At 65.6% G+C, this 56131-nt stretch carries 55 protein-coding genes and 3 tRNA genes (2 of these 58 cut by a window edge); 41 read left to right on the top strand and 17 right to left on the bottom strand.

Annotation, left to right across the window (positions count from 1 at the left end):
• Positions 1-719: the 5' portion of an FAD-containing oxidoreductase gene (locus P0Y59_08180; GenBank protein WEK01636.1), read on the bottom strand. The gene continues 676 nt to the left of window position 1, outside the view; 719 of the gene's 1395 nt are visible here — the first part of the coding sequence; its start codon is at positions 717-719; the stop codon falls past the left edge of the window.
• 205 nt (positions 720-924) lie between these two features.
• Positions 925-1455, bottom strand: a complete 531-nt coding sequence (locus tag P0Y59_08175; GenBank protein WEK01635.1) for a phytanoyl-CoA dioxygenase family protein — start codon at positions 1453-1455, stop codon at positions 925-927.
• A gap of 12 nt (positions 1456-1467) precedes the next feature.
• On the opposite strand from P0Y59_08175, the gene P0Y59_08170 reads away from it, so the two are divergent.
• Positions 1468-1635: a hypothetical protein gene (locus P0Y59_08170; protein WEK01634.1), complete on the top strand. Its 168-nt coding sequence runs from the start codon at positions 1468-1470 to the stop codon at positions 1633-1635.
• Here the strand turns inward: P0Y59_08170 and P0Y59_08165 are convergent.
• The 3 genes from P0Y59_08165 to P0Y59_08155 are packed head-to-tail and all read right to left on the bottom strand — an operon-like array spanning position 1593 to position 4580.
• Positions 1593-2195, bottom strand: a complete 603-nt coding sequence (locus P0Y59_08165; protein WEK01633.1) for an isoprenylcysteine carboxylmethyltransferase family protein — start codon at positions 2193-2195, stop codon at positions 1593-1595. The genes P0Y59_08170 and P0Y59_08165 overlap by 43 nt on opposite strands.
• A 10-nt stretch (positions 2196-2205) precedes the next feature.
• A complete protein-coding gene (locus P0Y59_08160) occupies positions 2206-3924 on the bottom strand; it encodes a M1 family metallopeptidase (GenBank protein WEK01632.1) in 1719 nt (572 codons plus the stop codon).
• A gap of 14 nt (positions 3925-3938) precedes the next feature.
• Positions 3939-4580, bottom strand: coding sequence for a hypothetical protein (locus P0Y59_08155; protein ID WEK01631.1), 642 nt, complete (start codon positions 4578-4580; stop codon positions 3939-3941).
• 100 nt (positions 4581-4680) lie between these two features.
• Between P0Y59_08155 and lon the strand changes: the two genes are divergently transcribed.
• The 5 genes from lon (at position 4681) to P0Y59_08130 (ending at position 12481) form a co-directional block, all read left to right on the top strand.
• Entirely contained in the window at positions 4681-7077 is a 2397-nt protein-coding gene (lon, locus tag P0Y59_08150) for an endopeptidase La (GenBank protein ID WEK01630.1), read from the top strand.
• 158 nt (positions 7078-7235) lie between these two features.
• Entirely contained in the window at positions 7236-7508 is a 273-nt protein-coding gene (locus P0Y59_08145; GenBank protein ID WEK01629.1) for an HU family DNA-binding protein, read from the top strand.
• 165 nt (positions 7509-7673) lie between these two features.
• Positions 7674-7748, top strand: a tRNA-Val gene (locus P0Y59_08140).
• Positions 7749-7996: 248 nt separating this feature from the next.
• A complete protein-coding gene (locus P0Y59_08135; GenBank protein WEK01628.1) occupies positions 7997-9610 on the top strand; it encodes a hypothetical protein in 1614 nt (537 codons plus the stop codon).
• A gap of 93 nt (positions 9611-9703) precedes the next feature.
• On the top strand, positions 9704-12481 hold the full coding sequence (locus tag P0Y59_08130; GenBank protein ID WEK01627.1) for a TonB-dependent receptor: 2778 nt from the start codon (positions 9704-9706) through the stop codon (positions 12479-12481).
• Positions 12482-12642: 161 nt separating this feature from the next.
• Here the strand turns inward: P0Y59_08130 and P0Y59_08125 are convergent, their stop codons facing one another.
• The 3 genes from P0Y59_08125 to P0Y59_08115 form a co-directional block, all read right to left on the bottom strand.
• On the bottom strand, positions 12643-13920 hold the full coding sequence (locus tag P0Y59_08125; GenBank protein ID WEK01626.1) for an aminotransferase class V-fold PLP-dependent enzyme: 1278 nt from the start codon (positions 13918-13920) through the stop codon (positions 12643-12645).
• Positions 13921-13941: 21 nt separating this feature from the next.
• Positions 13942-16335 carry a TonB-dependent receptor gene (locus tag P0Y59_08120; GenBank protein WEK01625.1) on the bottom strand — a complete coding sequence of 798 codons (2394 nt, stop codon included), beginning with the start codon at positions 16333-16335 and terminating at the stop codon, positions 13942-13944.
• Between the two features lie 159 nt (positions 16336-16494).
• Entirely contained in the window at positions 16495-17178 is a 684-nt protein-coding gene (locus P0Y59_08115) for a 2OG-Fe(II) oxygenase (protein WEK01624.1), read from the bottom strand.
• A 136-nt stretch (positions 17179-17314) separates the two neighbouring features.
• On the opposite strand from P0Y59_08115, the gene P0Y59_08110 reads away from it, so the two are divergent.
• The 14 genes from P0Y59_08110 to P0Y59_08045 all read left to right on the top strand — a co-directional run bounded on the left by P0Y59_08110 (position 17315) and on the right by P0Y59_08045 (position 29888).
• Positions 17315-18184, top strand: a complete 870-nt coding sequence (locus P0Y59_08110; GenBank protein ID WEK01623.1) for a type II secretion system protein N — start codon at positions 17315-17317, stop codon at positions 18182-18184.
• Entirely contained in the window at positions 18181-20382 is a 2202-nt protein-coding gene (gene gspD, locus P0Y59_08105) for a type II secretion system secretin GspD (GenBank protein WEK01622.1), read from the top strand. The genes P0Y59_08110 and gspD overlap by 4 nt, the downstream gene beginning before the upstream one ends.
• Positions 20382-21968 carry an ATPase, T2SS/T4P/T4SS family gene (locus P0Y59_08100; protein WEK01621.1) on the top strand — a complete coding sequence of 529 codons (1587 nt, stop codon included), beginning with the start codon at positions 20382-20384 and terminating at the stop codon, positions 21966-21968. Before gspD ends, P0Y59_08100 begins: the two co-directional genes overlap by 1 nt.
• Positions 21961-23190, top strand: coding sequence for a type II secretion system inner membrane protein GspF (gspF, locus tag P0Y59_08095; GenBank protein WEK01620.1), 1230 nt, complete (start codon positions 21961-21963; stop codon positions 23188-23190). Before P0Y59_08100 ends, gspF begins: the two co-directional genes overlap by 8 nt.
• Before the next feature lie 20 nt (positions 23191-23210).
• Complete coding sequence (gspG, locus tag P0Y59_08090) at positions 23211-23726, top strand: type II secretion system major pseudopilin GspG (GenBank protein WEK01619.1); 516 nt, start codon at positions 23211-23213, stop codon at positions 23724-23726.
• Between the two features lie 18 nt (positions 23727-23744).
• On the top strand, positions 23745-24275 hold the full coding sequence (locus tag P0Y59_08085) for a GspH/FimT family pseudopilin (protein WEK01618.1): 531 nt from the start codon (positions 23745-23747) through the stop codon (positions 24273-24275).
• Complete coding sequence (gene gspI, locus P0Y59_08080; GenBank protein WEK01617.1) at positions 24275-24649, top strand: type II secretion system minor pseudopilin GspI; 375 nt, start codon at positions 24275-24277, stop codon at positions 24647-24649. The genes P0Y59_08085 and gspI overlap by 1 nt, the downstream gene beginning before the upstream one ends.
• Positions 24646-25323: a type II secretion system minor pseudopilin GspJ gene (gspJ, locus tag P0Y59_08075; GenBank protein ID WEK01616.1), complete on the top strand. Its 678-nt coding sequence runs from the start codon at positions 24646-24648 to the stop codon at positions 25321-25323. Before gspI ends, gspJ begins: the two co-directional genes overlap by 4 nt.
• Positions 25313-26299: a type II secretion system minor pseudopilin GspK gene (gspK, locus tag P0Y59_08070; GenBank protein ID WEK01615.1), complete on the top strand. Its 987-nt coding sequence runs from the start codon at positions 25313-25315 to the stop codon at positions 26297-26299. Before gspJ ends, gspK begins: the two co-directional genes overlap by 11 nt.
• Complete coding sequence (gene gspL / locus P0Y59_08065; protein ID WEK01614.1) at positions 26296-27387, top strand: type II secretion system protein GspL; 1092 nt, start codon at positions 26296-26298, stop codon at positions 27385-27387. Before gspK ends, gspL begins: the two co-directional genes overlap by 4 nt.
• A complete protein-coding gene (gene gspM, locus P0Y59_08060) occupies positions 27384-27863 on the top strand; it encodes a type II secretion system protein GspM (protein ID WEK01613.1) in 480 nt (159 codons plus the stop codon). The genes gspL and gspM overlap by 4 nt, the downstream gene beginning before the upstream one ends.
• Positions 27860-28585 (top strand): type II secretion system protein N, encoded by a 726-nt coding sequence (locus P0Y59_08055; GenBank protein ID WEK01612.1) that lies wholly within the window; start codon positions 27860-27862, stop codon positions 28583-28585. The genes gspM and P0Y59_08055 overlap by 4 nt, the downstream gene beginning before the upstream one ends.
• A gap of 148 nt (positions 28586-28733) precedes the next feature.
• Positions 28734-28810: transfer RNA gene (locus P0Y59_08050), tRNA-His, on the top strand.
• Positions 28811-28835: 25 nt separating this feature from the next.
• Entirely contained in the window at positions 28836-29888 is a 1053-nt protein-coding gene (locus P0Y59_08045; protein ID WEK01611.1) for a Glu/Leu/Phe/Val dehydrogenase dimerization domain-containing protein, read from the top strand.
• Between the two features lie 34 nt (positions 29889-29922).
• On the opposite strand, the gene P0Y59_08040 is transcribed toward P0Y59_08045, so the two are convergent.
• Together P0Y59_08040 and P0Y59_08035 are read right to left on the bottom strand one after the other, a co-directional pair.
• Positions 29923-30891, bottom strand: a complete 969-nt coding sequence (locus P0Y59_08040; protein ID WEK01610.1) for an amidohydrolase family protein — start codon at positions 30889-30891, stop codon at positions 29923-29925.
• Between the two features lie 161 nt (positions 30892-31052).
• Entirely contained in the window at positions 31053-31499 is a 447-nt protein-coding gene (locus tag P0Y59_08035; GenBank protein WEK01609.1) for a MarR family transcriptional regulator, read from the bottom strand.
• 55 nt (positions 31500-31554) lie between these two features.
• Here P0Y59_08035 and P0Y59_08030 point away from each other — a divergent pair, with 55 nt between their 5' ends.
• From P0Y59_08030 to P0Y59_08000, 7 genes are all read left to right on the top strand, one after another.
• Positions 31555-32697: an NAD(P)/FAD-dependent oxidoreductase gene (locus P0Y59_08030; GenBank protein WEK01608.1), complete on the top strand. Its 1143-nt coding sequence runs from the start codon at positions 31555-31557 to the stop codon at positions 32695-32697.
• 171 nt (positions 32698-32868) lie between these two features.
• Positions 32869-33591 carry a heme ABC transporter permease CcmC gene (ccmC, locus tag P0Y59_08025; GenBank protein WEK01607.1) on the top strand — a complete coding sequence of 241 codons (723 nt, stop codon included), beginning with the start codon at positions 32869-32871 and terminating at the stop codon, positions 33589-33591.
• Between the two features lie 100 nt (positions 33592-33691).
• Positions 33692-34126, top strand: coding sequence for a cytochrome c maturation protein CcmE (ccmE, locus tag P0Y59_08020; protein WEK01606.1), 435 nt, complete (start codon positions 33692-33694; stop codon positions 34124-34126).
• Positions 34123-36129, top strand: coding sequence for a heme lyase CcmF/NrfE family subunit (locus P0Y59_08015; GenBank protein WEK01605.1), 2007 nt, complete (start codon positions 34123-34125; stop codon positions 36127-36129). The genes ccmE and P0Y59_08015 overlap by 4 nt, the downstream gene beginning before the upstream one ends.
• The gene (locus P0Y59_08010; GenBank protein WEK01604.1) at positions 36126-36653 is read left to right on the top strand and encodes a redoxin family protein; all 528 of its coding nucleotides are present in this window, start codon (positions 36126-36128) and stop codon (positions 36651-36653) included. The genes P0Y59_08015 and P0Y59_08010 overlap by 4 nt, the downstream gene beginning before the upstream one ends.
• A complete protein-coding gene (locus P0Y59_08005; GenBank protein WEK01603.1) occupies positions 36650-37054 on the top strand; it encodes a cytochrome c-type biogenesis protein CcmH in 405 nt (134 codons plus the stop codon). The genes P0Y59_08010 and P0Y59_08005 overlap by 4 nt, the downstream gene beginning before the upstream one ends.
• Positions 37015-37701 (top strand): hypothetical protein, encoded by a 687-nt coding sequence (locus P0Y59_08000; protein WEK01602.1) that lies wholly within the window; start codon positions 37015-37017, stop codon positions 37699-37701. Before P0Y59_08005 ends, P0Y59_08000 begins: the two co-directional genes overlap by 40 nt.
• Positions 37702-37761: 60 nt before the next feature.
• On the opposite strand, the gene ald is transcribed toward P0Y59_08000, so the two are convergent.
• Positions 37762-38868: an alanine dehydrogenase gene (ald, locus tag P0Y59_07995; GenBank protein ID WEK01601.1), complete on the bottom strand. Its 1107-nt coding sequence runs from the start codon at positions 38866-38868 to the stop codon at positions 37762-37764.
• Positions 38869-38997: 129 nt separating this feature from the next.
• On the opposite strand from ald, the gene P0Y59_07990 reads away from it, so the two are divergent.
• From P0Y59_07990 to P0Y59_07975, 4 genes are all read left to right on the top strand, one after another.
• Complete coding sequence (locus P0Y59_07990) at positions 38998-39438, top strand: Lrp/AsnC family transcriptional regulator (GenBank protein WEK01600.1); 441 nt, start codon at positions 38998-39000, stop codon at positions 39436-39438.
• A 197-nt stretch (positions 39439-39635) separates the two neighbouring features.
• On the top strand, positions 39636-41504 hold the full coding sequence (locus P0Y59_07985) for a potassium transporter Kup (protein WEK02536.1): 1869 nt from the start codon (positions 39636-39638) through the stop codon (positions 41502-41504).
• On the top strand, positions 41501-42016 hold the full coding sequence (locus P0Y59_07980; protein WEK01599.1) for a 2'-5' RNA ligase family protein: 516 nt from the start codon (positions 41501-41503) through the stop codon (positions 42014-42016). Before P0Y59_07985 ends, P0Y59_07980 begins: the two co-directional genes overlap by 4 nt.
• A 46-nt stretch (positions 42017-42062) precedes the next feature.
• Positions 42063-42139, top strand: a tRNA-Met gene (locus tag P0Y59_07975).
• Between the two features lie 35 nt (positions 42140-42174).
• On the opposite strand, the gene P0Y59_07970 is transcribed toward P0Y59_07975, so the two are convergent.
• The gene (locus P0Y59_07970) at positions 42175-42639 is read right to left on the bottom strand and encodes an NUDIX domain-containing protein (GenBank protein WEK01598.1); all 465 of its coding nucleotides are present in this window, start codon (positions 42637-42639) and stop codon (positions 42175-42177) included.
• Positions 42640-42802: 163 nt separating this feature from the next.
• Here P0Y59_07970 and P0Y59_07965 point away from each other — a divergent pair, with 163 nt between their 5' ends.
• The 3 genes from P0Y59_07965 (at position 42803) to trxB (ending at position 45883) form a co-directional block, all read left to right on the top strand.
• Positions 42803-43909, top strand: a complete 1107-nt coding sequence (locus P0Y59_07965; protein ID WEK01597.1) for an S-(hydroxymethyl)glutathione dehydrogenase/class III alcohol dehydrogenase — start codon at positions 42803-42805, stop codon at positions 43907-43909.
• Between the two features lie 65 nt (positions 43910-43974).
• Positions 43975-44811 carry an S-formylglutathione hydrolase gene (fghA, locus tag P0Y59_07960; protein WEK01596.1) on the top strand — a complete coding sequence of 279 codons (837 nt, stop codon included), beginning with the start codon at positions 43975-43977 and terminating at the stop codon, positions 44809-44811.
• Positions 44812-44917: 106 nt separating this feature from the next.
• Positions 44918-45883, top strand: a complete 966-nt coding sequence (trxB, locus tag P0Y59_07955) for a thioredoxin-disulfide reductase (protein ID WEK01595.1) — start codon at positions 44918-44920, stop codon at positions 45881-45883.
• Between the two features lie 550 nt (positions 45884-46433).
• Here trxB and P0Y59_07950 read toward each other — a convergent pair.
• The 4 genes from P0Y59_07950 to P0Y59_07935 all read right to left on the bottom strand — a co-directional run bounded on the left by P0Y59_07950 (position 46434) and on the right by P0Y59_07935 (position 48524).
• On the bottom strand, positions 46434-46991 hold the full coding sequence (locus tag P0Y59_07950; GenBank protein ID WEK01594.1) for a dihydrofolate reductase family protein: 558 nt from the start codon (positions 46989-46991) through the stop codon (positions 46434-46436).
• Positions 46979-47164, bottom strand: a complete 186-nt coding sequence (locus P0Y59_07945; protein WEK01593.1) for a hypothetical protein — start codon at positions 47162-47164, stop codon at positions 46979-46981. Before P0Y59_07945 ends, P0Y59_07950 begins: the two co-directional genes overlap by 13 nt.
• A gap of 68 nt (positions 47165-47232) precedes the next feature.
• On the bottom strand, positions 47233-48015 hold the full coding sequence (locus P0Y59_07940) for a hydrolase 1, exosortase A system-associated (GenBank protein WEK01592.1): 783 nt from the start codon (positions 48013-48015) through the stop codon (positions 47233-47235).
• Entirely contained in the window at positions 48003-48524 is a 522-nt protein-coding gene (locus tag P0Y59_07935; protein WEK01591.1) for a hypothetical protein, read from the bottom strand. Before P0Y59_07935 ends, P0Y59_07940 begins: the two co-directional genes overlap by 13 nt.
• Before the next feature lie 34 nt (positions 48525-48558).
• Here P0Y59_07935 and P0Y59_07930 point away from each other — a divergent pair, with 34 nt between their 5' ends.
• Entirely contained in the window at positions 48559-48699 is a 141-nt protein-coding gene (locus P0Y59_07930) for a hypothetical protein (protein WEK01590.1), read from the top strand.
• Between the two features lie 3 nt (positions 48700-48702).
• Here the strand turns inward: P0Y59_07930 and P0Y59_07925 are convergent, their stop codons facing one another.
• Positions 48703-48993 (bottom strand): acyl carrier protein, encoded by a 291-nt coding sequence (locus P0Y59_07925; protein ID WEK01589.1) that lies wholly within the window; start codon positions 48991-48993, stop codon positions 48703-48705.
• An 89-nt stretch (positions 48994-49082) separates the two neighbouring features.
• Here P0Y59_07925 and P0Y59_07920 point away from each other — a divergent pair, with 89 nt between their 5' ends.
• From P0Y59_07920 to P0Y59_07895, 6 genes are all read left to right on the top strand, one after another.
• The gene (locus tag P0Y59_07920; protein ID WEK02535.1) at positions 49083-50585 is read left to right on the top strand and encodes an acyl-CoA ligase (AMP-forming), exosortase A system-associated; all 1503 of its coding nucleotides are present in this window, start codon (positions 49083-49085) and stop codon (positions 50583-50585) included.
• The gene (locus tag P0Y59_07915) at positions 50582-51847 is read left to right on the top strand and encodes a pyridoxal-dependent decarboxylase, exosortase A system-associated (GenBank protein WEK01588.1); all 1266 of its coding nucleotides are present in this window, start codon (positions 50582-50584) and stop codon (positions 51845-51847) included. Before P0Y59_07920 ends, P0Y59_07915 begins: the two co-directional genes overlap by 4 nt.
• A 122-nt stretch (positions 51848-51969) precedes the next feature.
• The gene (locus P0Y59_07910) at positions 51970-52560 is read left to right on the top strand and encodes a polysaccharide export protein (GenBank protein ID WEK02534.1); all 591 of its coding nucleotides are present in this window, start codon (positions 51970-51972) and stop codon (positions 52558-52560) included.
• 13 nt (positions 52561-52573) lie between these two features.
• The gene (locus P0Y59_07905) at positions 52574-54079 is read left to right on the top strand and encodes a Wzz/FepE/Etk N-terminal domain-containing protein (GenBank protein ID WEK01587.1); all 1506 of its coding nucleotides are present in this window, start codon (positions 52574-52576) and stop codon (positions 54077-54079) included.
• Entirely contained in the window at positions 54076-55191 is a 1116-nt protein-coding gene (locus tag P0Y59_07900; GenBank protein ID WEK01586.1) for an AAA family ATPase, read from the top strand. The genes P0Y59_07905 and P0Y59_07900 overlap by 4 nt, the downstream gene beginning before the upstream one ends.
• On the top strand, positions 55188-56131 hold the 5' portion of the coding sequence (locus P0Y59_07895; GenBank protein ID WEK01585.1) for a hypothetical protein. 667 nt of this gene lie beyond the right edge of the window; the window shows 944 of its 1611 coding nt (coding positions 1-944); the start codon lies at positions 55188-55190; its stop codon lies beyond the right edge, outside the window. Before P0Y59_07900 ends, P0Y59_07895 begins: the two co-directional genes overlap by 4 nt.

Raw genomic sequence — 56131 nt, 5'->3', positions numbered from 1 at the left:
TCATGGGGCCTGAAACCGATGCAATTGGCGTCGGTGCGGATCGCGATCCCCTCATCCTCCAATATCTCGCGGATGGCGGTTGAGATGTCGGTATCCTCGCGCGAGATCAGGCGGCCGGCCCGCTCCACGATCGTCACCTCGGCACCGAAGCGCCGATAGACCTGGGCGAATTCGAGGCCGATATAGCTGCCGCCGACCACGACGAGATGCCGCGGCAGCGTGTCGAGCGCGACCATGCTCGTGTTATCGAGCCACGGCACCTCATCGACGCCCGGCATGTCCGGCACCGATGCTCGTCCGCCGACGTTCAGGAAGATGCGTGGCGCGGTCAGTTCCTCGTCGTCCACCGCGATGGCCTTCGGGCCAGTGAAGCGGGCATGGCCGCGCAGGAAGGTAAGCCCTGCCATGCCTTCGAGCCAGCGTTCATTGTTGCCCCGCGCCCGCATCGTCACCCCATGGGCACGCGCCGCGACCGCCTTCATATCGACGGATATCGGCCCGGCATGCACCCCGAAGTCAGCCGCGCGGCGGGCGAGGTGGGCTGCATAAGCGCTGGCGACCAACGTCTTGGTCGGCATGCAGCCGGTGTTCACGCAGGTGCCGCCGACCAGATGCCGCTCGACCAGCGCCACCGTCATGCCCGCGCCGGTCAGTCGCCCCGCCAGCGGCGGTCCGGCCTGCCCGGCGCCGATGATGATCGCGTCGAAAGAGCGAGTCACGGGATCACGACGACAGGGCGAGCATGGCAGTCCCCTCAGGGCATGAATGGCATCAGTGCCACTTCATGCCTCAATTCGAGAGGCAGGAGAATGGGCGCGGCAGAATGGCTTTCACGCCGTCGCGAAACGCTTGTCCCTTGATACGCCATCTCGACAGGCTCGACGGCCACTCGGGACGAACGGATCGGATTTTACCCGCGACGATTTAGATACCAAACCACGCCAGGCCGCCCGGCAGTGCCTCCGCGGCATAGTCGACGTGCAGGACCCGCCGCCGTACCGGCACGCTCGCGGCGTTCGAGGCATGGAGGATCGGGGTCGCGTAGAGCCAGACGTCGCCCGCCTCGGCTAGGCAGGTCGCAATGCCGCATCTTGCCACGACCGCGTCGATATCCGTTTCCGCGACCCGGCCGAACCGGTGGGACCCGGGCGCGACCAGTAGCGGCGCATTTTCAGGCCCGACGGGATCGAGGTGAATCCTGACCGTCACCATCCTCGCCAGCAACTCGAAGGGCGGGGCGACATGGAGCAGGCCGGCCTTGACCGTCCACGGGCCGAAGCCAGGCACATCACGGCGCTCCGCGACAACGATAGCGCGATCCTGATGCCAGCCGAGCGACCAGTTTGCCGTCTCGGTCTTGTCGAACAGGATCGCGCGGACCGGACGGGCGTTCGCTCCGATCGCGCCAGTTGCGATCGTGCCGATCTGGCTTTCCGCTGCCAGCAGGGGCCGCAACTCCTCGATCCCGTGAAGGCGGATACCGGCGCGGTCGGGTTCGAGATGCGAGAGGATCGCCTCGATTTCCGGCAGCTGGTCGATGGCGACCGCCTGATGGAGCTGCGCGCCGTCGCGCTCGAACGTCAGCGTTTCGGTCAGAAAACCCCCGGTACGAAGCGTTTCACCCTTGCTGCATAGGCGTCATAGTCAGCGCCGAACCGGTCGCGCAGCAAGCGTTCCTCATGCCGTGCCCGCAGCCAGGTCGCGACGGCATAGACCGGCACCGCGAGGATCAGGTTGCGTGTATGGCCATATGCGATCGCCATCCCGACCATGAACAGGAACAAGGCGACATAGATCGGATGGCGCACCACGGCGAAGGGACCGGTCTGGACGAGTTGGTGATCTTCGCGGGTGCGGGCGACCAGGCTCCAGTTCTTGCCCATCGTCCGTGACGATGAAACGAACAGCCCCACGGCGCCGAGGACCAGAAGCAGCGCCGCGAGCCCCTCCACGATTGCCTTGAGCGACATCGGGTCGAGCGAGGCGTCGATCCGGCCATATCCGGCAATGGCCAGGCCGAGGCCCTGCACGACGATCCATATCCAGGAGGCGCGATTGCTGCTGGCGTCGGCTACCCTGGCGACCCTGGTCGCGCGGTAGCGCGCCGCCATCAAGGCGAGGAAGAACGCGACGAGGCCCACGGCCATGGCGGCGAGGCCGGGCAGCCCTACGGGATCGCTATGGAACAAGGGCATGATGCTTGTCCTAATATTTCGACTTGGGCGGCCTGGCCTTCCACGCCTTGTATTCCTCGAGCGCCTTCGACCGTTTGAGGATTCGGCTGGCCGGATCGATCACGACATGGGCGTCGGGGCCCACCGCGATCGTACCGCGCCCACCGGTCATCGCAATCCGCTCGACCTTGCCGTCGACCTGCGCCTCGACAGGCATGGGGAAGGGCAGGCCATCCGGGGCCTTCCAGCTGAGGTTCAGGCTATTGCCGTCGCGCGTTTCGACGAGTTCGGGGAGGGCTGCCTTGCGCAGATAGACGTCGAAGAACCAGCCATAATCCTTGCCGGTCACCTGCTTCACAAAGCCTTCATACTCCATCGTCGAGCCGAAGCGTGGCGAGAAATTGCCCGGCTTCGGATCGAGCCGGCCATAGACGGCCAGTCGAGTCACGTCGCGAAAGGCGGCGTCGCCGATCAGGTTCCGCAGGGTGTGGAGCATCCACGAGCCCTTGTAGTAGATGTCCTGGCCCGGCCCGCCCTTGCTGATCTCATAGACCTCTTCCTCGGTGCGGATTCTGCCCGCGATCAGCGGCTGGAGGTTGGCGATCCTGTTGCGCTCGTCGTCGAGCATCGTCGCGTACCGCGCGGTACCTTCGCGCCACAGTCCATACCAGGGCTGCATATAGGTGCCGTAGCCCTCGTGGAGCCAGTAATCGTCCCAGTTGGCGGCCGTCAGCTGGTTGCCGAAATATTCATGGGCGAATTCATGCTGGAACAGCCAGTCGAAGCCTTCGGGCGCCTTGGCATATTCATTGCCATAGGCGTTGATCGTCTGGTGTTCCATGCCCTTGTGCGGCGTCTCGACCACGCCGAGCTTCTCGTCGCCGAACGGGTAGGGGCCGATCTCCCTTTCGAAGAAATCCAGCGTTGGCGCGAACTCGGCGAACAGCGCCTTCGCCTTGGCTTCCTCGCCCGGCAGATACCAGTAGAACATCGGGATCTCGTTGCCGAAACGGCTCTTGTAGGTCCCCGAAATCTCCTCATAGGGCCCGACGTTGAGCGCGATGCCGTAGGTGTTGGGCTGGCGTGCACTCCAGTGCCACGTCGTGCGCCCGTCGGGCAGGGTATCGACCCCGATCAGCTTGCCGTTGGAGGGCGCCTTCAGACCCTTCGGCACGGTGATATGGAGCGTCACGCGCTCGGGCTCGCCGGTCGGGAAATCGAGGCACGGCCAGAACAGGTCGCAGCCATAACCCTCCGCCGTCGTCGCGAACCAGGTCTTGCCGTCGGGCGTCTTCGCCCAGACCACGCCGTCGTCCCATGGCGCGTTCGCCGCGACGTGCGGGGTGCCGCCATAGGTGATCGCCGCGGTCACGCTTTCGCCCGCGGCGACAGTCCTGGGGAGCTTGATCGTCAGCCGTCCGTCCGGGTCGGAAAAGTCGCCTTCGGGGATGGGCTTGCCGTCGATCGATACGGCGCCCGGCGCGAGATTCCTGTCGAGGTCGATCAGCAGCCGGGTCAGCGGGGCCTTCGCGGTGAAGGTCAAGGTGGCGAGGCCGCGCAGTTCGTGCGTTTCGGGCAGCACCTCGAATGCGAGGTCGGCATGGTCGAAGCGCAGGCTGGCCTGGTCGGGATTGATCGGGCCGCCCGATCGCTGAGTCTGCTCGGTGATCGGCGGCTCGCCCTTCCTGGGCGGGGCGGCAGCGGCGGTCAGCGAGAGCGCGGCAAGGGCCAGGGCGGGCTTCAGCAGCATCGGATAGTCAAACCTCAACGGAGATCGACCGAGAAATGGTCGATGGAAAGAGAGAAGAAGGGCCGGTTGTCCCGGGCGATCGCCAGCCGTTGCGGCCAGCGCACGCCCTTGTCGGCCACTGTGCCGGCAAAGCCGAGATACTCGTGGACCGGCTTGCCTTCCGTGCCCGGATCGTCCGGCGGCGAAAGGATATAGTCGGCGGACAGCATCCGTCCGTCCTTCTCCAGCCGGACGTCGATCGACGGAAAGCCGGGGCGGGTTCCCCGCAATGCCCCGCGCGGCAGCGCTTCCCATCGAGCGCCTGCCATCAGCATATAGCCATAGGCGCCGAACTGCTGGCGTTCGTTGAGCGTGGCGAGGGGGGACAGCGCCGACTGCTTTCCTTCTATCACCGCGAAGCCGCGATCGCCCTCGATCATCAGCGTCCGCATCGCGCTTCGCCCGTCGCTTAGCAGCCAGCTGTCCGATCGGGCGCGCACGAAAGGCTCCAGATGAGTCTCCATCCCCAGCTCGACCGTCTTGCCGCCGACATGGAGTTTCCCCGTGCCGATCCAGCGGATCGCCCGCACCCGCTCGATCAGGCCGCGGCCTCCGATCGCTGCCATTGCGCGCTCGACCGGGTCGGCGGGCAAGGCGGCTGCGGGCAGGGCGAGCATGGCGCCCGCGCCGGCAAAAAACGTTCGACGATTGATGGATTGGTCACCAGCACCATATAAGGAAGAACTGGCGCCTCGTTCAGGCGCTGCCGGAGTATTCATGACCCAATCCTACCCCGTCCTGCCGCTTCGCGATATCGTCGTTTTCCCGCACATGATCGTGCCGTTGTTCGTTGGTCGCGACAAGTCGGTCGCCGCTCTCGAAGCTGCCATGGCCGCCGACAAGGAAATCTTTCTCGTCGCCCAGCTCGATCCTGCCGAAGACGATCCCGACCGCGAGGATCTCTACGATATCGGCGTCACCGCCACCGTGCTTCAACTGCTCAAGCTGCCGGACGGCACCGTGCGCGTGCTCGTAGAGGGCAAGGTTCGCGCCGCGCTGGACACGCTGTCGACGACCGACACCTATCTCACCGCGACCGTGGGGCCCGTCGAGGAAGCCGTTGCCGAGGGCAATGAAGTCTCGGCGCTGATGCGGTCGGTGGTCGACCAGTTCGAGAATTATGCGAAGCTCAACCGCAAGCTGCCGGCCGAGACCGCCGTCCAGCTCGGCGAGATCGAGGATGCGTCGCGCCTGGCCGATGCGGTGGCCGCGAACATTTCGGTAAAGGTGTCCGAGAAGCAGTCGCTGCTGGTCGAATCCGACCCGACCAAGCGGCTCGAGATGACGTTCGCCTTCATGGAAGGCGAGCTCGGCGTCCTGCAGGTCGAGAAGAAGATCAAGAGCCGGGTCAAGCGCCAGATGGAAAAGACCCAGCGCGAATATTATCTCAACGAGCAGCTCAAGGCGATCCAGCGCGAGCTGGGCAATGAGGGCGAGGAAGGCGAGGGCGACGAGATCGCCGAGCTGACCCAGAAGATCGCGACTCTGAAGCTCTCGAAGGAAGCCCGCACCAAGGCGACCGCCGAGCTGAAGAAGATGAAGACGATGGCGCCGATGTCGGCCGAGGCGACCGTCGTGCGCAATTATCTCGACGTGCTGCTCGGCATGCCCTGGGGCAAGAAATCCAAGATCAAGAAGGACATCTCAGCCGCGCAGGCTGTGCTGGACGAGGATCATTACGCGCTCGAGAAGGTCAAGGACCGGATCGTTGAATATCTCGCGGTCCAGGCGCGCACCAACAAGCTGAAGGGGCCGATCCTGTGCCTCGTCGGCCCTCCCGGCGTGGGCAAGACCTCGCTGGGCAAGTCGATCGCCAAGGCTACCGGCCGCGAGTTCATTCGCCAGTCATTGGGCGGCGTGCGCGACGAAGCAGAGATCCGCGGCCATCGCCGCACCTATATCGGCTCGCTGCCGGGCAAGATCGTGACCAACCTGAAAAAGGCCGGCACGTCGAACCCGCTGTTCCTGCTCGACGAGATCGACAAGCTCGGCCAGGATTTCCGCGGCGATCCAGCCTCGGCGCTGCTCGAGGTGCTCGATCCGGAGCAGAACTCGAAGTTCCAGGACCATTATCTCGAGATCGACATCGACCTGTCGGACGTCATGTTCGTGACGACCGCGAACACGCTCAACCTGCCGCAGCCGCTGCTCGACCGCATGGAGATCATCCGGCTCGAAGGCTATACCGAGGACGAGAAGGTCGAGATCGCCGAACGGCACCTGGTCGCCAAGCAGATCGAGGCACATGGGCTGAAGGAGGGCGAGTTCACCCTCACCACCGAAGGCCTGCGCGCGCTGATCCAATATTATACGCGTGAGGCGGGCGTCCGCACGCTTGAGCGCGAGATCGCGAAGCTGGCACGCAAGGCGCTGCGCCAGATCCTTGAAGGCAAGGTAACGAGCGTGACGATCACGCCCGACAACATCGCCGAGTTCGCCGGGGTGAAGAAATATCGCCACGGCCTGGGCGAGGAGGAGAACCAGGTCGGTGCCGTCACTGGCCTGGCCTGGACCGAGGTGGGTGGCGAACTGCTGACGATCGAGAGCGTGACCGTGCCCGGCAAGGGATCGGCCAAGGTGACCGGCAAGCTCGGCGATGTGATGAAGGAGTCGATCGAGACTGCCTTCAGCTTCATCAAGGCGCGATCGCCATCCTACGGCATCAAGCCGAGCGTGTTCGCGCGCAAGGATGTGCATATCCATCTGCCCGAGGGTGCCGTTCCCAAGGACGGTCCGTCGGCGGGCATCGGTATCGTCACCGCGATCATCTCCACGCTGACCGGCGTAGCGGTTCGCCGCGACATCGCGATGACCGGCGAGGTGACCTTGCGCGGCCGTGTCCTGCCGATCGGCGGCCTGAAGGAGAAGCTGCTCGCGGCATTGCGCGGCGGTATCACCACCGTGCTGATCCCGCAGGAGAATGAGAAGGACCTGGCCGAGATTCCGGCGAACATCCGCGAGGGGTTGACGATCATTCCCGTGGCGCATGTCGACGAGGTGCTGCGGCTCGCGTTGACCGGCCCGCTGACCGCGATCGACTGGACCGAAGCTGACGATCTTGCTGCCCAGCCGCCGGCCGGGGTGGCGCCGATCGGCGGCGAACTCCATCATTAATCAATATGTCAAGCAAAGCGGCCTGAATTTCGCTCCCTTAGGCGAAATTTTAGGTCGTTTTGCTTTGACAGCCCCGTTTCGACCCGTCTTACTGTACCACCGGCTTCGCGCCGCGACTCATTCACATTGTATCATTTCAAGACGGGGGTTCTTTCGGCATGAACAAGCAGGAATTGATCGGATCGGTCGCCGACGCGTCCGGACTGGGCAAGGGCGATGCCAGCAAGGCGGTCGAGGCCGTGTTCGATGCGATTTCGGCAGCGCTGAAAAAGGGCGATGAGGTTCGTCTGGTCGGATTTGGCACCTTTTCGGTCAGCAAGCGCAAGGCATCGACGGGCCGCAACCCGCGTACCGGCGAGCCGATGACGATCAAGGCGTCGTCGCAGCCCAAGTTCAAGGCGGGCAAGGGTCTGAAGGATTCAGTCAACTGATCGGCAAATGATATGGGCGCCGGGGCTGGACAAGCCGCGGCCCCTTTTCTAAGGCGATCACATCAGGGGCGGCGGCGACGCCGCCCTATTCCGTTGACGGGAACGTCGGCGAAGACATTGCGGAGGGTTGTGGTCCTTTTCGAAGGACGTCGGCCGGATCGCGATGGGCGCGTAGCTCAGCGGTAGAGCACACCCTTCACACGGGTGGGGTCACAGGTTCAATCCCTGTCGCGCCCACCATCTTTCGAGCCCGCCGGCCGCGATGCGACTGGCGGGTTCTTCGATTCCGGCGATCGGCAATCCTCAAAATGTCATCGAACTGCAATGTTCGTCATCAATCTGAAATTTAACTGTCATCACAGAGTCTTCAAATCCGCACTGTGGAGTCATGCGCCGTCCCTAGCGGAGGCTTCGTGGTCGGCAGGGGGAACACCGAGTCGATCCGGGGGGCATGTCTGCTCCCGCTCACAGATCGAACGGAGACCTTCATGGCCAGCTTCAAGCGCTTCAGTCTTGTCCTCATTAGCAGCACGGCTCTCCTCGCACTGAGCGGTTGCGACGGCGCTAATGGTGTCGCTTCGCCCGGCGCGGGCACGGTCGTGATCAATCCCCCGGCACCCGCGCCGTCGCCGACGCCAACGCCGACCCCGTCGCCGATCACTGCCGCGCAGTTCGCCGCGGTTACCACGGTCAACAGCATTTCGATCACCGCCGACGAGCAGCTTGCACTCGTCAACGCGGGCACCAACAACAACGTCAACGGCACGAAGGCGATGCTGAACGGTGTCTATCCGACCACCGCCGCATCGCTCGCGACTGCGGTCGATCCTTCGACGATCAACAGCTTCTTCAGCAGCACCAACTATGTGGGCGCGTTGAACGGTCCGACCGACACAGCTTTCCAGGGCTGGACCTGCAACTCGACCACCGCGGAATTCGGCGGCAGCGGCGCAGCCTGCACCTCGGTTCCGGCGGTCGGTACAGGTGGTTCGGCGGCTGCTTGCCCGACCGGCACGATCGACGACGGCCTTGTGCAGACATTCCGCGCCTGCCGCCTGCCGGCGCTCATCACCGGCACGCTGAACCTGCCGAAGATTGCCGGCGTGTTCTATCGCCTGCGCGGCCAGACCGAGGTGGGCACCGATGTCGGCACGACCGGCGCCGATTCCGGCGCGGTACTGAATATCTCGGCCGGTGTCGTGATCGCCGCGGATTCGTCCGAAGCGACCAACGATCTGCTGCTGGTGAATCGCGGTGCCAAGATCAATGCGGTGGGCACGGTTTCCGCGCCGATCATTTTCACCTCGCAGCAGAACCTCGCCGCCAACGGCGTCAGCGATGCGTCGCAGGGCCAGTGGGGTGGCATCATCCTGCTCGGCCGTGCGCCGACCGCGGTGTGCGCGACCGGTACCGGTCCGAACAACGCAGCGGGCAGCAGCGCGACCTGCCAGCTGGCGATCGAGGGCGTGACCGGCCGTTTCTACGGCGGCCCGACCGCAGCCGACAGCAGCGGCACGATGCAGTATGTGCAGATCCGTTACAGCGGCATCGCGATCTCGGATGGCAACGAGCTTCAGGGGCTGACCCTGGGCGGCACCGGGTCGGGCACCGTGATCGATCACGTCCAGAGCCACAATTCGGCGGATGACGGCATCGAGATCTTCGGCGGCACGACGAATCTCAAATACATCGCCATCACCGGTGCCGACGATGACGGGTTCGACATCGACAATGGCTATCGCGGCTACATCCAGTTCATGATTGCCGCGCAGCGTGTGCTCGGTGCCACGGCTGACTCCTTCTCGACCGAGATCGATTCGAACAACGCCGAGGACCTGCTGCCGCGCACCTTCGGCCGTTATGCGAACTTCACCTTCATCCAGCGCGCGCTGGCGCCGGCTGCGATCCGTCTCCGTGGTGGCGCCGACATGACGTTCGTCAACGGCATCGTGACGGCGCCGTCGAACGTCGCGTGCCTCAACATCATCGCAGGCGAGCAGACCGCGGGCGGCCGCACGACCATCCGTCCGGCGGACGCTGCGCTGCAGGATGTCGGCCCGCCGGTGTTCAACTCGGTCTATTTCGCCTGCCAGGGCCGTTGAGCCCCGGCAGCGATCCAACGAGCATTGATGCCGGGGCGGCCTCCAGTGCCGCCCCGGCGTTCGCCTATTCAATATCGATCGGGATTTCAGGCCATGCAGAAGCGCCTTTCCTATGGAACGCTCCTACTCCTAACGTCCACGCTGGTCGCGCCGACCGCGCTCGCGCAGACCACGGATGGTGCGGCACCCGCGCCGACGGCGGCGCCGTCAGCCCAAGCCGAGTCAACGCCCGCACCCGCGGCGCAGGACCAGGCGGGTAGCCCCGAGGCCCAGGTCGAAGTGTCGAGCCCCGGTTTCGACTCCTCGGCCGGCGAAGACATCGTCGTCATCGGCCGCAATATTCCCAACGTCATCCGCGCCACGCCGCAGGTGATCTCCGTCCTGTCGAGCGCCGACATCGCACGGACGGGCGAGGGCGATATCGCAGGCGCGCTGACCCGAGTCACCGGCCTGAGCGTCGTCGGCGGCGGGTTCGTCTACGTCCGCGGCCTGGGTGATCGCTACTCTTCGTCGCTGCTGAACGGTTCGCCTTTGCCGAGCCCGGAGCCGCTGCGCCGCTCCGTGCCGCTCGACATCTTCCCGACGAGCATCATCGGCTCTGCACTTGTTCAGAAGACGTATTCGGTGAGCTATCCCGGCGAATTCGGCGGCGGCGTCATCAACCTGACGACCAAGGCAATTCCCGACGAGGACTTCATCTCGTTCGGCGGATCGGTCACGGCGGATACCGCCACCACGAACCAGCTCGGCTATACCTATGCCGGCGGGAACAAGGACTGGCTGGGCTTCGACGACGGCACCCGCAAGGTTCCCGACTTCATCCGCAACGCGCCGAAGGGTTCGGGCATCATCCCCAGCGAGCAGGTCGCGAAGCTCAGCAATGCCAGCACCACGCTGCTCCAGCGTAACGATCACCTCCCGGCCAACTTTTCCGGTGAGCTGAGCGCGGGCGCGGTGTTCGATCTGGGCGGCGGTCGACTTGGCGTCATCGGGTCGGCCGGCCTCAGCAACACGTTCCGCACGCGCTCGACGACTCAGCAGGATTCGGTGTCGCAGGACGGCACGCTGCGCAACGACTTCACCACGCTCCTGACCGACAACCGCATCGTCACCAACGGCCTGCTCGGTCTCGGGTATGAATTCGGGGAGAACACGGTTCGCTGGACCAATGTGTACATCCACGACACGCTGAAGCAGGGGCGCGGCTCCGCGGCGACGCTGTACAACAATGCCAGCGGCCTTCGCTTCCAACAGAACACGAACTGGTTCGAGCGCCAGCTGATCGAGACCCAACTGGTCGGCGCATTCAAGCTCAGCGATGCGCTGAAGCTCGACGTGCGCGGGGCCTATGCCAATTCGAAGCGCAACGCGCCTTATGAGCGACAGTTCGACTATCTCTGTTCCGCGACGACCACGACCGGCCTGCCGATCACGGTCCAGACCCCGAACGATGCGGCCGGGCTGCAATGCAATGGCGCGTTCCAGGTCACGCCGCGCTTCCCGCCTTTCGCGTCGATCATTTTCAGCTCGCTGAGCGAAAATCTCTACAGCGGCCAGGGTGACCTGACCTACAAGGTGCCGATCGACGGGCAGCTCACGCTGTCGACCGGTTATTATTATTCCGATACCAGCCGCAACTCGACGCGCCTGCAGTTCAATTATCAGACCTCGGCAGGCGGCGGTACGGTGCCGGGCTACCCCTATAACCTGCTGCGCCCCGACTACCTGCTCTCGCTCGATTCGATCCGGATCAACAATATCGAGCTGCAGTTCAGCACGCCCCTCGGCGCCTATGCCTATGATGCGTCGCTGCGCATCCACGCAGGCTATGTCCAGGCGGAAGCCGAGGTGATCAGCGGTGTCCGCGGAACCGTCGGCGTCCGCTACGAAACGGCCGATGAGCGTGTCACGCCGATCGGCGTGCAAACGACGCGGCTGAAGAACGATTATTTCCTGCCGGCCGCCACGCTGACGTGGAACTTCACGACCGACATGCAATTGCGGGCGAGCGCGTCGAAGACGATCTCGCGCCCGCAGTTCCGAGAACTCGCGCCGCAGCAATTCCGCGACCCGGATTCAGATCGCCTGTTCTTCGGCAATCCGTTGCTGCGTGATTCGGAACTGCTGAACTTCGAAGCCCGCTATGAATGGTTCTTCGCGCGCGACCAGCGCTTTACGCTGGGTGGTTTCTACAAGAAGATCGATAATCCGATCGAGCAGGTCGGGTTCTTCACCGGCTCGGACGATCGCCTGCAGACTGGCTTCACCAACCTGCCTGGCGCGAAACTCTATGGTGGTGAAGTCGAGCTCCAGAAATATTTTCCGCTCGATTTCCTCAACTCGAGCTTCTTCTCGACGCGCCGGGTGCTGCTGATCGCGAACTACACCTATTCGAAATCGTCGATCAGGGCGGGCGGCGAATGCGTGCCGAACGTGCTCAGCCAGACGCTGGGCGGGTGCCCGACCGGTTTTGGCCCCGCCGGTTTGCAATTCCGCGACGGCGCGCCGCTTACCGGCCAGTCGGAGCATCTGGTCAATCTGCAGCTTGGCATCGAGGACAAGGCGTCGCTGTCGCAAGCCACCTTGCTGTTCAACTATGCCAGCCAGCGTGTCACCAATCGCGGGCCCTCGAACCTCAGCGGTGCCGGTTTCCAGCCTGACATCATCGAGCGTCCTGGCATCCGCCTCGACTTTGTCGTCCGCCAGGGCTTCCAGCTGTTGGGTGGCAAATGGGAAATCAAGGCCGAGGCGCGCAACCTGACCAAGACCCGCTTCGAGGAAAGCCAGACCTTTGCCGGCGGCAACAAGGTCTATGCCAATCGCTATACGCTTGGCCGGACCTTCTCACTGGGGCTCAGCACGACCTTCTGACCACGACATAAAAGACAGCTTCCTGGCCCTGGTCGCGATCGCTCGCGGCCGGGGCTTTTTTGTGTGAGCTGCCCGCGGCCGAGACTGTTCCGGAGCCTCGCTGATCAATGCTTCACGCGACCGAGATTCCTCCGCGACTGCGCTCCGCAGTCTCGCGGACGTCAGGCGCGCGAGAGACGCGGAGCCAGCGTGCGAAGTGCTGCGGCCAGCGCATCGATCTGGGCGGGGGTGGTGAACAGGGCGGGCGTCACCCGGACACAGGCTCCTGCCGCCACGCCGAGGCGGTGCACGGTGAAGATGCCGAATTCGTCGAGCAATGTCCTGGCGATCGCGATATTGTCGGCCACCGATACCCGGCCGCGTATGCGGAACGAGGTGATGCCCCCATGAAGACGGGGGTCGGCCGGGGTCAATATCTCCAGTCCGTCCAGGCCGCGCAGGCGCTCCGCCCATCGGTCGCGCAGCAGGCGCAGCCGGGCGGCACGGGGAGCGACGCCGATGGCATCCTGGAATGCGAGCGCATCGGGCACCGTCAGTTGCGCGGCGAAATCGCCGGTTCCGGTATGCACGCGTGCCTGCACGTCGTCCGGGTCGCCGGGCCCGTTGGCGGGATCGGGATCGATATCGCGTACCCGCGCCTTGCGCAGGTACATCACGCCGACGCCAAGAGGGGCGCCCATCCATTTGTGCAGGTTGAATCCGGCAAAATCGACGCCGAGATCGGCAAAGGCGAAGTCGAGCTGCCCCCAGCTGTGTGCCGCGTCGACAATGGCATCGATGCCGCGCGCCCGCGCCATTGCAACGATCTCGCGCACCGGCAGGGCCAGGCCGGTCCGGTGGCTGAGATGGGTAAGCAGCACCAGCCGCACCCGGGGGTTCGCGTCGAACGCACGGGCATAGGTGTCGATCAGGCCCTGCCACGTCGCCGGTTCGGGCAGCGCGATCCGCACGATATCGACACCGCGCCGGGCCTTCAGGCCGTCGAAACAGCCCTGGATGCTGTCATAATCAAGGTCGGCATGGAGGACGGCGTCGCCCGGCCGCAGCCGATTATAGCCGTCGATCAACGCCTGCAACGCTTCGGTCGCGTTGCGGGTCAGCGCGATCTCGTCCGCGCCGACACCCAGCGCCGTCGCCACGCGGTTCCGCACCGCGCGAAGATCCGGGCCCATCGCCCGCCTCGAATAGAAGCTGTTCTCGCGATTGACGCGCTCGATCGCGCGTTCGTACGCGGTGAGCACGGGACGGGCCATGATGCCCCAGTTCCCGTTCTCAAGCTGGATGACGTCGGGCGCCACGTCATATTGGGCGGCAATCTGCCGCCAATAGGCCTCGTCTTCCGGTTTCGCTTCCCCTTGCCCGGATGGCGACGCGCGCAGGGGAGCGGCGACGGATAGCGCCGCCGCCCCGATCATCACATTACGCCGGTTGATCGTCACGCGTCGTCCTCCGTGCGGTCTTCAGAACTTCATGCCGACGCGCACATAATATTGGCCGCCATCGGTATCGTAAGGGGCGTTGCGCGAATAGATCAGCCCGCGAACCGCCTGGTTGGTCGCCTCGTCCGGATAGGTGTTGAACACATTCTCCGCGCCCACCCGGATCGAGAAATGCTCGTCGAACTTGTAGCTGGCGGAAACGTCGAACAGCGCGATCGACCCGAAGCGCTGGAACAGGTCCCCCGTCGCGTTGCCGGTGATGTCGGTCCATGCCCCGTAGAACCGGCCGCGCGCGAGCAATCCGACCGGGCCGATGTCGTAGGCGACTGAACCGGTGGCATTGTGCTTGGGCAGGCGCTCCTGGAAGATCCGGCGCTGCGTGTCGTTGGGGATCGCCGCCGACTTGGCGCTCGTCACCCTGGTGTCGTTGTAATTATAGGCGATCGTCGCGGTCGCGCGGCCGGGGCCAAGCTGGCGGGTATAGTTCAGCACGGCGTCGATGCCGCGGGTCCGCGTGTTGAAGTCGTTGGTGAAGAAGCTGACCGCGGTGAAACGGAGCGGGTTGGGAAGCGTGGACGGCACGGCGAACGCCGCCGATTCGCTGAAGCGGTTGTCGACGTTGATCTGATAGGCGTCGATGCTGCCCGACAGTCCGAAATGAGTCCTGAAGGTCAGGCCAGCGGTGATGGTATCGGACGTTTCCGGCTTCAACGGCTTGGCGCCGAGCGCGACCGCGATCGGATCGGTCGGCGACAGGCGCCCGCGGTTGAAGATCTGCAGCGTCACGGTGTCGAGACCCTGAGTGGTGTTCGAGGTGTTGAGCTGGGCCGGCGTCGGCGCCCGGAACCCGGTCGAATAACCGCCACGCACCGCAATGCCATCGACCGGCTCAAACCGCGCGCTGAGCTTGTAGGTGAATTTGTTGCCGAATTCGGAAAAGCTCTCATAGCGACCGGCCGCGCCGACGCTCAGCATATGGATCGGCTGCCATTCCAGATTGCCGTAGCCGGCATAGCTGGTCTGGCTGAACTTGCCCGCCTGGATCGGGCTGAAGCCGGGAAAGCCGTTCGAATTGGGTGCAAGGCCCGAGGCGGCGCCCGCGCCGATGGCGTAGGAGGCCGGATCGCCCTGGGTGACCTGATAATTCTCGACGCGGCGTTCGCCACCAAAGGCGATGTTGATCGGGGCTAGGCCGCCGACGGGCAGGCGATAGACGAAATCCGCGTTGAGGTTGAATTCGCGTTGCGCGAGCCGGCCGATATAGAAGCTTGTCGGGCTGTTCGGCCCGAGCGAGGCGTTCAGGCTCTCCTTCATCGTGTAGTCGATCAGGCTGCGGCCATAGGAAGCGCTGAGGTCATAGGTGAAGGGGGCGCCGAGCGCGCCGCGCACGCCGCCGACGGTCTGAATGTCGGACGTCTGCGTCCCGAAACGCGGGGTGAAGCCGGTCGGATAGATGCTCTTGAAGTTGAAACCGGGGAAGGCGGGGCTGGGATTGAACACCGTCGGCGTTCCGGCGGGATTGCGCCAGTTGAAGTCGGTGACGCCTTCGCCCTGCTGCACCGTACCGAAACTGTAGATGGTGACGGCATCCGAGATGTCGTAGTGCCCGTTATAGCCGCCACGAACCGCCTCAAGGTCAGGCTGGCCCCAGCGCTGGACGGGATTGGGCACCTGCAGCTGCGGATTGGCTGCCTGGAAAGCGATCGCGTCGGGGCGCTGGCGTGTCCGCGAGGTCGCTTCGGCATGATCATATTCGCCGGTGAAGACGATGCTGCCGCGCTGGCCGAGCGCGATCCCGCCCTGGATGCCGCCCTGATATTCCTTGCCGTCGCCTTTGTAATATTGCGAATATTGGCCGAAGGCCTCCATCCCCGGCTTGTCGTCCAGGATGATGTTGACGACCCCGGCGATCGCGTCCGAACCATATTGCGCCGAAGCGCCGTCGCGCAGCACCTCGATCTGCTTGATCGCGAGGCCAGGGATGGTCGCCAGATCGGGCGCCTGCGCGCCGCGTGTGCCGAGCAGCGCCGAGCGGTGGTAGCGTTTGCCGTTGACGAGGACGAGCGTCTGGTCGGCCGACAGTCCGCGCAGCGAGGCTGGGCGCACGAACGCCTGGCCGTCAGCCGCCGGCAGGCGCTGCACGTTGAACGACGGCAGGATCTGGGCGAGCGTGTCCGAGAGGTCGCCGGAGATGCTGGCGTCGATGGCTTCGGATGGCAGCACGTCGAGCGGCGAGAGGGAGTTGAACTGGGTCACGCCGCGATCGCGTGTGCCGGTGACGATGATGGTGTCACCCGAATCTTCGCCGACCGAGGCACCGGGCTGAGCGCCATTCGAGGCGGTCTGTGCGCAGACGGGTGCGCACAGCGCAAACTGCAGCGCGACCAGCGCGCTGGCCGTGGTGAACCTGACCATGATGTGTCCCTTTGGAAGTGCCCGTATCCCGGCTCGCTTTTCAGCCGGTGGTCGGGCTCCTAGGGTGGCTTCGCGTCAGTTCGGCTTCATTCTGGCGACGGAGCAGTGTCAGAAAGACGTTGTTTTCAAGTCGCGGCGTCAGCCGCCCGGGGAGCGGCCTTACGCCCAGCCCCACGGCTTCTCCCTGAACCATTTCGTGATGACGTACTTGACCCCGCTGCGCACCTTCATCCCCTGATGAATTGTCGCCGGGTTGAGGCTCCCGTCCGGTCGGCGGTTGTTCCAGGCGAGCAGCTTGCCCGTTTCGGGCTGGACGATCTTGTCGATCGTCTTGAATCGCGTCGCGCCGCCGGCCTCGGGCTCGTTGAGATAGATCATCACCGTCCAGGTTCGGTTGCCAGAGACGCCACAGAATTTCTCATAATCGATCCCGTCGGGTTCGAAATAATCGGTGTGGCCCTTGAACTCCTGTCCGACGGCGTAGCGCTGGCCCTGCATCGGTTCTCCGAATACAGGATCGAGGCCGGTAAAGGCGGTGATCCGTGCCGCGACGTCGGCGACGACGGAGTCGAGGGGATCAAGGTCGCAGGTTTCGCTGGTGCGGAAGGCTGCATCGCCATTGGGGTCCGAGATGGTCGACGGCCGGCGTTGCGCGTCGATTCGCGCTACGATTGCTGCACAGGTCTCCGCATCCAGGAAGTCGCGACGCAGGAACAGGGTCAGCTTCGGGCTGGGCACGCGTTGCACGCCGGGTTGAGCGGTGAGGTGGGCAGTCAGGCCATCGGAGGGAAGGCCCGATCCGAACTGGGCGGGCGCTGCGTTGATTTCGGGAGCATGTGGCATCGCCGCCGTTGTGCCAAAAACCCCGCGTCTTTTCCAGCGCATCGGCGTATATGACAATCGTATCGGATGGTTCACAGGAACGACCTACGACTGTAACAATCGCCACCTAGCAGGTTCGCGATCGGGGAATTTCCGCATGCGTTTGGTTCTGGATGCGCGGGCGCGCGCGCTGTTGCGGCGGCTACCGCGCACCAACGTCTATTCCGCGCTTGAACTGGTGCTGCTTGCGGCGCTGGCGCTGCAATGCGCCCGGCTGTTCTGGGTGCTGGTCACACCGGTCGGGGCGCTTGGCCCCTGGCAGCCGGTCCAGCCTGGCTTTCCCGGTTCGCCGGTCGCCCTGCTGCAGGGCTTCGATCCCTTTTTCAGGCTGAGCGGAAGCGCTGACGGCAAGCCAGTCGTGGTGACCTCGCTCCAGCTCACTTTGTTCGGCACGCGGGTGAACGAGGCGATGGGCGGAGGCTCCGCCATCATCGCCGGCCCTGACGGTCTCCAGCAGAGCTTTGCCGTAGGCGATGAGATCAGCCCGGGGGTGAAGCTGAAGGCTGTCGTATTCGATCATGTCACGATCGATCGCGGGGGCGCCGCCGAAGACCTGTTCCTCGACCAGAGCGGCGCGGTCACCCCGGTAGCGCCGCCGCCAGTGGAGGCCGGGGCGTCGCTCCTCCCGGCCCCGCCGAACCTCCCGCAACCACCCAACCCGCCCGGACCAAACCTCAGGGCGGGCCTGTCGCCGGCGCAGCTTCGTGCCGATATCGGCTTCATCCCGCGTGTCGATGGCGGCAAGATCAGCGGTCTTGTCGTGCGGCCGCAAGGCTCGGGTGTCGCGTTCCGCCAGGCGGGCTTGCGCGAGGGCGACGTCATCACCGCAATCAACGGTCGCGCGGTGACGGGGCAGGGCGATATGGAACAACTCGGCGCGCAGATCGGCAAGGGCGGTACCGTCCCGGTCACGGTCGAGCGCGGCAACGACACTCTTTCCCTCACCCTCACGATCGCGGGCCAATGAAAAAACTGATTCTTGCACCCGTCCTCGCGACCGCGCTGGTCGGCACCGTATCGGCGCAGACGACGATGAACGTCCGGGATGCCGATATCCGCGCCTTCATCGCGGATGCAGCGCGCGTGACCGGACGCACCTTCATCATCGACGCGCGCGTCCAGGGCAAGGTGACCGTCGTCACCGACCGGCCCCTGTCGCGTTCCGAATATTTCGAGGTGTTCCTTTCCACCCTGCGCGCCAACGGCCTGGTCGCGGTGCCGACCTCGAACGGCGCGTTCCGCATCCAGCCCAGCGACAATTCGGCATCCCAGCCAAGCCGGATCGGATCGAGCGGCGCGGCGCGCAACAGCCTGGTGACCGAGATCGTGCGGTTGCGGGCGATCGACGCTGCCTCGGCCGTCGATACCGTGCGCGCGCTGGTCAGCGCGCAAGGATCGGTTACCGCGAACCGGGGCGGCAATTCGATCGTGATCGTCGACTTCGCCGACAATGTGCGCCGCGTGCGCGAGGTGCTTCGGCGGATCGACACCGACAATAATTCTACCCGTGTGATCGCGCTGAAGAACGCAGGCGCGCGCGAGATCGGGACCGCGCTCCAGGCTCTGGTCGGCGCGGGCGGGCAGGGCGGTGCGCCAGGCAATGGGCAGAGCGTCAGCGTCGTCGCGATCGTCGGATCGAATTCGGTCGCGCTGCGTGGCGATCCGGCGTCGGTCGCGCGTCTTGCCGCAGTCGCTGAGGATCTCGACCGCCGGGCCAAAAACGGTACCGAGATCAAGGTCGTCTTCCTCGAGAACGCCGATGCCGAACAGCTTCTGCCGGTGCTCCAGCAACTTGTCGGACAGACGCCGACCCAGCCGCAGACCAACAACAGCCTGTCGCGGTCCAATTTCGGCGGCACCGGCAACAATAACGGCCAGACCTCTAATGCGGCCCCCACACCGATGCCACAGGCCGCCCCCGTTTCCTCCAGCGGCGGCACCGGCCAGCCCGCCATCGTCGCCGAGGGCGGCCGTACCGCCGCGGTGGTGACTCGCTTCACCGGCGCCAATGCGATCGTGATTGCCGCGCCGGCCGAGGTGCAGCGCCAGCTTGCCGAGGTGGTCCGCCAGCTCGACACGCGGCGCGAGCAGGTGCTGGTGGAAGCGATCGTCGCCGAGGTTTCCGATGCGACCGCCAGCAAGCTGGGCGTCCAGTTCCTCCTCGCCGGCTTGCCGGGCAGCGGCATACCGACCTTCGCCACGGCCTACAGCAATTCGGCGCCGAACCTGCTGACCATCGCCGGCGCTATCGGGGCTCGCTCGCTCGCGACCACCACCACGACGGTCAACGGCACCACCACCGTCACCACCAACGGCAGCGCGGTCGGCGATTCGCTCGCGCAATCCGCGCTGAATTCGATTCTCGGCGCATCGGGCGGCTTTGGCGGCGGCGCCTTCAAGATCGGCAAGAACGCGATCTTCGGCACCATCATCAGCGCAGTGAAATCCGATACCACGTCGAACCTGCTCCAGGCGCCGTCGCTGACCACGCTCGACAATCAGCCGGCACGCATCCTGGTCGGCCAGGAGATCCCGATCACCACCGGGCAGGCGCTCTCGACCAATTTCGACAACGCTTTTCGCACCGTCCAGCGCGAAAATGTCGGTATCCAGCTTGAGGTTCGGCCTCAGGTCAATTCGTCGGGCGCGATCAAATTGTTCCTGCACCAGCAGGTCAGCAGCATCGCCGGGCCGGTTTCGAGCGACAATAGCGACCTGATCCTCAACAAGCGTGAGGTCGAGACAACCCTGACTGTCGATGACGGCCAGATCGCGATCATCGGCGGCCTGCTCAGCGACGACGAGCGGCGCACGATCGAGAAGGTGCCGTTCCTCGGTGACCTTCCCGCCATCGGGCAATTGTTCCGTTCCAAGGCGAAGCAGCGTACCAAGACCAATCTGATGATCTTCATCCGTCCGACCGTGCTGCGCACGCCGGAGGACAGCCGCAGGGTCGCTGAACGGCGCTATGGCTTCCTGCGGCTCCAGCAGGCGGGCCAGAATCCGGATTCCGAGCCGAGCATCGACCAGCTGGTGCGCGACTACATGGGGGCGGCGGCACCGCTGCCGGCGGCGGGAACGCCCGGCGGGATCGAGGATCCGCGCGTCGCCGTGCCGGTGATGAGCAGATCGACCAGGGTCGTGCGGCCGGCGAGGGACAAGTGATGCAGATCGCCCCGGGCAATGCTGAAGACGCGGTTGAGCCGCTGGTGCTGTCGGAGGGCACGCCGCTGCCCGATCGCGTGATCGCTATCCCCTATGGTTTCGCGCGGCGCTTCGGCGTTGCGCTCGAGGCTGGCGACGGCAGCCACTTGTCGATCGCAATGCGGGAAGGGTCGGACCCGAAGGTCCTGCTTGAACTGCGCCGCCATCTCGCCCGTCCGTTCGACGTCAGCTTCGTCACGCCCGAGGATTTCGACCGGCTGCTGTCCGATCGTTATGCGATGGACGGGCAAGCGGCCGCCGTCGCGGCGGGCACGCTGGGGCTGGGCGATGAGCTCGACCTGCTCGCCGGTGATCTGCCGACGGCGGACGATCTGCTCGACACCGCCGACGATGCGCCGGCGATCCGCCTGATCAACGGCATCATCGCCGACGCAGCGCGCAACGGCGTGTCCGACATCCATATCGAGCCTTATGAGACCGGCCTCGTCGTGCGCATGCGGATCGACGGCGTGCTGCGCGAGACATTGCGCATGCCGCCGCACGTTGCGCCGGTCGTGGTCAGCCGGGTCAAGGTGATGGCGCGCCTCGACATCGCCGAGCGCCGGGTGCCGCAGGATGGCCGCATCGGCCTGACGCTGGGCGGCAAGCTGCTCGACGTCCGCGTCTCGACGCTGCCAAGCCGGGCCGGCGAGCGCGTGGTGCTGCGTATCCTCGACAAGGAGAATGCGGGCATCACGCTCGACGTGCTTGGCATGACCGCGGCGATCAACACCATGCTGAAGGGCGCGCTGTCCGAGCCCAACGGCATCATCCTGGTCACCGGCCCGACCGGATCGGGCAAGACGACGACGCTCTATGCGGCGTTACGGCTTCTCAACGACGGCAGCCGCAACATCCTGACGGTCGAGGACCCGGTCGAATATGCCATGGACGGCATCGGCCAGACCCAGGTGAACCCCAAGGTCGGACTGACCTTCGCCGCCGGCCTGCGCGCGATCCTGCGTCAGGATCCTGACGTGGTGATGGTCGGCGAAATCCGCGACCGCGAGACTGCCGAGATCGCCGTGCAGGCTTCTCTTACCGGCCATCTCGTGCTGTCGACCGTCCACACCAACGACGCGGTCGGCGCGATTACCCGCATGCGCGACATGAAGGTCGAGCCGTTCCTGCTTGCTTCGACGCTCCGCGCCGTGATCGCGCAGCGCCTCGTGCGCAAATTGTGCGAGCATTGCCGTCGTCCGGTGCAGGCAAGCGGCTCGGTATCGGCGCTGCTCGGCTTCGATGCTGGCGCTGTGGTCTATGAGCCGGTTGGCTGCGAGCATTGCCAGGGATCTGGCTTCAAGGGGCGGATCGGCGTGTTCGAGGCAATACGCGTCGACGAGACGATCCGCCGCCTGATCAACGATGGTGGCGACGAGGCGATCATCGCCCGCCACGCCTTTCTCCATTCGCCCAATCTGGGCTCTGCGGCGCGGCAACTGGTGCGCGAGGGCCTGACCACGCCCGAGGAAGCGGTCCGCGTCTCGCGCAGGGACATGGCCGATATCGAAGCGCCTCTGGTGGTGGATACGCCGTCGGATGGCTGATTTCGACTATCTGGCGATCGACACGCGCGGGCGCGAGACGCGGGGGCATATCGCCGCCGAGTCGATCGACGACGCGCGTGTCCTGCTGGACAGGAAGCGGCTCTATGTCGTGAAGGTCGAGCCTGGGTCGGGCCCGGCCGCGACGCGCGGCAAGCCTTTGCTCTCCGATTTTCGTTTCGGCACGAAGAAGATGGGGGCGAAGCAGCTCGCCCTCTTCACTCGCCAGCTCGCCACGCTCAACCGGGTCTCGCCGCTGGAAGAATCGCTTCGCACCATTACTCGTCAGACCGAACAGGAGACGGTCCGCACCATCGTCGCCTCAGTCCATGCCGGTGTGGTGGAGGGGCGCCGCCTGGCCGAGGCGATGGGTCGCGAGCCGAAGAGCTTCCCGCCGCTCTACCGCGCGATGGTTTCCGCCGGCGAGCGTTCGGGCTCGCTGCCGGTGATTCTCGAGCGCCTCTCGGTGCTGCTCGAGCGCCAGGCGGAGATCAACGGCAAGATCATCACCACGCTGGCGTATCCCGCCGTGCTCGCCGTCGTTGCGATGGGCGTCGTGACGGCGCTGATGGTGTTCGTCGTGCCGCAGGTGGTGGAGCAGTTCGACACGGTCGGGCAGGAACTGCCGCTGCTGACCAAGATCGTGATCGGCATTTCCGCCTTTCTCGTCGGCTATTGGTGGGCGATCCTGATCGCGATCGCGCTCGCGACGTTCGGCATATGGCGCGCGCTCAAGGACCCCGGGATCAAGCTCGCCTTCGACAGCTGGCTGCTTCGGCTGCCGTTGCTCGGGCGCCTGATCCGCGATCTCCACGCCGCACGCATGGCACGCACCCTGGCGACGATGGTCGCGAGCCGCCTGCCGCTGCTTGAGGGCCTGACCCTCACCGCGGGTACGATCCACAACCGCCGCCTGCGCCTTGCCTCGGACGAGATCGTCGAATCGATCCGTGGCGGTGGAAGCCTGTCGGCGGCGATGCGCAGAGCCGGCGTGTTCCCGCCACTGCTCACCTATCTTGCCGCCTCGGGCGAGACGGCGGGGCAGCTCGACGACATGCTCGAACGCGCGGCCGATTATCTGGAGCGCGAGTTCGACCGCTTCACCGCTACGGCGCTCTCGCTGCTCGAGCCTGCGATCATCGTCCTGATGGGGGGAATCGTCGCCACCATCGTTCTCTCCATTCTGCTGCCGATCCTGCAGCTCAACACGCTCGCCGGCCAGTGAGGTCAATAATGAGGACCGCCATGAACACCCCCCGAAAAGCCCCGATCCGCAAGCGCCAACGCGAAGAGGGCTTCACGCCCGTTCGGCGCTCCGCCGAACACGGCTTCACGCCCGTTCGGCGCTCCGCCGAACACGGCTTCACGCTTGTCGAACTGATGGTCGTGATCGTCATCCTCGGACTGCTCGCGACGATCGTCGCGATCAACGTCATCCCGAGCGGCGAGAAGGCCAAGGTCATCAAGGCCAAGACCGATATCTCGACGATCGAGGGTGCCCTGGACAATTACAAGCTGCAGAACGACGTCTACCCCACGACGGCGCAGGGTCTGCAAGCCCTGGTGACCGCACCGGACGGCGCCGATCCGGCGAAGTATCAGCGTGGCGGCTATATCAAGCGCCTGCCCAACGATCCGTGGGGACGCCCCTATCTCTACGCCTCGCCGGGCCAGCACGGCGATGCCGACGTCTGGACGCTCGGCGCCGACAACAAGGAAGGTGGCGAGGGAGCCGATGCCGATATCGGCAGCTGGCAGTAGTTGTTCCGAACGCCCGCCTTGCCAAGAGCGCGGTCGCGAGAGCGTGATCGCGGCTTCACCCCCATTCGGCGTTTCGCCGAACACGGCTTCACCCCCGTTCGGCGCTCCGCCGAACACGGCTTCACGTTGATCGAACTGATGATCGTCATCACGATCATCGGGCTGGCGTCGGCTGCTGTCGTCTGGGCATTGCCGGATCCGCGCGGGCGGCTGCTCGATGAGGCGACACGCTTCGCGGCACGGACGCGCGTGGCGCAGCAATCGGCGATCGTCGATGCGCGGCCGGTGAGCGTCTGGGTTTCCGGCGGCGGCTATGGATTCGACGAGCGGACCCATGGCAGCTGGGCGCCGATCGGCGATAAGCCGCTGCGGGTGACAAGCTGGGGCAAGGGCACTCGCGCCATCATCGCCGATGCTGGTGGTCGCCAGCGCATCATGTTCGATTCGACCGGCCTCGCCGACCGGCCGCTCGACGTGCGGCTGAAGCGCGATGCGGAGGAAGTCTCCGTCAGCATTGCCCCCGATGGATCGGTGAAGGTCGGCGGCTGATGAGGTCCCGGGGATTCACCCTCATCGAGATGATGGTCGCGCTGGCGGTGTTCAGCCTGGCGGCGCTCGCCCTGATCCGGCTTGAGGGCGCGACGATCCGCGGCACCTCAATTCTCGATTCGACGCTGATCGCGCAGATGGTCGCGCGCAATGTCGCGATCGAGGCGATGACCGACGCCAAACCGCCGAGCGTAGGCATTGCCAAGGGCGTCGAGCAGAATGGCGGCAAGGCCTGGACCTGGACTCGCGAAACGCGCCCGACCGCCGATGCGCGAATCCTCAGCATCGATGTCCAGGTCGCCGACTCGACGGGGAGCCGGCGGGGACATCTGACGGTGGTGCGCGTCGCGACCATCGGCGGGGCGGCATCATGAAACGCTCCTCTTGCGATTCCCCCGCGGAGGCGGGCGTCGTCGTCAGATCCCCTCGGCGTTTCGCCGAACATGGCTTCACGCTTGTGGAGGTGATGATCTCCCTCCTGATCTTCGGCCTGCTCGCCGCCGCTGGCGTGGCGCTGCTGTCGTTCAGCGTCCGGGCGCAGGCAGCGACCGACGCGAAGCTCGACGATGTCCAGGCCCTCAATCGCCTGTCCTCCGCCCTGGCGGCCGATCTCGCCCAGGCGATGGAGCGGCAGACGCGCAACGAGGCGGGAGACCTGCTCCCCGCCTTTTCCGGCGAACCGGGATCGGGCAGCGCACCGATGCTTCGCCTCGTGCGCGGCGGCTGGAGCAATCTGGACGCGGCACCGCGCCCGAGCGAGCAGAAGGTCGAATATCGCGTCGCGAACGGCGCGCTCGAACGAATCGCCTATCCGATGCTTGATGGCGCGCAGCCCCTGACCCGGGCGGTGATGCTGACCCGTGTCCGTCAGGTATCGCTCCGCTATCGAATCAACGGCGCCTGGGGCGATCGCTGGCAGGGGACACCGATCTACGCCTTGCCCCAGGCGATGGAGATGCGTGTTCTGCGCGACGACGGGGTGGAGTTCAGGCAGGTGTTCCTGGTTGGTGCCGGATACGGCAAGCGGAAGGTGCCTGATGGGGGCTGACCGTTCCTCCGAGCGCGGTGCCGCACTGCTCACGGTGCTGCTGCTCGTCGCGGTGATCGCGGTGCTGGCCGCGACCGCGCTGGAGAAGCTGCGTCTCGCGACCCGGCTTGGCGGCAACGCCATCGCGATGGACCAGGCCCGCGCCTATGGCCTCGCCGCGGAGACGCTGGCGCTGACCAAGGTCAGCGATCTGCTGTCGCGCGACAAGAGCCGTGTGACGCTGGCGGGCGGGTGGAGCGGCCGCGCGATCCCGCTCCCGGTGCCCGGCGGTCTCGCCACCGCCAAGGTATCGGATGGGGGGAATTGCTTCAACCTCAACAGCCTGGCGGTCGAGACCACGCCCGGCAGCTACGCCGCCTTTACCCCGTCGCGTATCCAGTTCGCGCGGCTGATCCGGCTGGTTGGCGGATCGAGCGCGTCAGGGGAATCGATCGCCGCCGCTGCGTCCGACTGGATCGACACCGACACGAGTCCGCTCGATCTGGGGGCCGAGGATTCGAGCTATAGCGGCCAGGCGGTTCCGTATCGTACCGCCAACACCCTGATGACCGATCCGAGCGAGTTGCGCGCCGTCGCCGGCGTCACACCGCAGATCTACGCCAAGCTTCGTCCCTGGCTCTGCACGTTGCCGATTGCCAAGCCCTCGAAGATCAACGTCAACACCTTGCTCCCGGAACAAGCGCCCTTGCTCGCGATGCTCATGCCCGACACGATGACGGTCGAGGCCGCCCGGCAGGTGCTGCTGCGCCGGCCGCCCAATGGCTTCGAAAGCACCAGCGCCTTCTGGAAGCTGCCTTCCCTCGATGCGGTCACGCCGCCGCCTGACGCGATGGCGCAGACCGCCGTCACGACCGGTTGGTTCTCGTTGCAGGTCGATGCGACGGTTGGGGGCGCCGAACTGGAAGAACATGCGTTGATCGACGCGACGGAGCTTCCCGCGCGGCTCGTCTCGCGGCACTGGGGCGAGCAGTCATGACCGATTCGCTCACCCTCTTCCTGCCCACGGGCAACGCGCCATGGCGCTGGCTTCGCGTCGCCGATGGCGTGGTCGCCACGCGCGGCGAGGGGCTACCCGATCTTCCCGGTGACTCGGAACCGCCGATCGTCGTCGTGCCGGCTGACGCGGTCACGCTGCATTGGGCCGAACTGCCGGATCGCTCGACCGCTCAGGCAGTGACGGCGGCGCGGATGCTGGTGAGCGATGCCAGCGCCGCGCCGATAGGCGAGTTGCACGTCGCGGTAGGACGCGAGGGCGACCACGCCGAACGGCCGATTGCGGTGGTCTCCGCCGCGCAGATGCAGGCATGGCTCGAAACGCTCGCCGCGCATGGGGTCGATCCCGCGATGCTGGTGCCGTCGCCGATGCTGCTGCCCCGTCCGGAACATGGCTATCTTCGCGCCGATCTGGGCGGGGAAGGGGTGGTTCGCGGCCAGACCAGCGGGTTCGCCGACGAGGCGCGCCTGACTGAACTGATCACCGGCGGGGTCGCGCCGACAGTGCTTGGCCGCGACGAACTGGAAACCGCGATCGCCGCCGCGCTGGTATCGCCCGCGCTCGACCTCAGGCAGGGACCGTTCGCGCGTCGCCGGCGTTTCGCGATCGACTGGGGACTGATCCGCCGACTTGGCTGGCTCTCGGTCGCGATCCTCACCGTGACTCTGCTCATCAGCCTCATGCAGATCATGAAATATAATCTTGCCGCCGATTCGCTTGAGCGTCAGGCCGATCTGCTCGCGCGCCAGGGGCTGCCGCGCGGCGAAACCGTCAACAATGCCGATCGCCAGCTCGACACGCGCCTCTCCGGCCTGCGCGGCGGCGGCGCTGGTTTCAGCCGGACTGCCGCAGCGGTGTTCGCCGCGATCCGATCGGTGCCGGGGGCGGAAGCACGAACCCTGAATTTCGGGGCCGGGGGCGAATTGCGGGCAACGGTTTCGGCGGAAAGCGAGGGGCAGATCACCGATCTGCGCCTGCGGATAGAAAGCTACGGCTTTGCCGTCCGCCAGAGCACGATCGAATCGAGTGCCGGCCGTTTCTCAAGCGAACTGACGGTGACCCCGCGATGATCGAGCGCCTGCGCCTCTGGTTCACCGGACGCTCGCTGCGCGAGCAGCGGATGCTCCTGGTCATGGTCGCGCTGGCCGCGCTGACCTTTGTCTGGGCAGGCATCATCTGGCCGGTCACCGACGGCCTCTCCTCGGCGCGCGAACGCCATGCCGATGCGCTGATCCGGCTTGCCGAGACTCAGGCCCGTATGAAGGAAGTGGAATCGCTCCAGCGCCAGCGGCCAGCGCCGCTCGAGGCGCAGCTCGACACGGTCATCCGCGACCGGGCCAATGAGGCAGGCTTCGCGCTGGCGAGCGTGACCGCAGACGGGCCGAATCGGGTGCAGATCACTATCGCCACTGCCCGGCCAGGCCCGTTATTCGGCTGGATCGCGGGCCTCGAAAGCGCCGGCATCCTGGTTGATTCGCTTTCCACCGCCGATAATGGGGACAAGACCGTCTCGGCCCAGCTTTCGCTGAAGGTCCGCGGGCAATGAGACGGATTCGACTGAAGACCGGGCCGCGCGCCTTTTTTGGCGCGGTGTTCGTGGTCGCGCTGATCGCCCTGCTGCCGCTGCGTCTCGCCATGGGTTGGTTCGATCTCGGTGATACCGGCCTTACGGCGCGTCAGGTGAGCGGAAGCATCTGGTACGGGACCTTGCGCGAGGCGAGCTTCGGCGGCGTGGCGCTGGGCGATCTGCGGGCAGGGCTGTCGCCGATCCAGCTCCTCATTGGGCGGGCGCGAATCGACCTGGCCGGGCCGGGGCGAGGCTCCGCCCGGCCGTTTCGCGGTGCGATCGGGGTCAGCCGCCACAGCTTCGGCGTGGATGACCTGACCGCGACGCTTCCAGCGGGTGCCGTCTTCGCACCGGTGCCGGTCTCGGCGCTCGAACTCGACGATGTCAGCGTCCGTTTCCAGGATGGGAATTGCGAGAAGGCGGAAGGGCGCGTGCGCGCCACGATCTCCGGCGATCTTGCCGGCATCAATCTCGGCCAGGGCATGACCGGAGCCGCGCGTTGCGACGCAGGGGCGCTGTTGCTCCCGCTGGCCAGCCAGGCGGGAACTGAGACGGTAACGCTTCGTCTATGGGCCACGGGCCGGTTCCGCGGCGAGCTGACGGTGCAACCGGGAGATCCCGCCGCAATCGAGAAGCTGGTCCTCAATGGCTTCCAGGCCACCCCGAACGGCTACAGGCTGTCGATCGAGGGGCGCTTCTGATTCTCCCATTCGCGGAAGCTGGCGGAATTGCCCAGGCTTCCGCCGATACGACGCGTCGCCGGAAGGAGAGCGGCGGATGGTATTGCGATAGGGGAAACGCTCATCTTGACGGTGCCTGCTTTCCCCCGCTAGGGGCGCTGGCTCTGCGGCGATCGTAGTTCAATTGGTTAGAGCGTCGGCTTGTGATGCCGGATGTTGCGGGTTCAAGTCCCGTCGGTCGCCCCATTCTTTCATCAGCCAGGAAAATCGTGTGACCAGCGGCTGGGGCTTCCCCGATTTCGACGATCATGAGGGCGTGCACCTCTTCACCGATCCGACGTCCGGCCTTCAGGCGGTGATCGCGGTGCATTCGACCACGCTCGGCCCCGCGGCCGGTGGCGTGCGCTTCTGGCATTATGCGGACAGCGACGGCGCGATCACCGATGCGCTTCGCCTGTCGCGTGGCATGAGCTTCAAGAATGCGATGGCCGGCCTGCCGATGGGTGGTGGCAAAGGCGTGGTGCTGGCGGCGAATCCAGGCGATTCGATCACCGTGCCCCAGCTCGAGGCATTCGGCCGGGCGGTCGATTCGCTCGGCGGCCGCTACGTGACGGCCGAGGATGTCGGTATGTCCGAGGCGAGCATGAAGATCATCGCGACCATGACGCGTCACGTCTCCGGCCTGCCGGTCGCGGCGGGCAGCGCGGGCGGCGATCCGGGGCCGTTCACGGCGATGGGCGTGTATCTCGGCGTGAAAGCCGCGGCGAAGCGTGGCCTGTCGGCGGATTCGATGAAGGGCGTGCATGTCGCGATCCAGGGCATCGGCAGCGTCGGCGGCGGGCTTGCCCGGCTGCTCGCAAAGGACGGTGCGCGCCTCACGCTGGCTGACGTGAACGCTGACAAGGCAGCGGCGCTCGCGGCCGAGCTTGGCGCCGAAACCGCCGCGGCGGACGCGATCCTCGGTATCGAGGCTGATATCGTCAGCCCCAATGCGCTCGGTGCGATCCTCACCGGGGAATCGATCGCCGCGCTGCGCACCAGCATCGTCGCTGGCGGCGCGAATAACCAGCTTGCGACCAAGTCCGACGGTGCCCAGCTCGCGGCGCGCGGTATCCTGTACGCGCCGGACTACGTCATCAACGCAGGCGGCATCATCAATGTCGGCCTTGAATATCTCGGCCAGGGCGACCGTGCCGAGGTCGAGGCCCGAATCGCGCGCATCCCCGATCGTCTCGTCGAAGTCTGGGATGAAAGCGACCGCAGTGGCGCTCCGGCGTCCGATGTGGCGGATATGATCGCCGGGCGGCTGATCGGGCGCGCCTGAACGCGGGGCGTGAACCGGCAATGCCAATGACGGCTCATGACGATGCGCCGCCGGTCAATTTGTAGAAGCGGACTGCGTTGTTGTAGAAAATGTCGCGTTTCTGATCCTCGGTCAGGAACGCGGCTGTCTCGACCCCCTCGATCGCGAGGCCGATCGCATCCGGCCAGTACATCTGGTCCGAGCCGAACATGATGCGCTTGCCGAAGCCAGCATTCACCAGCGTGTGCAGATAGTCGTGGAAGTGCGGGCGGGGCATGAGCCAGTCGAGCGTACCGGTATCGACGTTCACGTTCGGGTAGAGCATCAGCATCGCCATCGTGTCGTCCAGATACGGCCAGCCGGCATGCATCAGGTTCAGGCGAAGCTTCGGGTGCCGGTTGAGCACCTCCTCAACCAGTTCTGGGTTGCCGAAGCGTGCCCGTGCCGGCCGGCAGCACGGATCGAAGGTCGTTCCCTCCGGCATCGTCCCGGTATGGAGTGCCACCGGGATGTCGAGTTCCTCCGCCAGCGCAAGATAGGGTTCATATGTCGGGTCGCTGAGCGACAGGCCGGCATATTGGGAGGTCACTTCGCCGAGCACGTGCAGCCTGCCCCCGGAAAAGGCTTTCCGCAGCGTATCGAGGGACGGCAGCGGCGTGTCTTCCGACCCGCGGATGCCTGCGCCGGCGACGAAACGATCGGGATCGCGATCATGCCAGTCGATCGCGGCCCGCAGGCGGTCGCCATCGCCGCCGCTGACGATTCCCCTGACCACATTGTGTCGCTTCATTTCTGCGATGCAGGCCGAGAGGTGGTCCGCCCCGTTCAGGATGGGACTCTTCGCGCCGGTGATCGGGTTGACGATCGGGTTGGGGAACCGGGTCGTTGCCGGATAGGCATGCATGTGCACATCGATGATCGGCCGGTTCCGTGGAACATCGGACGCGATCAGGGTGCCGGACAAAGCGGTGGTGGCGAAGGTCGCGCCACTCAATTTCAGGAAATCCCTGCGTCCGATGTGCATTGCGATCCTCTCACCACCAGATTGAGCCGCTCCGGCGGTTCAGGGTCTCAGGCCTGGCAGGGAAATATCGCGGGTATTTTCGACACGAAATGACCTGAGAGGTCATTTCCAATAGAAAAGGCGGCAATCGCGACCCGTTTGTGTCCGCCATCGGCCGAGGGTCAGGATTCCATCGCTTCGACATTGGCGAGGACACGGCTCAGCAGATCGAGCAGCAGGTTGACCTCGTCTTCTGTCAGGCCCTGTGTCGCTTCCCTGTTTCCCCGTTCCAAAACGGCGCGCCCCGCCGGCAATTTTGCGAGTGCCTCCTGCGTCAGCGATACAAGGCTGCTGCGCCGGTCGCGGGGATCGGGTTCGCGGTGGATCACGCCGTCCCGTTCCATCCGTGCGAGAAGCTGCGCCATAGTCGGCTGTTCGACCTTTGCCCATTGGGCCAGTTCGGTCTGGGAAAGCCGGGCCCCGTCCTTGAGCGCTGTCAGCACCGGCAATTGTGCTGTCGCCAGGCCGAGTTCCCGGAGCCTCACATCGCCGACCCGCGCCAACCCGCGCGCGATCCGGCTGAAATAATGGCCGGGGGTGTTCATCGGATTCCAGTTGCTATTCGCCATTGCATAGGGGCCTATGTTTAATATATAGGACCCTATGTATATGAAGGAGTCTGATGTGACAACCAATCCGCGAATCGCGATCATCGGCGGTGGCCCCGGCGGGCTCATGCTGGCCCGGCTGGTCCACGTCCGAGGCGTTGCCGCCACGGTGTTCGAACGCGATGCCCATGCCGACGAACGGCCGCAGGGCGGCTCGCTCGATCTGCACGCCGACACCGGGCAGCGGGCAATGCTTGCGGCGGGTCTTGAGCGCGAGTTTTTGGCTGAGGCCAGGCCGGAGGATCAGGGCGACCGGCTCTACGATGCCGACGGTACTCTTCTTTTCGATCGAGATGGTGCCGGTGACGACAGGCCCGAAATCGACCGTACGGCCCTGCGCCGGATCCTGCTGGAATCGTTGCCGTCCGGCACCGTGCGGTGGGCAAGCGGGGTCGAAGCCATCCGTCCATGCGCGGACGGTCGCTATGAAGTCGACACGGGCGGCCTCGTCGAGACCTTCGATGTCGTCGTGGGGGCTGATGGTGCCTGGTCGCGTGTGCGATCATTATTGTCGACAGCCCGACCCGCCTATGAGGGGGTGACGATGGTGGAACTTGGCTTCGACACGCAACGCCACCCGGATGTCGATTCGCTGGTGGGCAGTGGCAAGATGTTCGCGGTCGGTGACAACCATATCCTTGTCGGGCAGCGCAACGGTCGCGGCCATATCCGTGGCTATGCAGGGGTGCGCATGTCGGAGACCGCGGCACAGGCACTTGGCCGGCTCCCGACTGAAGGGATTCGAGCGGAGGTGCTGCGCGCCTTCACCGGCTGGGCTCCCTCATTGCTCGAACTGATCGAGCGCGGGGATATTCTCGCTGTCCGGCCTCTCTATGCGCTTCCGATCGGCCACCGCTGGACCACCCGGCCGGGCCTGACCATCCTCGGTGACGCGGCCCATCTCATGTCCCCGTTCGGAGGCGAAGGCGTCAATCTGGCGCTCGCTGACGCGGTCGATCTCGCCGACGCGCTGCTCTCCGGAGAGGGCTGGCCGGCGGTGGAGCGCTGCGAGGCTGCCATCGCTGAACGAGCGATCCCGGCGGCCGAGGGCGCAGCTGAAGGCTTGCAGGCCACGGTCTCGACAGGTGGCGTCGCCAGTGTGCTCGAACATTATCAGTCGCGCGTGGGCGATCTTAGGGATTGGGAAGCCAACCGTTGACCTGAGCGAATCGACGTTCGTGATCTGCTTGGGGATAGTCCGCATTTTTCCGCGAGGTGAGGATACATCCGTATCGACGACAATTGGCTATGGGCGACGCTTGCGTACTGGGACATCCATATAACGGGCGGTTGAGTAGCCTCCCGACTCTCTCTAGACGCGAAAGCCAACGTGCCCAGCCTTCATGCCCTCGCCAACCCCGCGCGCTTCCTCAAGCTCGCCAGGCCGCTGACACCCATCCTGTTCTGGGCGGGACTGGTGTTGCTCGCGATCGGCCTCTGGGGGGCGCTGTTCCGGATACCGCCTGACTATCTGCAGGGCGAGACGGTGCGGATCATGCATATTCATGTGCCGACCGCGACGCTCGGCATGGGTGGCTGGAGCGGAATCGCGCTCTGCTCGATCGTCTATCTCGTCTGGCGGCATCCGCTGGCGATGGTCGCGGCGCGGGCGATTGCGCTGCCGGGCGCCGTGTTCTGTGGTCTCTGCCTCGTCACCGGCTCGATCTGGGGGCGGCCCACCTGGGGAACCTGGTGGCAATGGGACGGGCGGCTTACCTCGATGCTGCTGCTGTTCTTCGTTTATCTCGGCTTCATGGCGCTTACCCATGCCGATGCGGAGCGGGGCGGGGACGGGCGTATTCCCGCCATTTACGGCGTCGCCGGGTCAGTGCTGCTGCCGATCATCCGATATTCGGTCGTCTGGTGGAACACGCTTCACCAGGGCCAGAGCATCAGCCTGACCCAGTCGACCATCGACAATTCCATCCTCTGGCCCTTGCCCTTCTCGCTGCTCGGTTTCTCGCTGCTCTTCGGCGCGGTGGTGCTGATGCGGATGCGGGCCCTTCTTGCCACGGCCAAGGCCGAAGCGCGCATGCGTCGGATGGCCGCATGAATCCCTGGCCGTTCGTCATCAGCGCTTACGGTATCACCTTTGCCGCGATCTCTGCGCTGGTCCTGTGGAGTTGGCTCGCAATGCGGGGGAGCGAGCGTAAATGAAGGCCAAGCATCAACGGCTGACCCTCGCCCTGCTCGCCGTCGCCGCGGTGAGCGGCGCCGCGTTGCTCGCGCTGTCGGCGCTGAAGGACCAGGCGGCGTTCTTCTACGCGCCGGGCGACGTCAGGAAGGATGGCCTGCCGATCGGGCGCGCGGTACGGCTGGGCGGCATGGTGGAGGCAGGGTCGATCGCCAAGCTCCCCGATGGCATATCGATCCGCTTTATCGTCACCGACGGCGTCGCCAAGGTGCCCGTCGCGTTCAAGGGCATCGTGCCCGACCTGTTCCGCGAGAAATCGGGCGTGGTCGCTGAGGGCAGCTTCAACCCCGACGGCAGCTTTACCGCGACCAACCTGCTGGCCAAGCATGACGAGAAATACATGCCGCCGGAGATCGCGGGCAAGATGCACGAGACGAAGTCGCTAGAACAATGATCGCCGAAGCAGGTCTTGCCGCGCTGTGGTTCGCGGCCGCGCTGGCGGCGTTGCAGCTTGCGCTGGCGGCGGTCGGTGTCCGGCGCTCGTTGCTTTCCGCTCCTCTCTCAGCGGGAGCAGACGCCAAAAAGCTTCCGGCACAGCGCTTCACCGGTGTCGAGGACGTCGCGGTCACTGACCAGCTTCTTTCGGCGGTGCGCCCGGTTGCGGTGGTGCAGGGCTTGCTGGCCGGGCTCGCCCTCCTGTTGCTGATGGTCGTCTTCGTCCGGTCGGACATGTCGGTGCTGCTCGTCGCGTCGAACAGCCATTCGGACAAGCCGCTGATCTACAAGATCGCCGGCGCCTGGGGGAACCATGAGGGCTCGATGCTGCTCTGGGTCACGATCCTCGGGCTGGCGGGTGGTGCCGTGGCAGTTCTGGAGCATCGCCTGCAGCGCACGACGCTGATCGCGACGCTTGGCGCGCAGGCGATGATCGCGCTGGGTTTCTACGCCTTTCTGCTGTTCTCCTCGAATCCGTTTGCAAGGCTGAACCCGGCACCGGCCGACGGCAACGGGCTGAACCCGTTGCTGCAGGACCCCGGCTTGGCCTTCCATCCGCCGACACTCTACATCGGTTATGTCGGCATCTCGGTTGCCTTCTCCTTCGCGGTGGGGGCGCTGGTGACGCGCGATGTCGGGCCGGCGTTTGCCCGCGCGATGCGGCCCTGGGTACTTGGCGCGTGGATTTTCCTGACGCTTGGCATCACCGCCGGCAGCTACTGGGCCTATTACGAACTCGGCTGGGGCGGCTGGTGGTTCTGGGATCCGGTCGAGAACGCCTCGCTGATGCCCTGGCTCGCGGCGACGGCGCTCCTGCATTCAGTGACGGTACTGGCGACTCGTGACGGGCTGCGCGCCTGGACGGTGATGCTCGCCGTCGTCGCCTTCTCGATGTCGATGATCGGCACCTTCCTCGTGCGGTCGGGCATCCTCACCAGCGTCCATGCCTTTGCGGTCGATCCCAAGCGCGGCGCGTTCATCCTCGTGCTGCTCGCTCTCTATATCGGCGGCGCGCTGCTGCTGTTCGCGGCACGGGTCGGGACGGTGCGCCAGGGCAGCACCTTCGAACCCGTGAGCCGCGAGGGCGCGCTGGTCGCCAACAACCTGCTGTTGTCGGTGATCCTTGGCATCGTGCTGATCGGCACGCTCTATCCGATCGTCGCCGCCGGCATGGGCGTGCAGCTTTCGGTCGGGCCGCCCTTCTTCGACAAGACGGCGGGGCCGATCGCGCTGCTGCTGGTCGCGATCATGGGAGCGGGGCCGCTGATGCGCTGGCGTCGCGACAACGCGAACGCGGTGCTCGGGCGCATGACGGTGCCGGTCGCGGCCACCGGCGTCACCCTGGCGGCGTTCGCGGCCCTTGGCGGCGGGATGGGCATCCTCCCGCTACTTGGCCTTTCGCTGGCAGCGGGGGTTGGCGCGGCGAGCATCGCGCCGCTCTGGAAGCGTGACCTGCGCCGGACGCCGCTCTTCACCTGGGGCATGGTGATCGCGCATCTCGGTATTGCGGTCAGCCTGGCCGGCATGGCCTCGGACAGTGCCTTTACCCAGCAGACCCTCGTGGCGGCACGGATCGGTGAGCCGCACCGCGTCGGACCCTTCACGGTGACGCTTGAGCATATCCGGCCGGTGATCGGCCCGAACTGGTCGGCGCTCGAAGGCACGCTGACCGTGCGGCGTGGTGAGGCTGCGTCTTTCACCCTGCGACCCCAGTCCCGTTTCTTCGCGTCGCCGCCGACCGTCACCAGCGAATCTGCCATTGCGACGAAGCTCGACGGGCAGCTTTATACCGTCCTCGGCCAGGAGGATGAGCAGGGGCGCTGGCAGTTGCGCTTGTGGTGGAAACCGTTCGTCACCCTGATATGGCTTGGCGGTGCGCTGATCGCGCTTGGCGGCGCGCTGTCATTGCTCGGGCGCGTGCGACGCGAGCGGCGCGTTGCGGCGCGGGAGGAGGAGGCATGAGGCGGGTGCTGCTCTGGGCGCCGTTCGGGGCGTTTGCCTTGCTGTTCGCGGTCGTGGCGAGCGGGCTGATCGCGCCGGCCGACCGCACGGTGAAATCGGCGATGGTGGGCAAGCCGCTACCGAAATTCGCGCTGCCGCCGATCATCGCGACCAAGCCGGGCCTCGGCAGCGAGGCCTTCCAGCAGGGCAAGCCGCGCCTGCTCAACATATTCGCAAGCTGGTGCGTGCCCTGCATTGCGGAAGCACCCAATCTGATGCGTCTCAAGGCGATGGGGGTGCCGATCGACGCGATCGCGATCCGCGATACCGGTCCGGCGATCCAGGGCTTCCTGCAACGCAATGGCGATCCCTATGAGCGGATCGGCGACGACAAGGTGAGCGCGGTTCAATTGTCGCTCGGCTCGTCCGGCGTGCCGGAAACCTTCGTGATCGACGGGCAGGGGCGCATCGTGAAGCAGCATATCGGCGATATCCGCGCTGATGATATTCCCGCGATCCTCGACGCCCTGCAGGCGGCGCAATGAAGCGCCTGGCGTTCCTCTTCCTGCTGCTCGCGGCACCACTCCAGGCAGATAGCGGACTTCCGCCCGCCGCGCTCGCCAATACCCAGTTGCGCGACCCGGCCAAGGAAGCGAAAGCCCAGGCGCTGATGGTGACGTTGCGCTGCCTCGTCTGCCAGGGCCAGTCGATCGCCGACAGCGATGCTGACATGGCGGGCGACATGCGCGCGCTGGTGCGCCAGCGAATCCAGACGGGAGAGAGCCCGGAATCGGTCCGGCGCTGGCTGATCGATCGCTACGGTGACTATGTGACCTATGATCCGCCGTTCAACGGCACGACCGCGGCCTTGTGGCTCGCGCCACTGGCGATGCTCGCCGCCGGCGCGTGGCTGGCACGTGGCAGCTTCAAGAGGCGGCGCGGTTGATGGGCTGGATCATGCTTGCCCTGATCGGTCTCGGCTCTGCGGCTTTGCTGTGGCTTGGCGGGGTTTCGCGCTCGCTCTGGAGTTTTGTCGGCGCCGCGATGATGCTCGGCGCGGCGGGCTACGCATTGCAGGGCGATCCCGCGCTGCCCGGCCATCCGGTCGCGGCCAATGCTGAGCCGATCGAGATCGATCCGGCGCTCACAGAACTGCGCGATTCGATGCTGGGGCGTTATACCGCCGAGGGCGCCTATCTGATCGCCGCCGATGGGCTGACCCGTGCGGGGGATACAAGGAATGCGGTCAGGGCCGTCTTGGGCGGGGTCAACAAATATCCGCGAAGCCTGGCGCTGTGGACCGGGCTTGGATCGGCGCTTTCCCTTCATGACGGCGTGGTGTCGCCGGCTGCGTTGTTCGCGTTCAGGCACGCGGCGGGGCTTAACAAAGAGCATCCCGCCCCGCCGTATTTCCTCGGTTTGGCGTATATCCGCGCGGGCGACTATGCGACGGCCCGGCCTTACTGGGCCAGGGCACTTGAACTTTCCCCACCCGAACAGCCCTATCGCAAGGAGATTGTGGCGCAGCTTGCCCGTCTCGATGCGTTCCTCGCCGCAGCGGAGCAGGCCCGCGGCGGCACTTCGGCCAATTAGCTTCCGATTCGCATCACGCGGGCCGGTCGCTATCCTGGGATAGGACCGGCCCGGCCTACGTCAGGCGTTCCAGGGTTCGAACGGGATGTCGAGTGCTTCTGCTACTGCCTGATGCCGGATCTTGCCGCCCGAGACGTTGAGGCCGTTGGCGAGATGTGGATCTGCCGTCATCGCTTGTTCGGCGCCGAGCCTGGCGAGCTTCATCACGAAGGGCAGGGTGGCATTGTTGAGCGCGAAGGCCGAGGTGCGGGCGACCGCGCCGGGCATGTTCGCCACGCAATAATGAATCACGCCGTCGACCTCGAATACCGGGTCCTCATGCGTGGTGGCATGCGACGTCTCGAAGCAGCCGCCCTGATCGATTGCGATATCGACCAGCACTGACCCGCGCTTCATCGTCTTGAGCATCTCGCGGGTGACCAGCTTCGGCGCGGCGGCGCCCGGCACCAGCACGGCGCCGATGACGAGATGCGCGTTCTTCACGGCTGCGGCGATCGCCGCCTTGGAGGCGTAGGCGGTCTTGATCTGGCTGCCGAAGAACATGTCGAGTTCGGCAAGGCGTGCGTTCGAGATATCGTAGATCGTCACATCGGCGCGCATGCCGACGGCCATCTGCGCGGCGTTGACGCCAGACACGCCGCCGCCAAGGATCGCGACTCGCGCCGGTGCCACGCCGGGCACGCCGCCGAGCAGCACGCCGCGGCCGCCCTGTTCCTTTTCGAGATAATGCGCGCCCACCTGAATCGACATGCGGCCGGCCACCTCGGACATCGGCTTCAGCAGCGGGAGGGAGCGGTCGTTCGCCGTCACCGTTTCATAGGCGATGCAGGTCGCGCCCGATTTCATCAGCCCCTCGGCCTGCGGCTTGTCGGCGGCGAGGTGGAGATAGGTGAAGAGCAGATGGCGCGGTTCGAGCATGGCAACTTCGCCCGGCTGCGGCTCCTTGACCTTCACGATCATGTCGGACCTGGCAAAGACGCTCGCTGCGTCCGGCAGGATCGTTGCGCCCGCCGCGACATAATCCGAATCCTCGAAATCGATGCCGAGGCCGGCGCCGGTCTGGACAAACAGTTCGTGCCCGGCCGCGAACAGTTCGGCGACCGACGGTGGGGTCAGGCCGACGCGGTATTCGTGGTTCTTGATTTCCTTGGGGACGCCGATGCGCATGGAAGCTCTCCTAGATTTTGCGCGAATCTACACCAATCGCCCCGGGAAGTACTTGCAATCTGGGGCCCGGGCTGAGGCGGTTTGCAATGTGATTGTGCATGTTGCGGATCTGTTGCAAAATGGTCCCGTATGGACAGTATAGACCGCAAGATCATCGCGCAGCTCGGGCATGAGTCGGGCATCACGAGCGAAGAGCTGGGCGACAGGGTGGGCCTGTCGCCCTCGGCAGCGCATCGCCGCGTCAAAACGCTTGAGCAACAGGGACTGATCCGCGGTTATCGCGCTCGGCTGTCGCCAGCCGCGCGAGGCAACCCTTCCACCGTATTCGTTTCGGTCACGCTCACCGATCAGCGTCAGGCGACGATGATGGCGTTCGAGCTGGCGCTTGCCTCGACCACGCAGGTCAGGGAGGCGCATCTGATGAGCGGGGAATCGGATTACCTGCTCAAGGTGCTCGTGCGGGAGGACGACAGCTATGAACGCATCCACCGCGAGGTGCTGTCCGCGCTGCCCGGCGTCCACCGGCTTGTCACCCAGTTCACCATCCGTACCCTGGCAACGGAGGAATAGATGCGTTGCTGCCCCAATCCGGGTGACGTTGCGGGGGCATTGGCCCCGTGCTAATGCGCCGCCTCTTCGAACGCAGGGGCGCAGTTCGGTTCACCCATGGCCTATATCGTTGAAAATCGGGCAAGATTGACCCGTCTGTGAGCAGTGACTCGCCAAGCGTGGATGAGTCCGCGCCCGCGGAGGCAACGGCATCCGCCATCCATCACCACAAGGACGGTCTCGCCAAGCTCGCGCTCGGCGCGATCGGCGTCGTGTTCGGCGATATCGGGACGAGTCCGCTCTACGCCTTTCGCGAGACCTTTGCCGGCCATCACAAGCTCGCGCTCGACCCGGCGCACATCATGGGCGTCGTCAGCCTGATGTTCTGGTCGATGATGGTCGTGGTGACATTCAAATATGTCTCGATCATCATGCGTGCCGACAACAAGGGCGAAGGCGGCAGCCTGGCGCTGCTGGCGCTGATTTCGGGCCAGACCAAGACTCGCCGCTGGTCGAACGGGATCATCCTGCTGGGCGTGTTCGCGACAGCCCTGTTCTACGGCGACAGCATGATCACGCCGGCGGTGTCGGTGCTGTCTGCGGTCGAGGGTCTCGCCGTCGCGGCGCCTGCCTTTGGCAGCCTGGTGCTGCCCATCGCGGTGCTGATCATCATCGGCCTGTTCATGATCCAGCGCAACGGCACGTCGCGCGTCGGGTTGTTCTTCGGCCCGATCATGCTTGCCTATTTCGCCGTGATCGCGACGCTCGGCCTGATCAGCATCGTCCACACCCCTGATATTCTCTGGGCGTTCTCGCCGCATTATGCGGTCAAGTTCTTCATGCTCGATCCGGTTCGCGCCTTCCTCGCGCTTGGCTCGGTCGTTCTGGCGGTGACGGGCGCCGAGGCGCTCTACGCTGATATGGGGCATTTCGGGCGCAACCCGATCCGCGTGTCCTGGCTGTTCTTCGTGCTGCCGGCGCTGATGCTGAACTATATGGGGCAGGGTGCCCTGCTGTCCCGCGAAGGCGCCGCCGCATTGCGCAGTCCCTTCTATATGCTCGCGCCAGAGAGCCTGCAGCTTCCGCTGGTCGTGCTTGCCACGGCGGCGGCGGTGATCGCCAGCCAGGCGGTGATCTCCGGCGCTTTCTCGGTGACTCAGCAGGCGATCCAGCTCGGTTTCATCCCGCGCCTCAGGATCGAGCATACCAACGCCGCGACCGCGGGGCAGATCTACATCCCGCTGGTCAACTGGGCGCTGCTGGTGATGGTGCTGCTGCTGGTGATGTTCTTCCGCACCTCGTCCAACCTCACGTCGGCCTATGGCATCGCGGTGACGGGCGCGATGCTGATCGATACCTGCCTGCTCTCGGTCGTGCTGTTCCGGCTGTGGCATTGGCCGAAATATTACGCGATCCCGCTCCTGGCCGTCTTCTTCATGGTCGACGGGGCCTATTTCGCGGCGAACCTGACCAAGGTGCCTTCGGGCGGCTGGTTCCCGCTGCTGGTCGGGTTCATCATCTTCACCTTCCTGACGACCTGGTCGAAGGGACGGCAGCTGATGATCGACCGGATGCGCGAGGCGGCAATGCCGATCAAGGTGTTCATCTCGTCCGCGGCGAGCTCGGCGACCCGGGTTCCCGGTACCGCTGTGTTCATGACCTCGTCGCCCGAGGGGGTGCCGCATGCGCTGCTTCACAACCTCAAGCACAACAAGGTGCTGCACGAGCGAGTCGTCCTGCTGACCGTGAAGATCATGGACGCGCCCTATCTGCCCGAATCGGAGCGCTTCAAGCTCGAGAATCTGGGCGACGGGTTCCACCGCATGATCCTCCGCTACGGTTTCATCGAGGAACCGGACGTGCCCGCGGCGCTGTCGCGTGTGCATCAATGCGGCGCCGACTTCCGGATGATGGACACCAGCTTCTTCCTCGCGCGGCAGACGCTGCTGCCCTCTGCGCGGCCGGGCATGATGATCTGGCGCGAGAAGCTGTTCGCCTGGATGCTCCGCAACGCCGAAAGCGCGATGGAGTTCTTCCGCCTGCCGACCAACCGCGTGGTCGAACTCGGCAGCCAGCTCGAGATTTGAGCGAGTCGGCCCTGACCCCAATCATCGTAACGGCCCTGTTCAGCAAGGCCGATACTGCCTGGTTCGACGGCTTGCGACGGGCGCATTTCCCGCCGGAGCATAACCGGTTGGACGCGCACCTGACGATGTTCCACCATCTCGCGCCGTCGCTCGAGGCGGAGCTGAAGCATCGGCTGGCGGGGGAAACCCGCGGTGTCAGCCCGCCCCAGGCATGGATGGCTGGCCTGATCTCGCTCGGCGGCGGCGTTGCCGTTCGGATCGAGAGCCCCGGACTGGCCGATATCCGTGAGCGGCTGGCCGAAGCCTTTGCCCCGATGCTGATGCCGCAGGACCGGGCGGGATGGCGGCCGCATGTGACGATCCAGAACAAGGTCCCGCCCGAACGGGCCAGGGCATTGCTGCGAACGCTGGAGGCAGATTTCAGGCCGCGCCCGGTCGTGATCGCAGGGTTGGCGAGCTGGTGGTATCGCGGGGGATCGTGGGCGCCGCTGTCGCGTCACATGTTCGCTTGACCCGGACGGGGATGCGCTCCTATAGGCGCCGCTCTCGAATGGCCGGGGCGGAGTAGCTCAGCTGGTTAGAGCACGGGAATCATAATCCTGGGGTCGGGGGTTCAAGTCCCTCCTCCGCTACCATTTCGTAGTGGGCCCACCTGCCATTCGCGACGTTCCTACAGATTGGCCGAATCGATCCAGCGCCGTGCGCGCCGGGAGATGCCGGCTGGCAGGTCGGCCGGATCCGCCTCGATCACGCGCTCTATCTCGATCGACCAGCGGTTGGGTCGGTACAGGACGTTGCGGACGATGAAGACCGAGGCGCGGTCCCGGCGGTGGTGAACCTGTTCGTCGACCTCGAAAGCCAGGACCGGGGCGTTGTGCGAGGTTGCCCCAATCTCTTCGCGGAGCTCGCGGACGACATTCTCCTCGGCACTCTCGCCGGCCTTCCGACCGCCTCCCGGCAGGTGCCAGCCGCGCGCATAGCTCAGTTCCACCAGGACGATCCTGCCCTCGGGGGTGAGGGCGATGGCATGGGCGCCCTCGACGTCTGGCCTGGTGAAGGCCCAGAGTCGGCCGCGACCATATTGGAACCCGCCGACCAGGATTCGCAGCGCCGTGCGGTAAAGGATGTGGATCAAGGGTCTTCCCCTCAGACCGCCGCTCCTGGCGGGAATTGCCGCGACTTGGCCCGGCATGCTGTTTTGGCATCACGGAAGCAATGCGCTTGCCGAATTCATATCGCCCTCCGCCTTTTCTGTCCTCCGCAATTCGGCTAGCGGAAGCCCGTCCAAGGAGATGCCCATGAAGACCCGCGCCGCCGTTGCCTTCGAAGCCAAGAAGCCGCTTGAGATCGTCGAGCTGGATCTGGAAGGCCCCAAGGCGGGCGAGGTGCTGGTCGAGATCATGGCGACCGGCATCTGCCACACCGACGCCTACACGCTTGACGGGCTCGATTCGGAAGGACTGTTCCCGAGCGTGCTTGGCCATGAGGGCGCAGGCATCGTGCGCGAGGTCGGACCCGGCGTGACCAGCGTGAAGCCGGGCGACCATGTCATCCCGCTCTACACCCCCGAATGCCGCCAGTGTAAGTCGTGCCTCAGCGGCAAGACCAACCTCTGCACCGCGATCCGCGCGACCCAGGGCAAGGGGCTGATGCCCGACGGCACCAGCCGCTTCAGCTACAAGGGCCAGACCATCTTCCATTATATGGGTTGCTCGACCTTTTCCAATTTCACCGTGCTGCCCGAGATCGCCGTGGCGAAGATCCGCGAGGACGCGCCGTTCAAGACGAGTTGCTATATCGGTTGCGGCGTCACCACCGGCGTGGGCGCGGTGGTCAACACCGCCAAGGTGCAGGTCGGCGACAATGTCATCGTGTTCGGCCTGGGGGGCATCGGCCTCAACGTGCTGCAGGGCGCGAAGATGGCTGGCGCGAACATGATCATCGGCGTCGACATCAACCCGGATCGCGAGGAATGGGGCCGGAAGTTCGGCATGACCCACTTCGTCAACCCGAAGGATGTCGCCGATATCGTCGCGCACCTCGTCGCGCTGACCGATGGCGGGGCCGACTATACGTTCGACTGCACCGGCAACACGACCGTGATGCGCCAGGCGCTCGAAGCGTGCCATCGCGGCTGGGGCACCAGCATCGTCATCGGCGTGGCGGAAGCGGGCAAGGAGATCAGCACCCGGCCGTTCCAGCTCGTGACCGGCCGCAACTGGCGCGGGACCGCGTTCGGCGGCGCCAAGGGCCGCACCGACGTGCCGAAGATCGTCGACTGGTACATGAACGGCAAGATCGAGATCGACCCGATGATCACTCATGTCCTCGGCCTGGAGGAGATCAACAAGGGATTCGACCTGATGCATGCCGGCGAGAGCATCCGCAGCGTCGTCGTCTACTGACCTTACTATCTCAGGAAAGGCTTCTCGACTTCGCTCGAAGCGAACGGGAGGGGGTGCGAGAAACGATGGAAACTCTCTCGACCAACAAGGCCCATGGAGGCGTGCAGGGCGTCTATCGGCACGAGTCGACCGTGACGGGTACGCCGATGACCTTCTCCGTGTTCGTGCCGGAGCATGACGAAGGCGCGACGCTGCCGGTGCTGTGGTATCTGTCGGGGCTGACCTGCACGCACGCCAACGTTACCGAGAAGGGCGAGTATCGCGCTGCCTGTGCCGAGCAGGGCGTGATCTTCATCGCGCCCGACACGTCGCCGCGCGGTGACGACGTGCCCGATGACGACGCCTATGATTTCGGCAAGGGCGCGGGCTTCTATGTCGATGCGACCGAGCAGCCCTGGTCGGCCAATTTCCGCATGCGCAGCTATATCGAGGACGAGCTGCCCGCGCTGATCGCCGCTCAGTTCCCGGTGGCCGACCTGACCCGGCAGGGGATCACCGGCCATTCGATGGGCGGCCACGGCGCGCTGACCATTGCCCTGCGCAATCAGGGGCGCTTCCGGAGCGTCTCCGCCTTCGCGCCGATCGTATCGCCGCTGCACTGCCCCTGGGGCGAGAAGGCGCTGACCGGCTATCTCGGCGCTGACCGGGAGGGCTGGCGGACCTATGATGCCTGCGCGCTGATCGCTGACGGGATGCGGGTGCCGGAAATCCTTGTCGACCAGGGAGACAAGGACAATTTTCTCACCGAGCAGCTCAAGCCCGAACTGTTGCGCGAGGCATGCGCCAAGGCCGGGATCGACCTGACGCTGCGGATGCAGCCCGGGTACGACCACAGCTATTATTTCATCTCGACCTTCCTGGCCGATCATGTCGCCTGGCATGCCGCGCGGTTGAAGGCCTGAAAGCAAAACTGCGCCGCCGCGCCATTCCGTCGGCCCCGTACCGACGCCATGTTGCCAGCCAGCCCGCATCGCCCCTAGATGCGCCAACATCATTACGGACGATTCCATGACCACCCACACGACGCGCATGCTCATCCTCGGCTCAGGCCCAGCCGGCCTTTCCGCCGCGATCTATGGCGCGCGCGCCGGCCTTGCGCCGATCGTCGTTCAGGGCATCCAGCCAGGCGGGCAGTTGATGACCACGACCGATGTGGAGAATTACCCGGGTTTCAAGGACGTGATCCAGGGCCCGTGGCTGATGGAGCAGATGCAGGCCCAGGCGGAGCATGTCGGCACGCGCATGATGTGGGACACGATCGTCGAGATCGACCTGTCGCGCAGACCCTTCCGGCTGATCGGCGACAGCGGTGACGTCTATGAGGGCGACGCGCTGGTCATCGCGACGGGCGCGCAGGCCAAGTGGCTCGGTCTCGACAGCGAGGAGGCGCTGAAGGGCAAGGGCGTCAGTGCCTGCGCGACCTGCGACGGCTTCTTCTTCCGCGGCAAGAAGATCGCGGTGATCGGCGGCGGCAATACAGCGGTCGAGGAAGCGCTGTACCTGACCAACCACAGCGACGACGTGACGCTGATCCACCGCCGCGATTCATTCCGCGCGGAGAAGATCCTTCAGGACCGTCTGTTCGCGCACAAGAACGTCAAGGTGCTCTGGAACAAGGAGGTCGAGACCTTTGTCGACGGCGGCGGCACCGCCGGGCTGGTCGCGCTCGACCTGGTGGATACCGTCACCGGCGAGAAGTCGCGACTGGAGGTCGAGGGCGGCTTCGTCGCGATCGGGCATCACCCGGCGACCGAATTATTCCGCGGGCATATCGAGCTTGATTCGGACCATTATATCAAGGTCGAGACAGGTTCGACCCGCACCAGCGTGCCCGGCGTGTTCGCGTGCGGCGATGTGATGGACAAGATCTATCGCCAGGCGGTGACGGCCGCAGGAACAGGCTGCATGGCCGCACTCGATGTCGAACGCTTCCTCGCCGAGGCCGATTTCGAGGTTGCCGAAGCGGCCGAGTGACGCCCGAGGGGGTGCGAATATCCGGCAGCGTCCGCTGTTTCGCCCGCCCGCTTTTTTCTTCCGCTGTTATGTTGGATTTCGGAGCGGAAATCGTTGCTGTATTTCAACGGCTTGCACCTCGTTTCCCTGTTAACGCATAACAGCGGAAAACGGCGGCGATTGTCGTGTGAAAATCGCTTCTTTTTGCGCTGACGGACGACGTCGTTCGTCTGTTTTTCTCGTCATGGGAAAGAGCGTCGCCGGGTGCGATTGGCAATCCGGCTGCGGGGGACGCTAGCATGGGTTTCGGGTGGTTGAATCGATGATCGTCGAGACGTCATGCCGCATCTCTCGACAAGCTCGATCAGGCTTGCTCGGGGTACCCGTCCGGTGAGTATCACAGCGCCTGCGTCCCGTCAGCGGGCAGGACGACGTTCCTGGCGGGGTGGGAAGCTGCCATTACCGAGAAGGCCTTGGCCTGAGCACCCATGGCAGAAGCAGCAGGTGTGCCGTGTCAAAGCTTCCTATGACCCACAGGCCTGCGAGTTGGAGGCGAAGAGGCTGCTCCGGGTCAACGTGCACGCCGGTAATGCATGGCGACCACGCCGTTGCGGAGCGGCCTGGCCGAGATCAGCTCAAGCCGTCGCGTGCTGGGCAGCCCGCTCTCGTAGAGGGTCGGGCCGTGGCCCGCGATCCTTGGTTGTACGAGGAGCTTGTACTCGTCGATGAGATCCAGCCGGTCCAGCTCAGTCGCGAGTTTGCCGCTACAGAGGAGCACGCCGGCTGGGGTCGCGTCCTTGAGCCTTTGTACGCCAGTGCGCAGGTCGCCGCCGATGTGATGGCTGTTGGTCCACGGGAAGGCCGTTCGCGTCGATGACACTATGTACTTCGGCTTGGCCTCAAGCTTGACCGCCCACTCGCGTATTGCCGGCGGTGCCTCCTCGTCGCCGCCAGCGACTGCCGGCCAGTAGCTTTCCATCATCTCGTAGGTGACGCGACCCCACAGCATTGCTCCACTCTCATCCATCAGGCGGGTGAAGAAGGCGTGAGTCTCGTCGTCGGCGATACCCTCCTGGTGGTCGACGCAGCCGTCCAGGGTGACGTTGATGCTGAAGCTCAATAGTCCCATGCGGCGAGCCTAAGCCATGCAACGGAGAAGATGAAGGCCGATTGCTCGCGGTTGATGTTGGACTTCCACAAGGCGGGGTACTCAGCGATGCGGGCCAGGACGTCCTTAAGCTTGGCGATGACGATCAGGCTGTAGAGGATTGCCGCGCGCTGGTCGTTGGTCCGGATATTCATCGCCTGATTGGTTCGCGACGCGGTGGACCCCGGAACAAGTCCGGGGTGACGGAGGAGGCAACGCGCGTCTATCGTTCGAGCGCAGTCTCGATCTCGTCGAATAGCCATTGCTTGTCGGCCTTGGTGGCGAAGCTGTGGCTGTCGGTGTCGTAGTCCCGCAGCACGACGTTGGCGGACGGGACCGCGTTCCATTGTTTGCGGAAGGCGATGGCGGTGTTGTCGCGCTTTGCCAGCAGGATGGTGATGGGGATCGTGCTCGCTGCCAGCGCGGCGATCAGGCGACTGGCGAGGCTGTCCGCTACCGGAGGTTTTGCGGCAGATATCTTTCTTAATCCACCGAAGATCTTCGTTATATTCACGCCGCCACGCAGCAGACGCAGCACTTCCCGCGGATCGCGCAGCTTTTGGGCGTAGCGCGCGCGGATCGCGGCGGCGGAGGGGAGGTCGTCGCTATCCTCGATCACCCAGGGATTCGCGAGGATCAGCGAGTCGATCCCGGCGACGCCGTGGAACAGGGCAAGCGCGGTCGCCGCGTCGCAATTGCCGAAGGCGACGAGGCGCCTGATGCCGGTTTCGGCGACGAGGGTCGCTGCGGCGGCGGCGATGTCCGGGGCTGATTCGAGGAAGCCTTTATTGTTGCCGGTGGAATCGCCGATGCCGCGGCGATCGTAGCGCAGGACCGGCGTGCCGGTAGCGGCGAGGCGTGCGGCGAGAAGCGCCATGCCGCGATGCGCGCCGATGCGGATCTCGTTGCCGCCGGAGACGATCAGCAGGCCGGTGGTCGCGTTGCCTTCATCCAGCGTGGCGGCGAGCCTGTCGCCGGCGCAGGGAAAGGTGATCAGGCGCCGCATGTGGCGATCCAGGCGGCGATATCGTCGGCGAGGAGCCGTGCAAGGCGGGGGTCGTTGTCCGGCTCGCTGCGCCGCCAGAGCGGCGACCCGGATATTTGGCGATCGGCGGGCAGGGCGTCCGTATCGAGACGGACGGTGCGCAGAGGCGCGCTACCGTCAGGGACGGTTGCCTTGAGTTGAGCGAGGAGCGTGCGGGAAAGCCTGTTGCCGGCAAGCTCGACAGGCGGACCGGACAGTTCGATCGCGTCGTGGGCATTGTCCTTGCCGGTGACGGCGCGGGACCGCAGCAGATCCCGGACAAGACTTTCGCCGGGGGCCGGTGAGAAGTGCCAGCGGGTGGAGAAGGGGGCATCGATGAGTGCGCCGCCGCGAATGGCGATGCCATGGACCGCGCCGCGTTCGTCGGCGACGGTGGAAGTCAACGACGAAAGGGCGCTTGTCCAATCGCTTAAGGTGATATTCTCAGTCTCGATGAGACTTTCGCCCGTGCCCGGCAGATCGGGCAGCATGCTGGCGATCCCGCGTTCGGCTAGAGCCCGCAATATGGTGACGACGAACGCCCGGGTCCGGTTGGCTTCCTCGAACAACGGCATCGCCGCGATCACGACTGGGCCACTGGCGGGGCCGAAGCGCAGCATCGCCTCGCGCCCGCCGGGCCAGTCGTACTGGTCGATCAAGGCGTGACCTTCACTGGTTTGCCTTGGCGGCGGCAAAGCGGACGAGGGAACCGAAGCTCTCCAGCATCTCGCCATCGACCTCGTCATCCTCGATCAGGATGCCGAGGCGTTCCTCCAGTTCAGTGAGCATGCCGGCCACCGCCATCGAATCCAGTTCGGGCAAGGCGCCGAACAGCGGCGTTTCGCTGCGGAAGGCGCCGACGCGCTCCTCGCTCAGGCCAAGGACATCGCGAAGCACTGCGCGGACTGTGGTATCGATTGCGGCATTGTCGTCAGGAAGCACTGCGGACCCCGGTTTCATCCCCTGTTGGCCCTGCCGTTAGAGAATGGGGGGAGGGATGCCAAGTGCAGGCCTTGGCAGCGCAGGTGCGCGATGCGTATCAGGAGGGCATGATCGATCCCATGCCGCAGCCCATCGATACCCTGCCGTTGCGCGGGAGCCCGGGCGACGTCGCGCTGGTCGACCGGGCGGGAAGCCTGGATTTCGCCGAGCTGGAGGTGCTGACGGGATCGGTGGCGGGGTGGCTGGCCGGACTGGGATTGTCACCCGGCGCTCGCGTTGCTTCCTGGCTGCCCAAGACACGCCTTGCCTGTGTCCTGCCGATGGCAGCGCCCCGAGCCGGCCTGATCCATGTGCCGATCAATCCAGTGCTGAAGCGGGCGCAGGTGGCGCATATCCTGGCCGATAGCGGGGCGGACCTGTTGGTGACTCAGTCGGCGCGCGCCTCCTCGCTCGAAGCGGGTGACATTCCCGCCGGGTGCAGGCTGGCGCTGGAGGAGGAGGCAGTCAGTGATGACGTCATGCCGCCATCTTCAGCCGATACCGATACGCTAGCGGCGATCCTCTACACCTCAGGTTCCACGGGCCGGCCCAAGGGCGTCATGCTCAGCCACGCGAACCTATGGCTCGGCGCGATCTCGGTCGCGCACTATCTCAAGCTGTCGCCGGCCGACCGGGTGCTCGGCGTGCTGCCGCTGAGCTTCGACTATGGTCAGAACCAGCTTTTCTCCACCTGGGCAGCGGGGGCATCCGTCGCACCGCTCGACTATCTGACCGCGCGTGACGTCATCAAGGCAGTCGACCGGTTCGGCGCGACGACACTCGCCGGGGTGCCGCCGCTCTGGGTACAGTTGCTCGAGGCGGAATGGCCGGCCGAGACCGCGGCTCGGTTGAAACGGTTGACCAATTCAGGCGGCGCGCTGACGCCGACAATGATCCGGGCATTGCGGCAGCGTTTTCCGGAAGCCGACCTCTATCCGATGTACGGGCTGACCGAAGCGTTCCGCTCCACCTATCTGGCGCCCGATCTGGTCGATGCGTTTCCCGAGGCGATCGGTCGGGCAATCCCCTTTGCCGAGGTGATGGCGGTCCGGGCTGATGGATCGCGCGCCGCGCCGGGGGAGCCGGGTGAACTGGTCCATGCCGGGCCGCTGGTCGCGCAGGGCTATTGGCAGGATGCCGAGCGGACCGTGCTTCGCTTCCGGCCGGCGCCGCACTGGGCCGAACATCGCGGCATGGCCGTATGGTCGGGCGATACGGTGATCGAGGGCGGGGACGGCCTGTTCCGTTTCGTCGGACGTGACGACGAGATGATCAAGAGCGCGGGCAACCGGATCAGTCCCACCGAGGTGGAGGAAGCCGTGCTGTCGGGGGGAGAGGCGATCGAGGCGGTCGCGATCGGCGTGCCCGATGCCCGGCTGGGGCAGGCGATCGTGGTGGTGGCGCGGGCAAGTGGCGATACGGTCGCTGCCGAAGTGGGATTGAGGGAGCGCCTGCGGCGCGAATTGCCGAGTTTCATGCAGCCCGCGCGCTACGAATGGCGGGGCGCCTTGCCCCGGAACGCCAATGGCAAGCTCGATCGCGCAGCCCTGAAGGCGGAGATGACGTCATGAAGCCAATGGGCGCGATTCCGGCGGAATTCCGTGGGGACGGACCGCTGCGGATAGCCGGCGAGACGGCCGGGGCGTGGATCGAGGCGGCGGGCGATACGCCGCTGTTCGTCTATGATGTCGCGGTGGTGACCGCCCGGATCGCACGGCTGCGCGCGGCGATGCCGGCGGGGCTCGACATTCATTATGCGATCAAGGCCAATCCGTTCGCGCCGCTGATCGCCGCCATGGCGCCGCTGGTCGATGGACTTGATATCGCGTCGAAGGGGGAGATGGCGCTGGCGCTGGCGGCGAAGCCGGGCAGCGCGATCAGCTTTGCCGGCCCCGGCAAGCGCGACGGGGAGATCGTCGCGGCGATCGAGGCAGGCGTGACGCTCAATCTGGAATCGGAGGGTGAGGCGATCCGCGCGCTGATGGCGGCTGAACGGCTTGGCGTGACGCCGCGTCTCGCGGTGCGCGTCAATCCCGAGATCGAGCTGCGCGGATCCGGCATGCGCATGGGGGGCAGGGCATCACCCTTCGGGATCGACGCCGATCGCGCCGGGGCGATCGCGAAGCGGCTGGTCGCGGCGGGGGCCGACTGGCGCGGCTTTCATATCTTCGCCGGATCCCAGGCGCTCGATCCCCAGGCGATCATCGAGACCCAGGCCGAGACGCTGGCGCTGGCCGGGCGACTGGCCGATGAGGTCGGCGTCACGCCGCCGCTGGTCAATCTCGGTGGCGGGTTCGGCATTCCCTATTTCGCGGGCGAGGAGCCGCTCGACATCGAGGCGATCGGCACGGCGCTGGGCGAGCGCATGGCATCGCTGCCGCCATCACTGGAGGGCGCTCGCTTCGCCATAGAGCTGGGACGATGGCTGGTCGGCGAGGCTGGTGTCTATCTGACCCGGGTGATCGACCGGAAGGAAAGCCGGGGCGAGACCTTCCTTGTCGTGGATGGCGGGTTGCATCATCAACTGGCGGCCTCGGGCAATTTCGGCACGGTGGTGAAGCGGAACTATCCGGTGTCGGTCGCGACCGCGACGCCGGGCGAGGTCACGGAGACGGTCAGCGTGGTCGGGTGCCTGTGCACGCCGCTCGACCGGCTTGCCGATCGCGTTTCGCTGCCCCCGGCGAAGCCAGGAGACATCATCGCGGTGTTCATGGCGGGGGCCTATGGGCTGTCGGCGAGCCCCGCCGCCTTTCTCGGGCACGAGCTTCCGGGCCAGATACTCGCGGGTGGCCCGGATACTCCTAACGCAATCTTCACCTCTTCCGCGCCATAGCGGGACCATAGCCGCGAACCCTGCCGGAGTGACGTCACCGGCGGAGAATGGCGGCGGGAGGTCTTGTGATGGGTTTTTCGCGTGGTTTCAGTGGCCTGGCTCTATTGTCCGGCGGCGCCCTTATGCTTAACGGCTGCATGGGTGGCGGTGGGCGGTCGGAACTGCCGCCAGCGAGCTTCGTGGCGTCGCAGGAGCAGCCGGGCGAAGAATATATCATCGGCCCGCTCGACCAGCTCAATATCTTCGTGTGGCGCAACCCCGAGCTGTCGGCGAAGGTTCAGGTGCGCCCGGACGGCCGGATCACCACGCCGCTGATCAGCGATATGCCCGCGGTGGGCAAGACGCCCGCGATGCTCGCCGACGACATGAAGATCGCGCTCGGCGAATATATCAAGGACCCGATCGTCTCGGTCATCGTCGAGAATTTCTCCGGCACGTTCAGCCAGCAGGTGCGCATCGTCGGCGCGACAGAAAAGCCGGCGTCGATCCCGTATCGCGCCAACATGACCCTGCTCGACGCGATGATCTCGGTCGGCGGGCTCAGCCAATATGCCGCGGGCAACCGTGCCAAGCTGGTCCGCTACGACCGCAATACGGGCAAGCAGGTCGAATATAACATCAAGCTTTCCAGTCTCCTGAAGAACGGCGATTCGAGCGCGAACGTACGGCTCGAGCCGGGCGACGTGATCATCATCCCCGAGAGCATGTTCTAGGAGTCGCCGGGGGATGAACGGCCTTTACGACGAGATCAGGATAGCGATCCACGCGATCTGGACGCGACGCTGGCTGGCGCTGGCGGTCGCCTGGGTGATCGCGGTGGTCGGCTGGCTGATGGTTTCGCAGATTCCGAACAGCTATGAATCGCGGGCGCGCATCTTCGTGCAGATGCAGACGATCCTGCCGAGCGCGGTGGGCATCACCGCCGCCGACCAGCAGAAGGACGTCGACACGATCCGCCAGACGCTGACGTCAGCCACGAACATGGAGAAGGTCGTGCGCGGCACCGACCTGGCCAACAGCGTTTCGAGCGACCGCGACGTCGCCGACCGGGTGGCGGGCCTGCAAAAGGCGATCAAGATCACCGCGCAGCAGGACAATCTGTTCGAGATCGTCGTGACCGGATCGAGCCCCAAGGTAGCGCGCCAGGTCGTGCAGAAGCTGATCGACCTGTTCGTCGAGCAGAATCTGGCGGGTGACCGGGACGAGACGACCCAGTCGCTCGGCTTCCTCGACGCCCAGCTCGAGCAGCGCCAGAAGCAGCTTCAGGAAGCCGAGGCCAAGCGGGCCGATTTCCAGAACCGCTATCTCGGGTCGCTGCCCGGTACCGGATCGCTGACCGACCGCATGGGCGCCGCGCGCACCCAGATGGCACAGGTCGACAGCGACCTCGCCGCCGCCCAGTCGAGCCTTGCCGCGCTGAGCGGCCAGATGGCGGGAACCCCGCAGACCGTCGCGGGCGCCGGACCGACCGGCGGACCGGCACGGGCGCGGCTCGCCGCGATCCAGGGCCAGCTCGCGGATGCGCGGGCCAAGGGCTATACCGAGAATCATCCCGACGTGGTCGCGCTGCGCAGCCAGCTCGCCGCGGCGCAGGCGGCCGCGCGCAACGAGCCGGTCGGCGCGGGCGGCGGGGCGAACAACCCGCTCTATCTCTCGCTGAAATCGATGCAGGCGGACAAGCAGGCGACCGTCGCCGCGCTGACCATGCGCAAGACCCAGCTCCAGTCCGATCTCGAGCAGATCAATACGAAGCTGGCGGGCGACCCGGCGGTCGCCGCCGAGCAGTCGCAGATCGAGAACAACTACCAGGTGCTCAAGGACCAGTATTCCAAGCTGCTGGCCGACCGCGAGGCGATCAAGCTGCGCGGCCAGGCCCAGACTCAGACCGATGCGATCAAGTTCAGCGTGATCGACCCGCCGACAGCGCCGCGCGTGCCGACCGCGCCGAACCGGCCGCTGCTGCTGACTGGCGCGCTGCTCGCCGGCATCGTCGGGGGGATCGGCGCCGCCTTCGCCATGGGGCAGTTGCAGACGACCTTCGCCACGGCGGGGCGGCTCGAGCGCGCCACCGGCATGCCGGTGATCGGATCGATCGGGGAGATGGTGACACGGGCGCAGATCATGGCACGCCGGCGCAAGCTGATCTATTTCGGCGGCGGCGCCGGAGCGCTGGTGGTCGCCTATGTCGGGCTGCTCGGGGTCGAGATGCTGCAACGGGGGCTGGCGGCATGAGCGACACGACACCCCGCAAGCCAAGCGGATCGCTGCTCGAACGCGCGGCCGAGGTCTATGATTTCGGCATGAATCTGCGGCCCGCGCGTCAGGACGACGTGCGCGACCATGACGTCGTGCAGGAAATCCGGGAGGTTCCGCAGGAACCTCTGGAGGATGTGCGGGAGCCGCGGCCGATCCGTGCGCCGTTCCTTGAGGAAGAGGCGTTTTCGGCACCTTATGAGGAGGGGCCCTATGAGGAAGCGCCCCATGAGGAAGCGCCCCATGAGGAAGCGCCCTATGAGGAGGTGTCCTATGGGGAAGCGCCGCCACCTCCCACGCAGGAACTTCCGCTGGAAGAGGTGCTGCCGCCGCTTGCGCCCCCCACGCGGACCATGCGCGGTGCCGTGATCGACCGGGCGATGCTTGCCGCGAAGGGACTGCTCGTGCCCGGCGCGCCGATCGGGGCGCTGGTCGAGGAATTCCGCCAGGTGAAACGCCAGCTGCTCCAGACCGCGCGCGTCGTGCGCAAATCGGACGGTGATCGTTCGCGGACCATCCTGGTCTGCTCGGCCAAGCCGAATGACGGCAAGACCTATTGCGCGGTGAACCTCGCCATCTCGATGGCGGCGGAGCGCGAGGTCGAGGTGCTGCTGGTCGATGCGGATTTCGCCAAGCCCGATGTGATGAACCGGCTTGGCCTGAAGGACGGCCCGGGCCTGCTCGATGCCCTTGCCGACCCGCGAATCGACATCGAGGCATGCGTGGTCAGGACCGATATCCCGCAGCTCAGCCTGTTGCCCGCGGGCAAGAAATCGAACACCGATACCGAGTTGCTCGCCAGCCGGCGGACCAGCGAGATCATCGCCAACCTGCTTGCCGCCGATCCGAAGCGGCTGCTGATCTTCGATTCGCCGCCAGTGCTGGCGGCGTCGCCCGCATCCGTCCTCGCCAATCATGCGGGGCAGGTGCTGCTGATCGTCCGCGCCGATTGCACCAGCGAAGGGGATCTGCGCGATGCGGTCGCGCAGCTCGACGGCTGCGAACATATCCAGCTGGTGCTGAATGCGGTGTCGTTCGTGCCCGGCGGCCGCCGTTTCGGCAGCTATTACGACCAGGAGGACGCAAAATGATGCGCCCGACGATCATCATCGGCACGGCGATGGCGGCCATGCTCGCCGCCGCGCCGGCGGCCGCGCAGGACGGCCAGCGCACCAAGACGATCGCGCCCTATATCGAGCTCGGCCAGGTGCTGACCGCCGACCTGCAATCGGGCGATGTGCTGACCTATTCCACCATCGCGGCCGGGGTCGATGCGTCGATCCAGACCCAGCGCACCCAGATGCAGATCAGCTACCGCTACGAGCGGCGCATCTCCTGGAGCAAGAAGGTCGGCGACGACGACATCCATAGCGGGCTCGCGCGGGCGGCGGTGAAGATCGCGCCCGGCTTTAGCCTCGAGGGCGGCGCGCTCGCGACCCGGGCTCGCTCCGACATCCGCGGCGCGGCGCCGGGCGTGCTCGCCGGCAATGTCGACAATATCTCGCAGATCTATTCGGCCTATGCCGGGCCGACGCTCGCGACCAATGTCGGCCCGCTCAACGTCAATGCCAGCTATCGCTTCGGCTATACCAAGGTCGAATCGCCGGGCGTGACGGGGGTTGCGCCCGGCAGTCCGAAGCTCGACGTGTTCGACAGCGCGACGAGCCACGTCGCTCAGGCGAGCGTCGGCGTGAGGGCGGGAACCGTGCTGCCGGTCGGCGTTACGGTGAGCGGTGCCTATGAACGCGACGATGCGAGGCAGCTCGACCAGCGATACGAGGGTAAATTCGTGCGGGGCGACGTCGTCCTGCCGGTGGCGCCCACGCTCGCGCTGACCGCGGGTGCCGGATATGAGAAGATCGTCGTCAGCCAGAAGGATCCCCTGCTCGATGCCGGTGGCCAGCCGGTCGTCGATGCCGCCGGCCGGTTCCAGACCGATCCGGCGTCGCCACGGCGAATCGCTTATGAGACTGACGGCCTGATCTACGATGCGGGCGTGATCTGGCGGCCGTCGCCGCGCACCACGCTCCA

This window comes from Candidatus Sphingomonas phytovorans, from assembly GCA_029202385.1.
Lineage (GTDB): Bacteria > Pseudomonadota > Alphaproteobacteria > Sphingomonadales > Sphingomonadaceae > Sphingomonas > Sphingomonas phytovorans.
Note: the sequence above shows the minus strand (reverse complement) of the source record. Positions and strands in the feature narration are given on the sequence as shown.

Excerpts from the sequence above, each read along its gene's own strand:
- P0Y59_08165 (WEK01633.1), bottom strand. The coding sequence starts at position 2,195 with ATGCCCTTGTTCCATAGCGATCCCGTAGGGCTGCCCGGCCTCGCCGCC.
- P0Y59_08160 (WEK01632.1), bottom strand. The coding sequence starts at position 3,924 with ATGCTGCTGAAGCCCGCCCTGGCCCTTGCCGCGCTCTCGCTGACCGCC.
- P0Y59_08155 (WEK01631.1), bottom strand. The coding sequence starts at position 4,580 with ATGCTCGCCCTGCCCGCAGCCGCCTTGCCCGCCGACCCGGTCGAGCGC.
- lon (WEK01630.1), top strand. The coding sequence starts at position 4,681 with ATGACCCAATCCTACCCCGTCCTGCCGCTTCGCGATATCGTCGTTTTC.
- P0Y59_08145 (WEK01629.1), top strand. The coding sequence starts at position 7,236 with ATGAACAAGCAGGAATTGATCGGATCGGTCGCCGACGCGTCCGGACTG.
- P0Y59_08135 (WEK01628.1), top strand. The coding sequence starts at position 7,997 with ATGGCCAGCTTCAAGCGCTTCAGTCTTGTCCTCATTAGCAGCACGGCT.
- P0Y59_08130 (WEK01627.1), top strand. The coding sequence starts at position 9,704 with ATGCAGAAGCGCCTTTCCTATGGAACGCTCCTACTCCTAACGTCCACG.
- P0Y59_08120 (WEK01625.1), bottom strand. The coding sequence starts at position 16,335 with ATGGTCAGGTTCACCACGGCCAGCGCGCTGGTCGCGCTGCAGTTTGCG.
- P0Y59_08115 (WEK01624.1), bottom strand. The coding sequence starts at position 17,178 with ATGCCACATGCTCCCGAAATCAACGCAGCGCCCGCCCAGTTCGGATCG.
- P0Y59_08110 (WEK01623.1), top strand. The coding sequence starts at position 17,315 with ATGCGTTTGGTTCTGGATGCGCGGGCGCGCGCGCTGTTGCGGCGGCTA.
- gspD (WEK01622.1), top strand. The coding sequence starts at position 18,181 with ATGAAAAAACTGATTCTTGCACCCGTCCTCGCGACCGCGCTGGTCGGC.
- P0Y59_08100 (WEK01621.1), top strand. The coding sequence starts at position 20,382 with ATGCAGATCGCCCCGGGCAATGCTGAAGACGCGGTTGAGCCGCTGGTG.
- gspF (WEK01620.1), top strand. The coding sequence starts at position 21,961 with ATGGCTGATTTCGACTATCTGGCGATCGACACGCGCGGGCGCGAGACG.
- gspG (WEK01619.1), top strand. The coding sequence starts at position 23,211 with ATGAACACCCCCCGAAAAGCCCCGATCCGCAAGCGCCAACGCGAAGAG.
- gspI (WEK01617.1), top strand. The coding sequence starts at position 24,275 with ATGAGGTCCCGGGGATTCACCCTCATCGAGATGATGGTCGCGCTGGCG.
- gspJ (WEK01616.1), top strand. The coding sequence starts at position 24,646 with ATGAAACGCTCCTCTTGCGATTCCCCCGCGGAGGCGGGCGTCGTCGTC.
- gspK (WEK01615.1), top strand. The coding sequence starts at position 25,313 with ATGGGGGCTGACCGTTCCTCCGAGCGCGGTGCCGCACTGCTCACGGTG.
- gspL (WEK01614.1), top strand. The coding sequence starts at position 26,296 with ATGACCGATTCGCTCACCCTCTTCCTGCCCACGGGCAACGCGCCATGG.
- gspM (WEK01613.1), top strand. The coding sequence starts at position 27,384 with ATGATCGAGCGCCTGCGCCTCTGGTTCACCGGACGCTCGCTGCGCGAG.
- P0Y59_08055 (WEK01612.1), top strand. The coding sequence starts at position 27,860 with ATGAGACGGATTCGACTGAAGACCGGGCCGCGCGCCTTTTTTGGCGCG.
- P0Y59_08040 (WEK01610.1), bottom strand. The coding sequence starts at position 30,891 with ATGCACATCGGACGCAGGGATTTCCTGAAATTGAGTGGCGCGACCTTC.
- P0Y59_08035 (WEK01609.1), bottom strand. The coding sequence starts at position 31,499 with ATGGCGAATAGCAACTGGAATCCGATGAACACCCCCGGCCATTATTTC.
- ccmE (WEK01606.1), top strand. The coding sequence starts at position 33,692 with ATGAAGGCCAAGCATCAACGGCTGACCCTCGCCCTGCTCGCCGTCGCC.
- P0Y59_08015 (WEK01605.1), top strand. The coding sequence starts at position 34,123 with ATGATCGCCGAAGCAGGTCTTGCCGCGCTGTGGTTCGCGGCCGCGCTG.
- P0Y59_08010 (WEK01604.1), top strand. The coding sequence starts at position 36,126 with ATGAGGCGGGTGCTGCTCTGGGCGCCGTTCGGGGCGTTTGCCTTGCTG.
- P0Y59_08005 (WEK01603.1), top strand. The coding sequence starts at position 36,650 with ATGAAGCGCCTGGCGTTCCTCTTCCTGCTGCTCGCGGCACCACTCCAG.
- ald (WEK01601.1), bottom strand. The coding sequence starts at position 38,868 with ATGCGCATCGGCGTCCCCAAGGAAATCAAGAACCACGAATACCGCGTC.
- P0Y59_07990 (WEK01600.1), top strand. The coding sequence starts at position 38,998 with ATGGACAGTATAGACCGCAAGATCATCGCGCAGCTCGGGCATGAGTCG.
- P0Y59_07965 (WEK01597.1), top strand. The coding sequence starts at position 42,803 with ATGAAGACCCGCGCCGCCGTTGCCTTCGAAGCCAAGAAGCCGCTTGAG.
- fghA (WEK01596.1), top strand. The coding sequence starts at position 43,975 with ATGGAAACTCTCTCGACCAACAAGGCCCATGGAGGCGTGCAGGGCGTC.
- trxB (WEK01595.1), top strand. The coding sequence starts at position 44,918 with ATGACCACCCACACGACGCGCATGCTCATCCTCGGCTCAGGCCCAGCC.
- P0Y59_07950 (WEK01594.1), bottom strand. The coding sequence starts at position 46,991 with ATGGGACTATTGAGCTTCAGCATCAACGTCACCCTGGACGGCTGCGTC.
- P0Y59_07945 (WEK01593.1), bottom strand. The coding sequence starts at position 47,164 with ATGAATATCCGGACCAACGACCAGCGCGCGGCAATCCTCTACAGCCTG.
- P0Y59_07940 (WEK01592.1), bottom strand. The coding sequence starts at position 48,015 with ATGCGGCGCCTGATCACCTTTCCCTGCGCCGGCGACAGGCTCGCCGCC.
- P0Y59_07935 (WEK01591.1), bottom strand. The coding sequence starts at position 48,524 with ATGCTGCCCGATCTGCCGGGCACGGGCGAAAGTCTCATCGAGACTGAG.
- P0Y59_07930 (WEK01590.1), top strand. The coding sequence starts at position 48,559 with ATGGTGACGACGAACGCCCGGGTCCGGTTGGCTTCCTCGAACAACGGC.
- P0Y59_07925 (WEK01589.1), bottom strand. The coding sequence starts at position 48,993 with ATGAAACCGGGGTCCGCAGTGCTTCCTGACGACAATGCCGCAATCGAT.
- P0Y59_07920 (WEK02535.1), top strand. The coding sequence starts at position 49,083 with ATGATCGATCCCATGCCGCAGCCCATCGATACCCTGCCGTTGCGCGGG.
- P0Y59_07915 (WEK01588.1), top strand. The coding sequence starts at position 50,582 with ATGAAGCCAATGGGCGCGATTCCGGCGGAATTCCGTGGGGACGGACCG.
- P0Y59_07910 (WEK02534.1), top strand. The coding sequence starts at position 51,970 with ATGCTTAACGGCTGCATGGGTGGCGGTGGGCGGTCGGAACTGCCGCCA.
- P0Y59_07905 (WEK01587.1), top strand. The coding sequence starts at position 52,574 with ATGAACGGCCTTTACGACGAGATCAGGATAGCGATCCACGCGATCTGG.
- P0Y59_07900 (WEK01586.1), top strand. The coding sequence starts at position 54,076 with ATGAGCGACACGACACCCCGCAAGCCAAGCGGATCGCTGCTCGAACGC.